Here is a 57,671-nt window from a genome sequence, read left to right as displayed (position 1 = left end):
AAAGAAAGCTTACCAGCATCGACCTCGATGTCAAATTACTGCGTGCCGCTCGGCGTGTTGCGCCTAGAATGGCGCGTATGGCTTTTGGAAATCGACCGTCGGGACGCTTCGTCGCGCGCCGTCGCAATACTGGCACACCGCGCGCCGTCGTTTCACGCGAAACGCTCGACGTCGACGGGCGCCAGGTTACGCTCGTGCGCAAGAACAACCGCAACATGTACCTGCGGGTCAAGCCGCCGTACGGCGTCGTCGAGGTGACGGCGCCGGTGAGGACGGCACGGGTGGAGATTGAACGATTCGTCCGCGAGCGCGCCGACTGGATCGACGGCGCACAGCGCAAGATGCTCGAGGCGCGAGCAAAGGCGTCACGTGAAACAGAAGGTGTGACAGATAGTTTCACGTGGAATTCAGAGCTCAAGGAGAAGGCGACGACCGCACTGGACACCAGGCTCCCGGCGCTGCTCGAGCGGTATCGCCCCGTCGTCGGCCGGTCGCCGTCGGCCGTCAGCTATCGCGTCATGAGTTCGAGGTGGGGATCGTGCACGCCGAAGACCGGCAGGATCCGGCTGAATCTCCAGCTGGGACTGATGGACGACGAATTCCTCGAGTACGTCCTCGTCCACGAACTGACGCATCTGTGGGAAAGCGGACACGGCACCGGCTTCCAGCGTCGCATGGACGGCTACCTGCCCGACTGGCGCGCCCGCCGGCGCAGGCTCAACCAGCACGCGCTCCTGGAAAAGGAGCGGTGAAAAGAAAAAGAAGCGCCCTGGAAGGGAGCTGCCGAGCGAAGCGAGGCTGAGGGTCGACCGGCCGTCGCGCCGAAGGCGCGCGGACGCGCTGGAACGCGAGTGTCCCGTAGAAAATCGCTTTTACGGGACACTTCCACTTCCAGCGCGCTCTCGTCGCCTTCGGCGACGTCGGCGGTCGACCCTCAGGCCGCTACGCGGCCAGCTCCCTTCCAGGGCGCTCTTGCCGGACTCAGTGAATCAGGAACGACCTCATGAACCACTGGAACTTCTCGAGGTTCTGGACGTGGTCCTGGATGATGTTCGAGCTGATGACGTCGAGCTCGTCGAGCTCCTTGATCGCCGTGCGCTCGCCCTTGATGAAGTCGTCGTAGTACTTGTCGAGCGCGCGCAGGTAGTCGAGGGCGTTCTGGCGGCCCTCGAGCTTGAACTCCGGCCACGTGCGGAACCGCACGATGTCCTCCGGGCGTCCGAGCGGCGAGCCGCCGAGCTGCGAGATGCGCTCGGCCGATTCGTCGGCCATGTTGAGCACGTCATCAACCTGCGGGTCGATCATTTCGTGGACACCGATGAAGTTCGGGCCGGCGACGTTCCAGTGGGCATGCTTGAGCACGAGCGCCGCTTCCTGCTCGTGGCTCAGGCATTCCTGCATGATCGGGATGATCTTTTCGTCGGTCGCCGCGTCGAGTCCGGGAATCACAAATTCAAGTGCCATCATCTCCACCTTTCCGTGGGTCGGCTTGTATTCGTAACGATTCAGCCTACCGAGCCTTCCCCGGAATTCAATGACGATTCCCCCGTCCTCAGCTTTCGGCACAACAAGCTCTCGCATCCCGAGATATCAGTCATCCTGCTTGCGAACCTCGATCGTCTCGATGCGGCGGCCGTCGACGTCCGTGACGGTCATCGTCGTGCCGTCTTCGCTGAAGGTGTCGCCAACCTCGGCCATCTTGCCGGTCTTCGCGAGAAAGTAGCCTGCGACCGTCTCGTACGGGCCGTCCTCGAGCTCGATGCCGGTCAGGTCGTCGAAATCCTCGATCGTCATGCCGCCGTCGACCGTCGCGACGCCGTTGACGAACACGCCCTCGGGCGTGGCAGACGAATCGTCCGGCAAATCGTACTCGTCGCGAATGTCGCCGACAAGCTCCTCCGTCAGGTCTTCCAGCGTGACGATGCCGTCGGTGCCGCCGTACTCGTCGATGACGACGGCGAGGTGCACGCCGCGCTTGCGTAGCAGTGACAGGCTCGGCAGCAGCTTCGACGTGCCCGGCAACGAGATGCCCTCGCGGACGACGTCGGCGACGGTCTTCGCGGCCGGGTCGCGCACGTCGAGCAGGTCGCGCACGTGCACGAAGCCGAGCACGTCGTCGAAATCCTTGCCGGTCACCGGATAGCGGGAGTACGGCATGTCACGCACCATCGCGGCGGCTTCGTCGAGAGGCAACGATCCTTCCAGGAAAACGACGTCCGCGCGCGGACGCATGACTTCCGCCACGATCGTCTCCGAGGCATCGAACACGTCGTCGAGAATCGTCCTCTCGTCCTTCGTCAGGTTGGAATTCGAGTTGACGAGCACGCGCAGCTCCTCGTCGGACACCTCGCTCTCCGTCTCGTTCGGATCGAAGCCGAGCAGGCGGACCAAGCCGTTCGTGTTCTTGCCGATGAGCCAGATGATCGGCTTGCAGATCGTCGCGAACACCGAGATCGCCGGCACGACGGCGCGCGCGATCTGCTCGTTGCGCTGCATCGCGATGCGCTTCGGGACCATCTCCGAAATGACGATCGAGCAGTACGAAATGACGAGCGTCAGCACGATCGTCGTCAGCGGCGCCGCGACCGAGCTGGCCACGCCCCAGCCCTCGACGATCGGCACGATGTACGGCGAGATCGCCGATTCGCCGAACGACGCCGACAGGAAGCCGGACAATGTCACGCCGATCTGCACCGTCGACAGGAACGTGTTCGGGTCGCGGGCGATCTGCGCCACGCGGGCGCCGCGGGCATCCTCCTGTTCCATCTGGTCGAGCTGCGAGCCGCGCAGGCTGACGAGCGCGAGCTCGGTGCCCGAGAACACCGACCCCAGCAGCAGGAAGACGAGAATCAGCAGTATGTTCAATCCAAGCGACATGGCTCCAGCCTAGAACATTCCAACAGCGTTCTTTTCGCCTACGTCACAAAAAGAAAAGCTCCCTGGAAGGGAGCTGCCGAGCGTAGCGAGGCTGAGGGTCGACCGCCGACGTCGCCGAAGGCGACGAGAGCGCGCTGGAACGTAACTTCGCCTTCCAGCGCGCTCTCGTCGCTACGCGACGTCGTGCGGTCGACCCTCAGGCCGCTTCGCGGCCAGCTCCCTGGAAAGGAGCTTCTTCTCAGAAGCTCAGCGTCTCGACGAGACCGGTGTCGAGGCGGTAGCGGGCGCCGACGATCATCATGCGCTCGCGCGCGAGGGCGTCGCGGATGATTTCCGAGTGGGTGACGAGGTATTCGATCGTGTGGGCGACGGCGACCTGCTCGCAGTCGTCGGCCGAGTCGAGGTCGGCGATCTTCGCCTGCCAGACGGCCGTGCCGACGAACCGCAGCATCGGGTCCTTCGAGCCGTCGAGAATCTCGTCGAGGTCGTCGATGACATCGGCCGGATCCTTGCCGGTTTCCTTCGCCGTCTTCGCGAGCAGCTCGTCGACGTCGTGGCGGCATGCCTCGATCGCCGCGCAGTGCTGGTGGGCGAGCACGACGAGCAGCTTCGGATGGAGGCCGTCGATCGCGAACTCGATCGTCCTGAGCACGGCGTCGTCGACCATCTCGCCGGCCGTGCGCACGGTGAACAGGTCGCCGAGCGGCGAATCGAACAGCAGCTCCGGCACGACGCGGCTGTCCGAGCAGCTCAGCACGATCGCGGTCGGTTGCTGGCCGTCGACGAGCGCCTTGCGCGCCGCGGCGTCGCGGCCGGCGTTCGTCGCCTTGTCCCCGGCGAAACGGCGGTTGCCGCTCAACAGCCGGCTCCAGACACCGCTGGCCGTGGTGTCGTCGAGTTCGTCGGCGGCGCAGGCCGGATCGGCGGCCGCTGTCGTGTCGTCGGCGACGGCTCCCGGCTCCGGCTCCCAGAAGTCCTGCGGCGCTTCGTTGACGGACGGAATTGCTGCGTGCTCGGGATGTTCGGCCATGAATCGTTCCTTCCAGAAAAAGAAATGCTGCCCTCAGCATAGGCACTTGTCACGATTCACCGCGCCTCGATGCGCTGACGAAAGAACTCCTTTTTCGTGTCACGACGAGGAAGAGAAGGAGCTTCTCCTCACTTCTTCCGCACGCGCTTGAGCGGGGAAGCTTCCTCGGCGGGGCGAAGTTCCGGAAAGTGGGCGAGCAGCAAGCGGTGGACCGGCGGAATGTTGGCGACGAGGCCGCCGACGAGCAGCGCGGCGATGATCGCCCAGCCGGCGACCTGGAAGTCGAGCATGATCAGCACGACGACGACGCCGACGGCAGCGATGCCGGCGAGCTGCTGGAACTTGTTCTGCTGCTCGGTCATCTTGTGCGAGCGCAGCGGCAGCGCGCCCATCGCGAGCCCGGCGACGAGCCCTGCGAGGACGACGATGACGGTGACGGTCCATTCGGTGGCGGACATGGGACACTCCTTCGTGAAGCATGGCGTTGGTTGCGTTGGCGGCCGGCGAACGGCATCGTCTTCGATGTCGTGAACGTGAACGATTCATCCGGCGATTGCTATCCACGATAACGCACCCGGCCCGTGACGGGGAACCCCGGCGCCGTCATTTTCCCCAACACGCCACAACAGGAAGAAGCTCTCTGGAAGGGAGCTGCCAAGCAAACCGATTCCCTTCCAGGGGATTTATTCTTGTCACGCCGGCTGGCCGTCCTCGCTTTCGACGGGCCTTACGTGGCGGCTGATCTTGCGGATGTTGCGGTTGACTTCGTTGGGGTCGCGCACGCCGGAGATCTCGGCAATGACCTGCTCGTAAGTGACGTCGCGGGTGTTGTGGATGGCGAGGATGCGGCCGCGGCGCATGACGGCTATGCGGTCGGAGATCGCGAAGACGTCGGGCAGCGTGTGGCAAATCATGACGATCGAACAGCCGCGCGAGCGCAACCGCTTGATGTATTCGAGCACCTCGGCTGTCTGGATGACCGACAGCGACGCGGTCGGCTCGTCGAGCAGGATGAGGTCGGGATCGTGCAGCAAGGTTCGCGCGATCGTGACGGTCTGCCGCTGGCCGCCGGACAGCGACGCGACGGCCTGGGTGGGCCGGATGGCGGCGCTCAGCGTCGCGAGCGCCTCGCGTGCGCGCCGACGCATCGCCTCGTCGTCGCGCACGGTGTTCAGGGCCCCGCGGCGCGCCTCGTGGCCGAGGAACAGGTTCGACGCGACGTCGAGGTTCTCGCACAGTTCCTGTCCCTGGAAGACAGTGGCGATGCCGAGGTCGGCGGCGGCACGCACGCTCGGGATCGTAATCGGCTCCCCGTTGCGGCGGATCGTGCCGGAGGTCGGCTGGATCAGGCCGGCCATGACGTGCATCAGCGTCGACTTGCCGGCGCCGTTGTCGCCGACGATGGCGACGATCTCGCCGGGATTGACGGCGAAGTCGACGCGCCTGAGCGCGTCGACGTGTTCGTAGCTCTTCGTGATGTCCTGCAACTCGATGAGCGGTGTGGTCTTCATTGTCCCCTCCCCCGCATGACTAGCCGAGATCGGCCCGCTCCGCGTTTTCGATGGCCATGATGGCCGCGCCGATTGCCGGGTTCTCAACAGGATACTTGGCCGGCAGTACGTCGATCGCCGCGACGACATCGGGAAACAGTTTTCGTTCCAACGATTCGCGGAACGGCTCGAGGAACGTCTCGCCGGCCAGCGACAGCGTGCCGCCGACAACGACCATTTCGGGGTCGAACGCAATGCACGTCGACGCGGCGACGTCGCCGACCCTGACGGCGGCGTCCGAGATGACGCGGCGGCAGCCCGGATCGCCCTCGTTGGCCCTGCGAACCATGTCCTCGAGCGTGAGGTTGCCGTACGTGACCGACAGTAGCGACGTCAGCCGCTCCTCGTTGACAACGGTGTCGAGACATCCGCGGTTGCCGCACAGGCAAATGGCGCCGAGCGGATCGATCTGCACGTGGCCGATCTCGCCGGCCAGGCCGGTCACGCCGTGCCAGACCTCGCCATTGATGACGATGGCGCCGCCGACGCCGTTGCCGGCGCGCACGTACAGGAACGAGCGCACGCCCTGCTCGGCGGCCGCGCCGATGCGCGCCTCGCACAGCGCGCCGGCGTTGGCATCGTTGTCGATGTAGACGGGCATGCGGTAGGCGTCCTCGAGCTGGCCCTTGACGTCGAAGCCGTCCCAGTTCGTCATGATGCCGGGCACGGCGACGGTGAAGTCGCGCCGCTCGATCGGGGCGCCGAGCGCCACGCCGATGCCGACAATTTCGGAGAAGTCGGCGCCGATCGCGTCGATGGCCTCGCTGAGCAGCACCTGCGCGCGGTCGAGCGTCTCGTCGGGCTGATGGCCGTCGGCGAGCGGCAGCTTGTGGTTGGCCAGCGACTGCTTCGAGAAATCGAGGATCTGCAGCTCGAGCTCGCGCCGGTTGATCATGATGCCGACGCCGAGGCCCTGGTTGCGGGCGAGCGTGACGAGCGTGGCCCTGCGGCCGTTGCGGACGGTGTTGCGCGTTTCGATCTTGCCGTCGTCAACGAGTTCGTGCACCAGCGCGGAGACGGTGGCGGTGGACAGCCCGGTCAGTTCCGCCAGTTCGACCTGCGTCATTGCACCGAACTTGTGGACCGTTTCCAGCAGGTTGGCACGGTTCGCTTCCCTGAGCGAACGCTGTGATCCAAAGATTCTTCCTGCCATGGTTTCCATCATAAACATAAGCGGCGTGTCGCGAACGCAGCGTTTTGGATTTACCTAGCAAAATTGGCGGATTTTCACCGGTTTGACCAACATTGAATTCGCAATCTAAACACAATCATCAAAAATTCAAAATATTGAGTTTGACTTTCGAACTCAAAGTGTTATTCTAATCACAAGCCTTTTCCAAGGGCTTTGTCAGACAAAGTAGCCTGACTTTTCAGAGTTCCACAAGCATCTACCCAATATCCAAACAAAACCAACCAACATAACCAATCCTTCAATGAAGATGGAGAAAGTCATGAACATCTCGAAGAAGATCCTGGCGCTGGCCACCGGCATCGCCATGTGCTTCTCGCTCGGAGCCTGCGGCTCCAGCCGTTCGGGCGAATCGGCCTCCGACAGCACCACGCTCGAGGCCGGCGCCACCATCGGCATCTCGATGCCGACGAAGTCCGAGGAACGTTGGAACAAGGACGGCAGCAACCTCAAGGAGAAGCTTGAGAAGGCCGGATACAAGGTCATCCTGAGCTACGCCGATGACAAGCCCGCGCAGCAGAATTCCGACATCGAGAACATGGTCAACAACGACGCGAAGATCATCGTCGTCGCCGCCAAGGACGGTTCCGCCGTCGGGCCGGCCGTCGAGAAGGCCCGCGACGCCGGCGCCACCGTCATTGCCTACGACCGCCTGATCATGAACACCGACGCCGTCGACTACTACGCGACGTTCCAGCTCGAGCAGGTCGGCGTGCTCGAGGCCGAATACATCATCGAGGAGCTCGGCCTCGACAGCGGTGCCGCCGGCCCGTTCAACATCGAGCTGTTCTCCGGTTCCCCGGATGACAACAACGCCAAGTACTTCTTCAAGGGTGCGTGGGAGAAGCTGCAGCCGTACTTCGAGTCCGGCGCCCTCGTCTGCCCGTCCAACCACGGCGGCGGCGTGACGAAGGACTTCTCCGAGGACGACTGGCAGAAGATCGCCGTCCAGTCCTGGAAGACGGAAACCGCCCAGACCTACATGGAATCGATCCTCGACTCCTCCTACTCCCACGGCGAGAAGCTCGACGCCGTCCTGTCCCCGTACGACGGCATCTCGCAGGGCGTCATCAACGCCATCGAGTCCAAGCGTCCGGACATGATCCCGGGCACCGACTCCTGGCCCGTCATCACCGGCCAGGACGCGATGGAAATCGCCATCACGAACATCGCCAACGAGAAGCAGGGCGAGACCGTCTACAAGAACGTCGACGAACTCGGCGACGCCGTCTACAAGATGATCATCGAGATCGCTGAGGGCAAGGACGTCTCCGGCATCAACGGCGAGTTCAACAACGGCAACATCGACGTCCCGTCGCTGCTGCTCGACCCGATGAACATCACGATCGACAACCTCTCGGAGCTCGTCGAGACCGGCTACGTCACGCAGGAGCGCTTCGACACGCTGACTGCGGCCCAGTGACCGTCGTCATCGACGTTCCAGCCAACGAATAATTGAACAGGGAACGATCCACGCGATGGAGCATGAATCGTTCCCGATATCAGGAGCCACTGGCCGGAGCCAACGTCCCCGGCGTCCGGCCAGTCCAATTCTTTTCCTTCCCCTTCTCTCTAACGATGGTTCGCCGGCGAACGGCCGGAGGCCTGGGCCAACGCGTCCCGAAACCGGCGAACCATCCCCACCCCCATACCCATGAATGAGGAGCAACGACATGTCTCAAGAAGACACCGTTCTGCGTATGGACAACATCGTCAAGACTTTCGGACCGGTCAAGGCCCTGTCGGGCGTCAACCTCGACGTCAAGCGCGGCGAGATCCACGCGATCTGCGGCGAGAACGGCGCAGGCAAGTCCACCTTGATGAACGTGCTGTCCGGTGTCTATCCATACGGAACCTACGAAGGCACGATCACCTTCGACGGCAAGGAAGCCAAGTACCACACGATCAACGAATCCGAGGCCGACGGCATCGTCATCATCCACCAGGAGCTCGCGCTGAGCCCGTTCCTGTCGATCGCCGAGAACATCTTCATCGGCAACGAGCAGGGCAAGCACGGCATCGTCGACTGGGACCTGACCCGCGCCAAGGCCATCAAGCTGCTCGAGAGGGTTGGCCTGCCGGAGAATCCGGACACGAAGATCCAGGATCTCGGCGTCGGCAAGCAGCAGCTTGTCGAGATCGCGAAGGCGCTGTCCAAGGACGTCAAGCTGCTCATTCTCGACGAGCCGACCGCCGCCCTGAACGACGAGGATTCCGCCCACCTGCTCGACCTGGTCCGCCAGCTGCGCGACGAGCAGGGCGTGACGAGCATCATCATCACGCACAAGCTCAACGAGGTCGCCGCGGTTGCCGACAACGTCACCGTCATCCGCGACGGCCAGACCGTCGGATACATGGAGGTCACGAAGGACAAGCCGCTCGACCAGGACGAACTCATCCGCCTGATGGTCGGCCGCTCGCTGACGAACCTCTATCCGGACCACGAGTCGAACAAGCCCGGCGAGGAATACCTCAAGATCGAGAACTGGACCGTCCACCACCCGAACGATCCGTCCAGGACGATCGTCGACAACGCGAACATCTCGGTCCGCTCCGGCGAGATCGTCGGCCTGGCCGGCCTGATGGGTGCCGGACGCACCGAAATGATGATGAGCGTCTTCGGCCACTCGTACGGCACCGGCATCAGCGGCGACGTCTACGTCAAGGGCAAGAAGATGGAGCTCAACAACGTGCAGGCGGCGATCGACGCCGGCCTCGGCTACGCCAGCGAGGACCGCAAGGGCAACGGCCTGAACCTGCTGCAGAACATCCGCGAGAACGCCTCGATGGCGGCCCTCACGAAGATGAGCAAGCACGGCATCATGGACGACGATCTCGAGCGCAAGCGCGTCGAGGAATTCCGCAGGGAATTCAACATCAAGTGCAACTCGATCGACGTGCTGATCTCCACGCTCTCGGGCGGCAACCAGCAGAAGGTCGTCCTGTCCAAGTGGGTCATTTCCGACCCGGACATCCTGATCCTCGACGAACCGACGCGAGGCATCGACGTCGGCGCGAAGTACGAGATCTACGAGATCATCGACAAGCTCGCGGACGCCGGCAAGGCCGTCATCGTCATTTCCTCCGAACTTCCCGAACTGATCGGCATTTGCGACCGCATCTACACCGTCAGCCAGGGAGTGGTGACCGACAACGTGGACAAGAGCCAATTCACGCAGGAATACCTGATGAAGGGCATGACCAAAGAAAGGGAGGTGGCTGCACGATGAACGCCCCTGTCGCAGCGCCTGCAAAGAAGATGGATCCGAAGAACGCGAAGGATCCGAAGGATAACAAGAACTTCCTGTCCGGCCTGATGAAGAATTCGGGCGGCGGTTCGATCGGCATCATCGGCGCCCTCGTCGTCATCGTCCTCGTCTTCGAGTTCCTGACCGGCGGCGTGCTGCTCAAGCCGAACAGCTTCGTCTCGCTGATCCAGCAGAACGCCTATGTCATCATCCTGGCGATCGGCATGGTGATGGTCATCATCGCCACCCACATCGACCTTTCGGTCGGCGCCGTCGTCGCCTTCATCGGCGGCGTATGCGCCATCCTGATGGAACGGCAAGGCGTCAACTGGATCCTCGCCATCCTCATCTCCCTCGTCGTCGGCCTGATCATCGGCTGCTGGCAGGGCTTCTGGGTCGCCTACGTCGGCATCCCGGGCTTCATCACCACGCTGGCCGGCATGCTGATCTTCCGTGGCCTCGCCACGATCATCGTCGGCGAATCCGTCCCGATCACGTCCCAGCCGTTCCGCGCCATCGCCCGTGACTACCTGCCAAACATCTTCGGATGGTGGGGCGAGTTCGACGGCCTGACCATCGTCGTCGGCATCATCTGCATCGTCGCCTTCGCCTGGTCCGTGCTGCGCAAGCGCCAGCGCGCCGCCAAGAACGGCCTCGAGGTCGGCCCGATGTCCGGCGCCATCGCCAAGATCGTCATCGCCACGCTGCTCATCGGCTTCGTCACCTACCTGCTCGCCCTCTCCGGCAACTCCACGCAGGGCGGCATCCCGATCATGCTGGTCATCCTCGCGGTGCTCGTCTTCGCCTACAACTTCATCCTGTCGAAGACTGTCTTCGGCCGTCATGTCTACGCCGTCGGCGGCAACCGCAAGGCCGCCGTCCTCTCCGGCATCAACACGAAGCTCGTCGACTTCAAGCTGTTCGTCCACATGGGCTTCCTGTCCGCCATCGCCGCCGTCTGCGTCCTGTCCCGCCTGTCCTCGGCAACCGCCCAGACCGGCATGGAATACGAGATGGACGCCATCGCCTCCTGCTTCATCGGCGGCACGGCCGTCACCGGCGGCATCGGCACCATCCCGGGCGCCGTCATCGGCGCACTGGTCATGGGCGTCATCAACCAGGGCCTGTCGATCATGGGCGTCGACTCCGCGGTCGTCAAGACGATCAAGGGCCTGGTCCTGCTCGCCGCCGTCGCGATCGACATCATGACGAAGCGCAAGAAGGCCTGACCTTCCGGCTTCGCCCCTCCGAAAATTGAATAGCCGAACGATTCTCCCGGCTCCGGTCGCCATCCTTCCGGCGGCCGGAGCCGGGGGAACGATTCCTCCGACAGTACTTCACCCGACAACCGGACGAAAGGAGGAGCCCGCCACAGGACACCGAACTCAGCGATGTGGATGAATCGTTCATCCTCTTGAACCAAACCACTGCTTTCCTCTATTCTTTTCTTAATTTCTCTTTCCTTTTCCTGAGTCAGCGAGGACATCATGAAACTCACCACTTCCAGCCGGGCCCGCCTCTACGCCCTGACTTGCCTGGCCACCGTCATCTGGTTCGTGCAGAGCATCACGCAGGCGGAAGCGGACGGCACGCTGTTTTCCTGGTCGTCCATCATCTTCCTGCTGTGCCTGACGGTCGTCATCGGCTACACCGGCTACAGCGCCGTCAAAGACTGGAATGTTCCGGATCCGGCGTCCACGCAACAGGACGACGGCTCGAAGGACACCGACCGCTAGCGACTTCTCCCGCCGGCACAGTTCCTCCGCCGTTTTCCGAATCCGGTGAGTATTTTCACGATTCTCGCCAACTCCGGCGCCGCTCCCTCCACACCGCTGCGGAAGGCGCGGCGCCTTCCATGTCGACTGGCATGGCTTACGGTCGTTCCCGCGCGTTTCATGGATGAAACCACCTGTTTTACGACCTCTTGTATCCGTTTCACAGCTCGCCGCTGGAATCGCGATTGCTTCCGGAACCGGACCATGGTACGCTGGTTTCCAACGCGGTGTGAGCGTTAACAAACTTCAAAAAACACCATTAATCCCCGTCACCGACGACGGCCCCGCACCCAAAGGAGGGTGACATGACCACGAACGAACTGGCAGCCGAGGCAATCCGCACCGGCGCGACGGCGCTCGGCATTGAGTTCGGTTCCACGAGAATCAAGGCGGTCCTGATCGACGGCGAGCGGCACACGCTCGCTGCCGGCGAGCACGAATGGGCCAGCCATCTCGAGAACGGCCTGTGGAGCTACTCGCTCGACGAGATCTGGCGGGGCCTGCAAGACGCGTACGCCCGTCTGGCCAACGACGTCCGGACGACGTACGCCCTCGACCTGACCACGGTCGGGGCCATCGGCTTCTCGGCGATGATGCACGGCTATCTCGCCTTCGACAAGGCCGGCGAGCTGCTCGTGCCGTTCCGCACCTGGCAGAACACGAACACGTCGGTCGCCCACGAAAAGCTCTCCGAACTGTTCCAGTACAACATTCCCGAACGCTGGTCGGTCGCCCACCTCGAGCAGGCCGTGCTTGACGGCGAGCCGCATGTCGGCTCGATCGACTACGTCACCACGCTCGCCGGCTACGTCCACTGGAAGCTGACCGGCCGCCGCGTGCTCGGCATCGGCGACGCCTCCGGCATGTTCCCGATCGACCCGACGACGCACGCCTACGAAGACGGATTCGTCCGCCAGTTCGACGCGCTGCCCGAGATCGAGGCCCAGCCGTGGACCATCGAGCAGCTGCTGCCGACGCCGCTCGTCGCCGGCACCGACGCGGGCTCCTTGACCGCCGACGGCGCACTGCTGCTCGACCCGACCGGCACGCTGCGGCCGGGCATCCCGATGGCACCGCCGGAAGGCGACGCCGGTACCGGCATGGTCGCGACGAACTCGGTGCGCGTGCGCACCGGCAACGTCTCGGCCGGCACGTCGATCTTCGCGACCGTCGTCCTCGAGCACAAGCTCGCCAGGCTCCATCCGGAAGTCGATCTCGTCACGACGCCGTGCGGCGACCTTGCCGGCATGAGCCACGCCAACAACTTCTCGTCCGATCTCAACGCGTGGGTCGGCCTGTTCCGCCAGTTCGCCGAGGCGCTCGGCATGCCGCTGCCGACGAACGAGCTGTTCGCCACGCTGTTCAACCTCGCGATCACCGACTCGGCCGACGCCGACTGCGGCGGCCTGATCTGCTATCCGTTCCGCTCGGGCGAGTTCCTCGCCGGCCTCGAGCAGGGCCGTCCGATGGTCGTGCGCTCCCCCGAGGCACACATGAACCTCGCGAACTTCATGCGCGCCCAGCTGTTCGGCGCGTTCAGCCCGGTCAAGATCGGCATGGACGTCATGACGAAGGACGAGGGCGTCCAGATCGACTCGCTTGTCGGCCACGGCGGCATCTTCGCCACGCCGGTCGTCGCGCAGAAGATCCTCGCCGCCGCGTTCGACACCCCGATCAAGGTGATGTCGACGGCCGCCGAGGGCGGCGCCTGGGGCATGGCCGTCCTCGCGCAGTATCTCCACCACGCCGACAAGCCACTCGCCGACTTCCTCGACGACGACGTCTTCGCCGGCGTGACCGGCACCGTCGAGGAGCCGGATCCGGCCGATGTCGCCGGCTTCGAACGATTCTTTGGCCGCTTCGTCCAGGCTCTCCCGACCGAGCACGCGGCGATCGAGACGATCCCGCTGACCGACTGAATCGGCCACCACAACCGAAATCCACCACCACATCCAATACGAATCCAATACGAAGGGACATCATCATGACCACATTGAAGGATTATGGTCCGGAAGTCGTCGCCGAAGTCAAGCAGGTACGCGAAGTCGTCGCCAGGCTGCACGACCAGCTCGTCAAGTGGAACCTCGTCGTGTGGACCGCCGGCAACGTCTCCCAGCGCCTGCACACCGCCGACCTCATGGTCATCAAGCCCTCCGGCCTGCGCTACGAATACCTCACCCCCTCCAGCATGGTCGTGTGCGACCTCGACGGCAACGTCGTCGACGGCGCCGAGGAGCCCAGCTCCGACACCCTCTCCCACGCCTACATCTACCGGCACATGCCCGACGTGTACGGCGTCGTGCACACCCACTCCACCTACGCGACCGCCTGGGCCGCCACCGGCCAGGACATCCCGTGCGGCCTGACGATGATGGGCGACGAGTTCGGCGGCCCCGTCCCGGTCGGCCCGTTCCGCCTCATCGGCTCGGACGCGATCGGCGAGGGCGTCGTCGAGACCCTGAAGAAGTATCCGTCCTCCCCGGCCGTGCTCATGCAGAACCACGGGCCGTTCACGATCGGCAGGGACGCGGAGGCCGCCGTCAAGGCCGCCGCGATGACCGAGGAAGTCGCCCGCACGATGTGGGCCGCCAGGCAGCTCGGCGAGATCATCGAGATCCCGCAGGAAGACATCGCCAAGTTGAACTACCGCTACCAGAACGTCTACGGACAACACTGACACGGACGAATCGTTCCAATTTTTCCAACCAACCAACCCAAGCACAATCACCCGTTCACGGAGAGTAAAGGAGCTCACGATGACGATGGCCAACCCGTTCGAAGGCAAGGAAATCTGGTTCGGCGTAGGGTCGCAGGACCTGTACGGCGACGAGGCGCTGCGGCAGGTCGCCGAGCAGTCCGCCGAGATTGTCGACGCGCTCAACGCGACCGGCAAGATTCCGGTCAAGCTCGTCCTCAAGCCGACGCTGAAGTCTTCCGACGGCGTCAAGCAGTTCATGACCGAGGCGTCCGCCAACCCGGCCGTCATCGGCATCATCGCCTGGTGCCACACGTTCTCGCCGGCGAAGATGTGGATCCGCGGCCTCGAAGTCCTCACGAAGCCGCTGCTGCAGCTCAACACGCAGCACCACTTCGAGATCCCGTGGGAAACCATCGACATGGACTTCATGAACCTGAACCAGGCCGCCCACGGCGACCGCGAGTTCGGCTACATCCTGACCCGTCTCGGCATCCCGCGCAAGATCGTCGTCGGCCACTACACCGATCCGGAAGTCGCCGAGAAGATCGGCACGTGGGCCCGCGCCTGCGCCGGCTGGGACGCCTCCAACAACATGAAGGTGATGCGCTGGGGCGACAACATGCGCAACGTCGCCGTCACCGAGGGCGACAAGACCGAGGCCGAGCGCGTGTTCGGCGCGTCGATCAACACCTGGTCCGTCAACGAGCTGTGCGACGCGTACGAGCAGGTGAAGGACGACCAGGTCAAGGACATCATCGAGGACTACAAGGCCAAGTACGACGTCGAGGCGTCGCTGCTCGACCCGGCGAAGGACTACGATTCGCTGTACATCGCCGCCAAGGAAGAGGCCGCGATGATCAACATGATGCAGGCCAACGACTGCACGGCCGCCGTCGACAACTTCGAGGATCTCGGCACGCTGCCGCAGCTGCCGGGCGTCGGCGCCCAGCGCCTGCCGTCGGAGTACGGCTACGGCTTCTCGGCCGAAGGCGACTGGAAGACGTCGGTGCTCGTGCGCATCGGCGCCGTCATGGGCTACGGCCTGCCGGGCGGCGCGTCGCTGATGGAGGACTACTCGTACAACTTCGTCGAGGGCCACGAGAAGATCATGGGCTCGCACATGCTGGAAGTCTCCCCGTCGGTCGGCACGATCGCCAAGCCGAAGCTGGAGATCCACCCGCTCGGCATCGGCGGCAAGGCCGATCCGGTCCGCCTCGTCTTCACCGTCGCGCCGCACAAGGACGCCGTCGTCGTCTCGATGGCCGACGTCCGCGAGCGCTTCCGCCTGACGATGAACGTCGTCAACGTCGTCGAGCCCGACGGCTCGCTGAAGAACCTGCCGTGCGCCCGTGCGCTGTGGGCTCCGGAACCGAACCTCAAGGTCTCGGCCGAGTGCTGGCTGATGAGCGGCGCCTCGCACCACACCTGCATGACGACGTCCGTCGGCCGCGAAGCCTGGGAAGACTTCGCCCGCATCGCCGGCGTGGAACTGGCCACCATCGACGCCAACACCACCCCGCAGTCCTTCGAGCGCGACCTGAAGATCGAGGAGATCTACCACCGCCTAGATAACCGCCACTGATCCCACCACGGAGGAGCACCACCTCCTAACTCCCTCTTCAGAGGGAGTCGAAAACGCGAAGCGTTTTCGGTGGGAGTCCGCGGAGCGACGAAGTCGCGGAGCGGTACGGAACGCAAGTGGTCCCGTAGAACTCAAGTTCTACGGGACCACTTGCGTTCCAGCGCGTCCGCGTCGGCCATGCCGACGACGGCCGGTCGACCCCTCGCTTCGCGCTCACGCGCTCAGCGGTCCCCTTCCAGGGGACTTCCTTCCAGGGGACTTTGGCCGAATCAGATGATGCCTTCGGCGACCATCGCGTTGGCGACCTTGAGGAAGCCGGCGATGTTGGCGCCTTCCATCAGGTTGCCTTCGTCGCCGTACTGCTTGGCGGCGGCGAGCGACTCGGCGACGATGTTGTCCATGATGCCCTTGAGCCGTTCGTCGGTCTCCTCGAACGACCAGGACAGGCGGTACGAGTTCTGGCTCATCTCGAGGCCGGAAACGGCCACGCCGCCGGCGTTCGCGGCCTTCGCCGGGCCGTACAGCACGCCGTTCTTCTGGTAGACCTCGATCGCTTCCGGCGTCGACGGCATGTTCGCGCCTTCGCAGACGACGGTGCAGCCGTTCTTGACGAGCGCCCGGGCACCCTCGACGTCGATCTCGTTCTGCGTGGCGCACGGCAGCGCGATGTCGCACGGCACCGTCCACACGCCGCGGCAACCCTCGTGGTATTCGGCGCCGTCGACGCGCTCGGCGTATTCGGCGATGCGGCCGCGGTGGCCGAGCTTGATGTCCTTGACGACGTCCAGGTCAATGCCGGACGGATCGTAGACATAGCCGTTCGAATCCGAGCAGGTGACGACCTTGGCGCCGAGCTGCTGGGCCTTCTCGATCGCGAAGATCGCGACGTTGCCGGAGCCGGAGACGACGACGGTCTTGCCGGCGAACGAATCATTGCGGAGAACCCGCAGCGCTTCCTGCGTGTAGTAGCACAGGCCGTAGCCGGTCGCCTCGGTGCGGGCGAGCGAGCCGCCGAACTCGAGTCCCTTGCCGGTCAGCACGCCGGTGAACTGGTTGGCGAGCCGCTTGTACTGGCCGAACAGGTAGCCGACCTCGCGGGCGCCGACGTTGATGTCGCCGGCCGGAACGTCGGTGAACTGGCCGATGTGGCGGTACAGTTCCGTCATGAACGACTGGCAGAAGCGCATGACTTCGGCGTCTGACTTGCCCTTCGGGTCGAAGTCGGAGCCGCCCTTGCCGCCGCCCATCGGCAGGCCGGTCAGCGAGTTCTTGAAGATCTGCTCGAAGCCGAGGAACTTGATGACGCCTTCGTTGACGGTGGGATGGAAGCGCAGGCCGCCCTTGTACGGGCCGATTGCCGAGTTGAACTGCACGCGGTAGCCGCGGTTGACCTGTACCTTGCCGGCGTCGTCGACCCACGCCACGCGGAACTTCACGAGCCGCTCGGGCTCGACGAGCCGTTCGAGCACGCCCGACGCCTCGTATTCCGGATGGTCCTTGAACACGGGCTGAATCGTCTCGAATACTTCCCGCACGGCCTGCAGGAACTCCGGCTGGTCGCCGTCGCGTTCCTCGACCTTCGCGTACACGCGCTTCACATACTCGTCAGTGAGCATTGTCTCCCCTTTCGGGTGGATGGATAAGTTCAGTCGTCATTGTAGGAAGACTGTCTTCCATTTACACGATTCTTCCGAAAAGCGGCGGCGCGACCATCAAACTGGAGCATACTGGCCTCGTTGCGTTCCGGTGACATGATCTCTCGCGTTCCAGCGCGCTCTTGTCGCCTTCGGCGACATCGGCGGTCGACCCTCAGTCTCGCTACGCTCGACAGCTCCCTTCCAGGGAGCTTTGTTGGTGCCATCCAGAAACAACAGGAATAACTAGCAGTGATGCACCTCGACGGACTTGATCGGACCGGGGTGCTTCGGGACGTTGATCGTGCGGTGGAAGACGGCGTAGACGATCCAGGCGATCGGCATCGTGGCCATCAGGATGACGTAGAACCACTGGATCGGGACGCCGGCGTAGAGGACGCCACCGAGCAGCGGTCCGATCGACATGCCCAGGTCGATGCCGGCATAGTACGTCGTGTTCGCCATGCCGCTGCGTTCCTTGCCGGCGATCAGCACGGCCTGCGCCTGCGTGACCGAGCTCATCAGGCCGTAGCCGAACGCCGTGAAGATGCCGGCGGCCAGCATGACGAGGTTGTTCGTCATGACGGTCAGGCACAGCAGCATCAGCAGGTTGCCGAACGTGCAGATGACCAGGAAGAAGAGGAACGACTTCGTGTCGAACCAGTCCTTCATGAAGATGCGCAGCAGCAGGATCGCGATCGCGTAGAACGGGAAGAACATGCTGACGGCGATCGCCAGGTGGCGGTCGGACGCGTAGTCGACGAGGAACGACTGGTTCGCGAAGTACGGCACGGCGAACATCATGAAGATCAGCGCGATCGGGATGACCTTGACCTCGAACAGCCGGTTGAAGTCGAACTTCGGCGCCTTGACTGGCTTGCCATGGTCGGCCAGCGACCGGTTCTCGACGACTTCCTCGGTCGCCGTCGCGACGGCCTCCGGCAGCGGCTCGCCGGGCCTCTCCCCCGCCTCGACCTGGCGGACGAATCGTTCCTTCTTCCTCGACAGCGGCAGCCCCGGATCCCTGACGAGCACGACGCACAGCACCATCAGCACGGCGAGCGCCGCGCCGACGAGGAACGTCGGCCGGTAGCCGACCATTTTCGACAGCTTGATGCCGAGCGCCGGGCCGATCGCCTGCGCGAGCGCGTTCATCGTGCCGTACAGGCCCATGCCGGCGCCCATGCGGCTGATCGGCAGCAGCATGGCCATCCACGTCGACAGGCATACCGAGCAGCACGCGAAACCGACGCCGTTGACAATGCGCGCGAGCAGCAGCGAGAGCTCGTTGCCGGCGCAGGCGTACCAGACATCGGCCACGACGTAGATCGCGGCGCCGGCGAACGCGAGCACGCGCTTGCTCGTCTTGTCGGCGAGGTTGCCGGCGACCGGCCGGCAGAACAGCGACGTCAGCGTCAGCGCCGCCGCGACGACGCCCATCATCACGCCGTTCGCGCCGAGCGAGCCGGAGTAGCCGGCGATGATCGGGTTGCCGAGCATGTTCGCGGCCATGAAGAAGAACGTCGCGCCCATGATCAGCGCCACGTCGCGCGTGATGAGTTTCTCCTTGTGGTTCGTCGCGTCTGCCATGGCATCCTCTTTGTTTCGGGAACGATTCGCGCGGACGGATCGTTCCCGCCCGGCAATGTCGCTACCAAGCTACGCTGACCAGTCCCCTTGACGCCGCGAATCCCGACGCCGGGCCCGGGTTTGTGACACCAGGGAAGCAGCTAGACAAATGTTTTCAGCTTGACGAAAACACGGCACCGCCATGCGGAACGGTGACAGGATCGCCGGCTTACTGTAGTTAGACTGAGCTGCACGACGGGGGATGTTTTCGGGAAAACCAAGCCGATGCGGCGGGTGATCGGCCTACGGATGACCGGCCCGCGACTTTCCATACCCAGCCCCCGGCGAGGCGAACCAGTCCCAACCAAAGGAGGCGTCATGCTGGACGGATTCAAGAAATTCATTGCGCGCGGAAACATGGTCGACATGGCAGTCGGCGTCATCATGGGCGCCGCGGTCACGACCGTCGTCAACTCGATCGTCGACGACGTCATCAATCCGCTGATTGCCATGATCTTCGGCAAGCCGGATCTGAGCAACACGTGGACGATCACGTACAACGGGGCGACGGTTTCGTTCGGCGCCGTGCTCAATGCCGTCATCAACTTCCTGCTCATCGCGATCGCCGTGTACTTCTGCATCGTGCTGCCGATCAACAAGTTCCGCGACTTCACGCAGGCCCAGATGGCCAAGCACCGCGGCAAGGACACCGCCGATGTCGCGAAGGAAGACGCCGACCTGTCGCCGGACGAGCAGACCGTCATCCTGCTGCAGGAGATTCGCGATTCGCTGAAGAAGCAGAATGAGGCCGCCGAGGCCGAGGCCCGCGAGGCGAAGCACGCCACGAAGTAAGGCCGTGTCACGAGCTCCCTGGAAGGGAGCTGGCCGCGAAGCGGCCTGAGGGTCGACCGCACGATGCCGCCGAAGGCGGCGAGTGCGCGCTGGAAGTCGAGAAGTCCCGTACGACTGAGGTTTTACGGGACTTCTTGCGTTCCAGCGCGTCCGCGCGCCTTCGGCGCGACGGCCGGTCGACCCTCAGCCTGGCCCCGCTCGGCAGCTCCCTTCCAGGGCGCTATTTTTCCGGTATTTTCCGCCGACAGCGACGGCGGATGACGGCGGTCCCGTAGGCTGGAGGGGTGATTGCCTACGTCAGCCTGTTCAGTTCATCGTTCACGCTCGCCCTGATGCTGTGGCCGGTCGTGTCCGCCGTGCTCACGCTGCCGATCCTCGCGTTCATCTATCACCGCAACCACTTGCTGACGTGGGGATCGGCGATCACGTCCTACGTTGCCGTGCTGTACGCGCTCGGCCTGCTGACATTCACGCAGTTTCCGGCACCGAGCGACCCGACGAAATTCTGCGCGACGCACCATTACGGCCCGCAGCTCGACCTGTTCGCGTTCGTGCCGCAGCTGTTGCACGGCGGCCTGACCGACCAGCTGCAGCTGCTGATGAACGTCGTCTTCTTCCTGCCGATGGGCTTCATGCTGTGCCGGTGGGCGAAGTGGAAATGGTATGTCGCCATCCCGTTCGCGTTCTGCTGCTCGGCGTTCATCGAGACGACGCAGCTGACCGGCGTCTGGGGGCTCTATCCGTGCGCGTTCCGGCATTTCGACGTCGACGACATGCTGACGAACACGACCGGCGCGATTCTCGGCTACATCGTCGGCGCCATCTACACGCATTTCGTGCCGCAGAAGGTCGACGTGACGCCCGGACTCGTCACGAAGCCCGGTTTCGTGCACCGCATGGTCTCGATGGCGATCGACTTCCTGTGCGCGTTCCTCGTCTACTTCGTCGTGTCACTCGCGTTCATCCACCTGTTCTACAAGGTCGCCACGCCGCTGGCCGACGGCACGTTCTACCTGGTCCAGTGGACCGTCGACACGAACCTGCTCCAGCTCGGCGTCTGGGCCATTGCGCTCGTCTCGTTCCTGATCTTCGAGCTGTGGATTCCGGCCACGCACGACGGCCGCACGCTCGGCGCGATGTACACGCACATGACCGTCGAGACGAAGGTGCGTCGCGGCTGGGCGCGCGTCGGCTTCTACTTCCTGCGCACCGTCGTCCTCGGCGCGCTGTTCCTGCTGATGGTCACGTGGGACGCCCGCTTCTGGATCGTCCTCGGCGCGCTGCTCGTCCTGTGGATCTTCACCCGCCGCATGCCCTGGGACTTCATCCCCGGCCAGCGACGCAACGCCTGATAATTCGCGATATCAACAAGAAAGGTTTCTTCGCCTTCTCACGTCCCAGCGCGCGGCTACGCCGCAGCGACCCCCAGTCGCCTTCGGCGACAGCTCCCTTCCAGGGAGCCTTGTCCCGGACGGACTGCGCTGGTGGAAGGAATGACAGCGAAACGGAAGAATCGTTCCCTAATCTGGACGGTATGACAGCGAAGCAGAACAGCAGCAGGAAGACGGCGCCCGTGGAGCCGAAACGCAAGCAGAAGGCGAGCGCCAACCGGGCGCTGATGGCGCAGTCGGCGCGGCGGCAGACGACGCTGACGGCGCGGCAGCTGCACGAGCACCGGCAGGAAATCGCCGACGCCGGCGAGTACCGCGAGCGCCGCAAGCAGCTGATGGAGAAGCCGCTGATGCGCGGCTGGATCCACCTCGTGACGTTCCCGCTGTGCGTCGCCGCGTCGATTGTCCTGATCTGCCTGGCGCCGGCGGGCGCGATGAAGGCGGCCGTCAGCATCTACTCGGCGACGGCGATGCTGCTGTTCGGCGTCTCGGCCGCGCTGCACATCGGCCACGGCCACGTGTACACGCGCATCGACAGCATCCTCGTCCGCATCGACTACTCGAATATCTTCCTCGTCATCGCCGGCACGAATACGCCATTCCTGTTCGCGATCACGAACACGACGGTCCGGTGGGTCTACCTCGTCGTGATCTGGGCCGTCGCGCTGATCGGCACGGCCGTCCACCTCGTCTTTCCCGACGGCCTCGACTGGCTGTTCACGATTGTCTACTGCGTGCTGGGCCTGGCGCCGTTCACGATCATCCACCTGTTCTGGACGTCGCCGTACATCGGCCCGGTGCCGACCATCCTGCTGATCTGCGGCGGCGCGGCCTACATTCTCGGCGCCGTCTGCTTCGCGCTGCGCAAGCCCAACCCCTGGCCGCGCGTCTTCGGCTACCACGAGCTGTTCCATTTGGGCACCGTGATCGGATATGCCTGTCATTTGGTGGCCATTTTCATGACGGTGTGTGCCATGCGCTGAGGACACTTCGCACTTTCCAAGAGGTCATTTGGAAAGTGCGAAGTTTGACACGCTTTTTCAGATCAAAAAATGGCGACATTTGGCCATTTTCTGGCCATGATTACGTTTGCCGCCTACCAAAAACTTCGCACTTTCCAAATGCCCCGCCGGAAAGTGCGAAGTCGGTCGGATATGAAAACACCACCCATCCTTCAAAACCAGACAGGTGGTGCTTAAGTATGTAATTTTCAGGCCCATTCGTTGCCGGACAGGGGCCCGATCATCGCGACAGGTGACTCAGTCGTCGCCGAGGGTGACGTGGACGCCGCCGACGAGCAGGCCGATGACGTTGTAGAGCAGCGCGAAGATCGTCGCAAGCAGCGTCAGCAGGATGATCTCGACGATCGAGAAGATCGAGACGGCCGACAGGATGGTCGGCAGCGACAGGATATTGGTCAGGTCGATGCCGCTCGAGTCGAGGCCGGCCGACGAGAAGATCTGGTTGACCTGGTCGAAGACGCCGACGACCTTGAGCAGCGACCACAGCAGCGTGACGGCGACGATCTGGATGATGGCGCCGGCGAGCGAAAGCATGAAGGCGACCTTGGCGACCGACCAGGCGTCGACGCGGGTCAGCGACAGGTTCATGCGGCGGGCGCGCGGCTTCTTGTCCTTCTTGCGGCGCACCGGGCGGACCGGACGGTTCTCGTCGGGGCGGTCCTTGTCGGCGATCAGCGGCTGGTTCGACGCGGAACGGGCGACGCGCGGCGAGGCGCCGGCGTTCTTGCCGTGGCCGCGGGCCTGGCGACCGGCGGCCTGGCCGCTCTCCTGGTCCGCGCCGTCGCCGGCGCCCCCGAAGACCTGCGTGGCGGACGGATCGGCATCCTGCGGAGTGCTGCTGCCGAGCGTATTGCCCTGGGAATTGTCGCTCATCCAAACTCCTTCAATGAATCTCTGTGACTCTCAACGAATCGAAATGAATCGATGCCATCGTCCGACGCGCCGGGACGGCTTACTCACAAGACTAACTGCCGAGCCTACCAGCGCAAGCCGACGATCGAAAGGTTTTTGGACACCGGCTTTCAGCAACATTTCAGGTACGATTCTTCCGCCCTGTCATCTCCTCCCCCGATGTCACAAACCCGGGCTGCGGGGCTCGGGTTTGTGACATCGGGAAAACAAATCCCCGAAGAGGGATTGCCGGGCAACGCAGCCGCGAAGCGAGGCGATCTCTTCCGGGGGATTTGCATTGCCGACTTATTCGGCCTGTTCGGGGACTTCCTCGGTGGTGGCGCCGGAGCCGTTGTCGACGGTCACGGTCGGGATGCCTTCGGCGGCGACTTCGGTGGCCTTGTCGGAAGCGCCGGTGCCTTCGGCCTCGGCGGCTTCCTCGGAGGCGGCTTCCTCCTCGTCCTTCTCGGCGTTGCGGGCGATCGAGATGATCTCGTCGTTCTTGTCCGGCTTGGCGAGCGTGACGCCCTGGGTGTTGCGGCCGGTGCGGTTGACCTCGTTGACGTCGGAGCGGATGACCTTGCCGGACTTCATGATCGCGAGGATCTGGTCGTCCTCCTCCACGACGACGGCGCCGACCAGGTGGCCGCGGCCCTCGGCGAGCTGGACGGCCTTGACGCCGTAGCCGTTGCGGCCCTGCAGGCGGTACTCGGAGATCGCGGTGCGCTTGGCGAAGCCCTCGTTCGTGACGACGAGGAGGTCCTTGTCGGCGTCGCCCCAGACGACGTCCATCGACAGCAGTTCGTCGCCCTCGCGGAACTTCATGCCCTGGACGCCGGCGGTCTGGCGGCCCATCGGGCGCAGCTGCTCGTCGTCGGCCTTGAACTTGAGGCTCATGCCGAGCTTGGAGACGAGGATGATGTCGTCGTCGGCGTTGCACAGGCCGGCGCCGATCAGCTCGTCGGCGTTCGAGCCGTCCTCGTCCGCGTTGAGGCGGACGGCGATGAGGCCGCCCTGGCGCGGGGAATCGTACTCGGACAGGCGCGTCTTCTTGACGCGGCCGGAACGCGTGGCCAGCACCAGGTAGTCGGCGACCTCGTAGTTCGGGATCGCGAGGACGGCCTGGATCTGCTCGTCGGGCGCGAACTGCAGCAGGTTGGCGACGTGCTGGCCCTTCGAGTCGCGCGAGCCTTCCGGCAGCTCGTACGCCTTGATGCGGTAGACGCGGCCCTTGTTCGTGAAGAACAGCAGCCAGTTGTGGGTGCTGGTCAGGAAGAAGTGGTCGACGACGTCGTCCTCGCGCAGGCGCGTGCCCTTGATGCCCTTGCCGCCGCGGTGCTGGGCGCGGTATTCGGTGGCCTTCGTGCGCTTGATGAAGCCGGAGTGCGTGACGGTGACGACGACGTTCTCCTCGGCGATCAGGTCCTCGACGTTCATCTCGCCGGAGTACGGCAGGATCTGCGTGCGGCGGTCGTCGCCGTAGCGGGCCACGATCTCGTCGAGCTCGTCGCCGACGATCTGGCGCTGGCGTTCCGGACGGGCGAGGATGTCCTCGTAGTCGGCGATCTTGCGCATGAGTTCCTCGTGCTCGTCGAGGATCTTCTGGCGTTCGAGGGCGGCCAGGCGGCGCAGCTGCATCGCGAGGATGGCGTCGGCCTGGACCTCGTCGACGTCGAGCAGCCCCATCAGGCCGGTGCGCGCCGTCTCGACGGTCGCGGACGAGCGGATGAGCTTGATGACCTCGTCGATCATGTCGAGGGCCTTGAGGTAGCCCTGCAGAATATGGTCGCGCTCCTCGGCTTCCCGCTTCAGGTACGCAGTGCGCCGCGCAATGACGTCCAGCTGGTGCGAGACCCAGTGGCGGATGAACGCGTCCAGAGACAGCGTCCGCGGCACCCCGTCCACCAGCGCCAGCATGTTCGCGCCGAACGTCTGCTGCAGCTGCGAGTGCTTGTAGAGGTTGTTGAGCACCACCTTCGGCACGGCGTCGCGCTTGAGGACCAGCACCAGGCGCTGGCCGGTGCGGCCCGACGTCTCGTCGCGCATGTCGGCGATGCCGGTGATCTTGCCGTCGCGGACGGCCTCGCGGATCGAGACGACCAGGCGGTCCGGGTTGACCTGGTACGGCAGCTCGGTGATGACGAGGCACATGCGGCCGTTGATTTCCTCGGTGTTGACGACGGCGCGCATCGTGATCAGGCCGCGGCCGGTACGGTACGCCTGCTCGATGCCCTTGTGGCCCAGGATCGTCGCGCCGGTCGGGAAGTCCGGTCCCTTGATGCGCTGCATCAGCGCCTCGAGCAGCTCCTCGCGGGACGCTTCCGGATGGTCGAGCGCCCAGTGGACGCCGTCGGCGACCTCGCGCATGTTGTGAGGCGGAATGTTCGTCGCCATGCCGACCGCGATGCCCGAGGAACCGTTGACGAGCAGGTTCGGGAACCTCGCCGGCAGCACGGTCGGTTCCTGCGTCTTGCCGTCGTAGTTCGGCACGAAGTCGACGGTGTCCTTGTCGATGTCGCGCACCATCTCCATTGCGAGCGGCGCCATGCGGCATTCGGTGTAACGCATGGCGGCGGCCGGATCGTCGCCTGGGGAGCCGAAGTTGCCCTGGCCGTCGACGAGCATGTAGCGCATCGACCAGCTCTGTGCCATGCGCACGAGCGTCTCGTAGATCGCCGAGTCGCCGTGCGGATGGTACTTGCCCATGACGTCGCCGACGACGCGGGAGCACTTGTTGTAGCCGCGGTCGGGACGGTAGCCGCCGTCGTACATCGCGTAGATGACGCGGCGGTGCACCGGCTTCATGCCGTCGCGCACGTCCGGCAGCGCGCGCTCGACGATGACGGAGAGGGCGTACGACAGGTACGACTGCCGCATCTCCTCCTGCAGGTCGACCGGCTGGATGCGTTCGCCGGTCATCAGGCCGTAATCGGTCGTGTCGCTTTCCTGAGGGCTCAGCGGCTCCAGCGAGCCGTCGGGCAGCGGCTGCTCGTGTTCGGAGCCAAATTCTGTGGGTTCGTCTGCCACTGTTCTTCCTTACTCACCAAGTTTGTTCGGACGAATCGTTCCAATTTTTTTCCTGAACGATTCGTCCGTTTCATTCGCGACTCTTGCTCGTGCGCAAGAGCGATCAGGCGTCGATCCAGCGGGCGTTGTGGGCGTTGCGCTGGATGAAGAGGCGGCGCGGTTCGACTTCGTCGCCCATCAGCATGCTGAACGTCTCGTCGGCCTGGATGGCGTCCTCGATGTGCACCTGCTTGAGGATACGGTGCTCGGGGTCCATCGTCGTCTCCCAGAGTTCCTGGTAGCTCATCTCGCCGAGGCCCTTGTAGCGCTGGATGCCCTCGCCCTTCGGCAGCTGGCGGCCGTTCGCCTTGCCTTCGGCGAGCACGCGGTCGCGCTCGGCGTCGGTGTACACGAAGTCGTGCGGGCCCTTCGTCCACTTGAGGCGGTAGAGCGGCGGCATGGCGACGTAGACGTAGCCTGCCGTGATCATCGGGCGCATGTAGCGGAAGAACAGAGTCAGGTTCAGCGTGGCGATGTGCGCGCCGTCGACATCGGCGTCGGCCATGATGATGACCTTGTGGTAGCGCACCTTGTTGAGGTCGAACTCCTCGCCGTAGCCGCCGCCGACGGCCGTGATGAGGGACTCGATCGTGTCCGACTTCATCATGCGGTCGAGGCTGGCGCGCTCGGTGTTCAGGATCTTGCCGCGCAGCGGCAGGATGGCCTGCGTGATCGGGTTGCGGCCCTGGATGGCGGAGCCGCCTGCCGAGTCGCCCTCGACGATGAACAGCTCGCACTCGGCCGGATCGTTCGACTGGCAGTCCTTGAGCTTGTCCGGCATGCCGGCCGACTCGAAGATCGACTTGCGGCGCGTGTTCTCGCGGGCCTTCTTCGCGGCGATGCGGGCGCGCGACGCCTCGATGGCCTTCTGGATGACGGCCTTCGCCTCGTTCGGATGCGAGTCGAACCAGTCGCCGAGCTTGTCGTTCATGACGCGCTGGACGAACGTCTTGGCCTCGGAGTTGCCGAGCTTCGTCTTCGTCTGGCCCTCGAACTGCGGGTTCGTCAGCTTGACGGAGACGACGGCGGTCAGGCCCTCGCGCACGTCGTCGCCGGAGAGGTTGTCGTCCTTGTCCTTGAGGATGTTCTTCTCGCGCGCGTAGCGGTTGATCATGCTGGTCAGCGCGGCGCGGAAGCCTTCCTCGTGGGTGCCGCCCTCGGTCGTCGAGATCGTGTTCGCGAACGTGTGGACGGACTCGGAGTACGACGTCGTCCACTGCATCGCGATTTCGGCGGAGACGCCGAGCTTCAGGTCCTCGGACTCGAAGTCGATGACGTCTTCCTCGATCGGCGTGCCCTTGTGGGCCTTGACCATGTAGTCGACATAGTCCTTGATGCCGTTGAGGTACTGGTAGGTGACGGTCTGGTGCAGGTCCCGCTGCTGTTCCTCGGCGTCCTCGCCGGCCACCTCGTCGCCGGCCGCGTCCACCTCGCGCATGTCGGTCAGCGAGATCTTCAGGCCCTTGTTGAGGAACGCCATCTGCTGGAAGCGGGCGCGCAGCGTCTCGAAGTCGTAGACGGTCGTCTCGAAGATCGTCGGGTCGGCCCAGAACGTCACGGAAGTGCCGGTCGATTCGTCCGGACCCATCGGCTGCTGCTTCTTCAGCGGCGCCGTCGGATGCTGGTCGATGTACGTCTGCGTCCAGTGGAAGCCCTGGCGGCGCACCTCGATGTCGACGCGCGTCGACAGCGCGTTGACGACGGAAATGCCGACGCCGTGCAGGCCGCCGGAGACGGCATAGCCGCCGCCGCCGAACTTGCCGCCGGCGTGCAGCTTCGTCATGACGGTCTCGACGCCGGAGACGCCCTCGCCCGGGACCTCGTCGACCGGGATGCCGCGGCCGTCGTCGACGACGCGGATGCCGTTGTCCGGCAGGATCGTCACTTCGATGTGCGACGCGTAGCCGGCGAGCGCCTCGTCGACCGAGTTGTCGACGATCTCGTAGACGAGGTGGTGCAGGCCGCGCGGGCCCGTCGATCCGATGTACATGCCCGGGCGGATGCGGACGGCCTCGAGGCCCTCGAGGACGCGCAGGTCGCTCGCGTCGTAGTGTTCCGGAGCCAGCGTATCGTCGAGCTGGCCATCCTGCGTCTCGCCGTTCATCGCCTCGGCTGCCGCCTGCTCGAGCTGTTCGCCCGCGGTGGGTTCCGAATGCTCCGGTTCAGCCGCCGATTCGGATGCAAAATCTGCCACTGAGAATCCTTCCTTCTTGGTTCGTCACGAAGGGTTGTTTTTGTCTGGACATGCCCCAGAACGAAAATAAACGCCCCTTCACGGCGTTCAAGTACTCTGTCAAAGATTCTACCAACCTAACCCGACTCCCCCGCGCACAGCGCGATCTGGAAAAACCGATTCCTCACTCCCTCCTTGGAGGGAGTCAAAAACGCGGTAGCGTTTTCGGTGGGAGTTCGCGAGGCCGCTAGAACGCAACGTTGGTCGGCGTAGGTGACGTTCCCGGTCGGTCCGGAACTCCCACCGGCTCGGCTCCGCCTCGCCGACTCCCTCCAAGGAGGGAGTCTGGACGCCCCGTTCAGCCGTTTCTCACTGGCCTCAGCCGTCCTCTTCCCTGCCTTTTCGGGGCGCGGATGACTTCGAGGCGCCTGATGCCGAATTCCGGGTGGGTGGCCTGGATCTTCGCGAGCAGGTGGCCGGACAGGCCGCTCATCTGCTGTTCCCAGGCCGGGGTGTTCGCGCGGATCTTCAGGACGCCGTCGACGAGCGAGTCGACCTGCGTGTGGGCGGCGGCGACCGGGCCGGCGATCTCGGGCCACGCCTCCATCAGCCGGGTCATGCCGAGGTAGCGGCCCCAGCCCTTCTGGACGGCGAACGCCTCGAGCACGCCGCCGATGCGGTTCGGGTCGCGCCCGGCCTTGCCGAAGTTCTCGCGGGCCTCCTCGTTGCGGCGCCGCCAGTCCTCGACGAGTCCGGCGCGCTTCGCGAGCCGCTCGAACACCTGCGCCGGCAGCTTGCGTTCGTCGAGTCCCAGCCGCTCGGCAATCGGGGCGCCGTCACTCATTGCCGTCCTTCTTCTTCGCGAGCGCGAGGGCCATCGCGCCGAGTTCGCCCATCGTGGCGAGGTCGTCGAGCGAGCCCGTCATCTGTCCGTGCGAATCGTTTCCATTGCCGGCTTTCAGGGCGGCGACGTCGATGATCGTCGCCGAGCCGAGCGACGCGGCGCCGGGGATGTCGGAGGCGGCGGCGACGGTGATGAGCACCTGGTCCTGCGCGGCCGCGAACGCGAGGATCTGCGCGCGGCGGGTTTCGTCGAGCTGCGCGAAGACGTCGTCGAGGATGACGATCGGCTTGACGCCGTCACGGGCCTCGACGAGCTCGAACAGCGCCATTTTCAGCGCCAGCGCCATCGTCCACATCTCGCCGTTCGACGCGAACTCGCGTGCCGGGACGCCGTCGAGCCGCAGCGCGAAGTCGTCGCGCTGCGGGCCGATCAGGTTGATGCCGCGGGACACCTCCCCCGCGTAGATTCGCTGGAAATGCCGGCTGATGCCGGCCTTCGCGGCGTCCGGGTCGTCGGGGTGCAGCAGCACGTCGTCGAACGACGGTTCGTAGGCCAGCGAGGCGGTGCCGCCGTCCGGCGCCATCATCGCATAGAGTTCGGTGAACGGGCCGGCGAGCTGCGCGAGGACGCGGTCGCGGTCGCGGGTGAGCTCGACGCCGGCCTCGATGAACTGGCCGGTCCAGACTTCGAGGCCGCTCAGCGCGGCGTCGCGGGCCGGATCGAACCGGGAGAAATTGTCGGACGATTCGTCCGGGACACGGCCGCGCGAATCGTCGCCGAAGCCGCCGAACGCATTGCCGCCGCGGCCGAGCTGCTTGAGCAGCGCCGCACGCTGCTTGCCGATCTTCGTGAACTCGGCGAGCCGGGCCTGATAGCCGGGCACGAGCAGCGAGCAGGCCTGGTTGAGGAACGTGCGGCGCGACGACGGGTCGCCGGCGACGAGCCGCTGGTCGTCCGGCGTGAACGCGACGCTCGGAATCTGCCCGACGACGTCCCGCATGTACAGCGACGGGCCGCCGTTGATGCGGGCCCGGTTGGTCCCCTTCGCGCGGATCGTCACCTCGTAGGTCGTTTCGTCGGCGCCGGTGCTGTCGCCGGTATCGTTCCCGGCGCCGGCGCCGTCATCCGTGACGACGTTCGCGCGGATCGTGGCGGCCGGGCAGCCACGGGCGACGAGCGGCAGCGAGCTCGACGTGCGGTGGCTGGCGCCGGTCGACAGCACCTCGATCGCCTCGACGAGGTTCGTCTTGCCGAGGCCGTTCGCGCCCTGGAGAATGGTGACTCCGGGCGCGAAATCGACGACGACGTGCCGCCACGACCTGAAGTCGTCGAGGGCGAGACGGGAAACATGCATGCTGCCAACCTGGATTTCGAGTAGTAATGAATCCCCTGGAAGGGGATCGCTGAGGCGAAGCCGAAGCGAGGGGTCGACTTACGGATTACGGAACGTGATTGGTTGCGCTCCGTAAGTCGACCCTCAGTCGGCTGCGCCGACAGCCCCCTTCCAGGGGGCTAATAAGAGGAATCACGCGTTGATGCGCATCGGGACGAGGAGGTAACGGTAGTCCATCGACTCCTCGCTGTCGGCTTCCTGCTGGCCGTCGAACTCGACGGGCTTGACGGCGGTGGTCAGCTTCATGCGGACGAACGGCTCGGTGATCGCGGCGATGCCGGACTGCAGGTAGTTCGGGTTGAACGCGACGGTGATGTCCTCGCCGTCGAGGTCGACGTCGAGGATCTCGTTGGCCTGCGCCTCGTCGTCCATGCCGCCGGCGGTCAGCTGGACCTCGTCGCCGGTGAACGTCATGCGGATCGGCTGGTTCTGGCCGGCGACAAGGGCGACGCGCTTGATCGCGTCGAGCAGGTCCTGGCGGCCGAGGACGGCGTGGATCGGGTATTCGTCGGCGTAGAGGCGGTCGACGGCCGGGAACTCGCCATCGGTGAGCTGGATCGTCGAGACGCGGCCGGCGTTCTCGATGCCGATCAGCGTCGGCTTGGCCGGGTCGAAGTCGATCGTGACGTTCTGGTGCATGTCCATCGAGTGGGCGATGTCGCGCAGGATGGAACCCTTGACGAGGACCGTCATCGCGGCGTCCTCGACGGCTGGCGTCCAGTTGAACATGGCGCGCGACAGGCGGAAGCGGTCGGTGCTCGACAGCGTGACCTGGCCGCCGTCGACCTGCATGCGGATGGCGGCGAGGACCTGGCGGATGTCGTCGTTGGCAACGGAGACGGCGGCCTGGTTGACGGCCTGCGCGAACGTCTCGGCATCGACCTGGCCGAGCGCGGCCGGCAGTTCCGGCATGTCCGGGAACTCCGATTCGGCCATCAGCTGCAGCGTGAACGACGCCTTGCCGGACGTGATCTTGAGCTTCGAGCCCTCGGTGGCCAGGTAGGCCTTCTCCCCCGGCAGGCTGCGGGAAATGTCGGCGAGCATCTTGCCGAGCACGACGACGCTGCCGGTCTCGTCCACGCCCGCCTCGATGCGGTCGCGGGCCGTCACGTCGTAGCTGAACGCCGACAGCTGCAGCGACCCGTCGATGGCCTCGAGCTTGATGCCGGCGAGGATCGGGTTCGACTGGCGGGTGTTCAGCGCCCGCGAAGCCCAGGCGACGGCGTCGGCGAGGGAGGTGGAATTGACTTCGACTTTCATGCGTGGCTCCTCAATGCGTGCGGGTTGCGGTGCGGCGTGCGGATCGTTCCCACGAAGGGAACTCCTGACGGCGAAACCGTGCCGGACTGTGCAAATTCCGCGTCGCCGGTTACTCACCGTCGGTGGACAGGCGAGCGGCCGGGTTCTCCACCGGACAAGGCGAGAGAACGGCGGGAACGATTCTTCCCGTTGCTCATTGCCTGTCGGATGGCGAGGACGCTGGAACGCAACGAAATCGCTGGTCTTGACGACGTTTCGTTTGGTGTTCGGCTTGCTTCATTCTATCCGGACCACAGGCGGTACGAAAGCGGCTGCTGGGAGGTTCGCGATGATCGTGACGATGATGATACGCAAGAGAAGGAATCATAGTAATAATAGGGGCGGTGGAAAAGTGGAAAACTCGTGGGAAGCGGTTGCGCCGCGCCGTTTTCGACGATCCACGCGCTGTGGAAACCGTGGGTGCGGAATGTGGAAAACATGGTGAGTTATCCACAGCGTGAACAGGCCATCGAAGTTATCCACAAAAATTGTGGAGTTATCAACGGCTTATCCTCGCCGTTTTGACGCTTATCCACGAGTTATCACCCAGACTTCCCCACATTTGGGGAAAACCATGTGGAAAACTTTTTTCTGTTTTCATCCCCCGCTCCGCGTGTCGCGTGGAAAATTCCCGCTCATTCTTATCCCCACCGTGGACGTCCGTTCATTCAAAATGGAAGAAGCTCCCCGGAAGGGAGCTTCTTCTCTTGATGTCACGAGTGCTTGAGACGGACCGTCAGTTCCATGACGTAGTTGTAGATTTCCTTCTTCTCGCTCATCTTGCTCGAGATCTTCTTGCAGCCGTACATGACGGTGGTGTGGTCGAGGCCGCCGAAGACCTGGCCGATGTCGACGAGACTCATTGACGTCATCTCGCGCGTCAGGTACATCGCGACCTGCCTCGCCAGGGCCACGTTCTTCGTGCGGCTGCGGCCGACGAGGTCGTCGAACGACAGGTGGAAGTACTGGGCGACCTGGCCGATGATGTCGGTCGGCTTGAGCTCCACGTCGGCGACGAAGAAGTCGCGCAGCGTCTGCTCGGCCAACGCGTAGGAGACCGGCTGGTTCGTGATCGACGCCATCGCCGTGATGCGCGTCAGCGCGCCCTCGAGCTCGCGGATGTTCTCGGTGAAGCGGCGGGCGATCAGGTCGATGACGTCCTTCGGGATCGAGTAGTGGTTCGTCTGCGCCATCATCTGCAGGATGGCCGTGCGTGTCTCGAGGTCCGGCGGCTGCACGTCGACGGTCAGGCCCGACTCGAAGCGCGAGATCAGGCGCGCCTCGAAGCCCTTGAGGTTCTTCGGCGGCACGTCGCTCGACAGCACGATGCGCTTGTCGGATTCCTTCAGCGCGTTGAACGTGTGGAAGAACTGCTCGAGCGTCGAGTCCTTGCCGGACAGGAACTGGATGTCGTCGATGAGCAGCATGTCGACTTCGTCGCGGTAGCGCTTGTTGAAGTCGGAAATCGTGCGGCTGTTCTCGGTTTCGGAACGGATCGCGTCGATGTACTCGTTCGTGAACTCCTCGCTCGTCACGTAGCGCACGCGCAGCGACGGGTCCTTGACGAGCGCGTAGTTGCCGATCGCGTTGAGCAGGTGCGTCTTGCCCAGGCCGGAACCGCCGTAGATGCACAGCGGGTTGTAGTCGCGGCCGCTGCCCTCGGCGACGGCCAGCGCGACGGTGCGCGCGAACCGGTTCGACGAGCCGGGCACGAACGTGTCGAACGTGGCGGCCTTGTTGAGGTGGGAGATCGGATCGCGCATCGGCGTCGACGATTCGGCCGCGACGACGTGGCGCTCGGGGATCGTCGACGGAATCGGCAGCTCGCCCTGCGACGCCGTGACGGCATGCTGGCCGTCCTCGTGCACCTGCGCGGTGGCCTGCGTGGCCTGGCGGCCGGTGGCCTGCTGCGACGCGGCGGTGGGCTGCGAGACGCCCGGCGTTCCCGTCATCGACTGGCCGGCATGCGTCGTCTGCGGTCGGCGGACGGTCTGCGGCGTGACGGCCGGCGCGAACGACGGTGCCGTCGCGGCAGCGGCCGCCTGCGCGGCCTGCACGATCGGCATCGACTGCGTAATCGGACGGATGCCCTGCTGTTCGGCCTGCTGGAGCAGCTGCTGGGCCGCCTCGATCGCCTCCTCGGTGATCGCCGGCGCCGGGGAAGTCGTCGCATTCACGGCGGGAATCGTGCCGGTGGACGGCGACGCCTGCTCGGTGGCCGCCGGATAGGCGTCGGTCGGCAGCGGCACGAAGCCGTTGGACGATCCGGCCGCCGGAGTCTGTGTCGATGTCGAGGCGGGAGCCGCGGCGGCGTCGTTGCCGTTCGGCTCCTCGACGGCCGGGGCCGACGGGTCGATCTTGAAGGACGGATAGAGCGGCTGCCCGGCGTTCGCGATCTGCAACGCCTGCAGCATGACCATGTACAGCTGGCCGACAAGCGTCTGCAACGTCTCGTTGTCACGGACGCACAGCATGATCGACGGGCCGTTCACCGACTCGGGGACGACGCCCATCAGCCACGCCTTCTGGCGATCGGTGACACGGCCGCCCAGAATGGCGAGGGTGTCGGACCAGATCGACTGTGCGCGGGCGACGGGGTCGAGGGTTTCTCCACCCATCTTCAGCCTTCCAGTTATGGTAGTTCACGGAAAAAGAATCAACATAACATATTTACTCCAAACCGGAGAAGTTATCCACATCGTTGCGTGTTGAAACGGCTGGGTTTGTGAATAACATCGGTGTAATTTGTGGATAAGTCGCGCCGGGATTTTCCCACCGTTCCAACGATTTTGTGGAAAAATACGCCGCCGGTTTTTCCACATTGCATGATTCTTGCGACGGTGGAAACGGCGTGCGGCTTGCCTCTGGGGTAGGGGTGAGAGTACTTTGGTAGAGCTTGACTCATGAGGAGCCGTGCATTCGCATGGCCAAAATTCACCAGGAGCGTTGATATGAAGAGGACCTTCCAGCCGAATAACCGTCGCCGTCACATGAAGCACGGCTTCCGTGCCCGCATGCGCACCCGCAGCGGCCGTGCCCTGATCAACCGTCGCCGCGCCAAGGGCCGCAAGTCCCTGTCCGCCTGAGTTCTTTCCTCCGGACTGTAACCAACAGGGGAACACAAGGGAAAGAGAGCCGGACGCAGTGGAACGGCTGAAGAGCCATCGCGAATTCGTCGCGGTCCTGAAGCGCCGTCGCCGCGTAAGCGGCCACGACATCGTCGTGCACTATCTCGACAGGTCGCTGCCCGAGCGGCAGGCTGCCGGGAGTGAACAGCACGGCGCTTCGAGGACGCCTGTAGCCCATCCGGGGCGCAGGATGGGGCTTGCCGTATCCAAGTCCGTTGGAAACGCCGTCACGCGAAACACCGTGAAACGGCGATTTCGTGTTATTGCCCGCAATTACCAGGAGCTGCTGCCGCCCGACATCGACATCGTCATGCGGGCGAAGCCGTCCGCGGCGCATGCATCGTTCCAGTCGCTCGACGACCAGGCCCGCGAGCTGTTCGCGGCCGTGACCCGCAAGGTCGCGCGCGAAGCCGAACGGGACGCCGCCGGCGACGCCGGCCGGAACTAGGCCGCGATGGGGCAGCGGACGGACGAATCGTCGCCGGCGACGACGGCCGGCCGTCCCGCCAGCGCGACGGCGAACGCAAGCCGGCGCCGGAGCATGGCGAGCCGGACGATGATCCGGGCCATTCGCTGGTATCAGCGGCGGGTGTCCGCCGGGCGCCCGGCCTGCTGCAAGTACTATCCGAGCTGTTCCAACTACGCGCTGACGGCGATCCGCCGGTTCGGCGCCGTGCGGGGCGGCACGCTCGCGGCCCTGCGGCTGCTGCGCTGCCGGCCGTGGAGCGACGGCGGCATCGACGACGTGCCGCGACGGTTCTCGGTGTTCTACCGCTTTTCCTGGTCGCGGGCCCACGAGGCGCCCCGACTGACCCCATTGCCGAAGGACGAAGAAGGAGAGGACGTCCCCAATGAGTGAGAACTTCATGCTTGACAGCGGCTTCTTTGGCTGGCTGTACAAGATCCTGACCCCGGTCGAATGGCTGATGACCTGGATCATGACCATCTTCCACAAGTTCCTGACGCTGATCGGCATGAACCCCGTCGGCCTGTCATGGGTGTTCTCGATCATCTTCCTGGTCATCGTCGTGCAGGCGTGCATCTTCCCGCTGTTCTACAAGCAGATGAAGTCGATGCGGCGCATGCAGGCCATCCAGCCGCAGATGATGAAGATCCAGAACAAGTACAAGGGCAAGAACGACCCCGCCAGCAAGGAAGCGATGCAGCGCGAGGTCATGAAGCTCTACCAGGACAACAAGGCCAACCCGGCCGGCTCGTGCCTGCCGATGGTCATCCAGGGCCCGGTCTTCATGTGCATGTTCTACGTGCTGTCCGCGATTCCGTACATCGCCCGCGGCAAGCGCGATCCGCTTGGCGCCTTCACCGTCGAGCGCGCCGAACAGTTCTCGCAGACGTCGTTCTTCGGCACCAAGGTGACCGACACGTTCACGACGGCGACCGGCGGCAGCAAGGCGATCATCGCGATCTTCGTCGCGCTGATGTGCGTGTGCCTGTGGTACATGCAGTACAACACGATGAAGCGCAACACGAACCCGGCGGCCGCGAACCCGCAGACCGACAAGATGCAGAAGATCATGCTGTGGGTCTTCCCGCTCATGTACATCTTCTCGGGCGTCGCGATGCCGTTCGCCGTGCTCGTCTACTGGCTCGCCAACAACATCTGCAACCTCGTCCGCTCGTTCTGGCAGATCCACGAGTTCCCGACGCCCGGCTCGCCGGCCGCCGACGACAAGGAGAAGCGCGACCACGAGAAGGAGAACGCCCGCCGCGCCAAGGCCGGCCAGCCCTCGCTCGAGGAAGAGGCGCTGATCAAGGCGCGCGAGGAGAACGAACGCAAGGAAAAGCAGGGCTATCAGCGCCAGCAGCCCAAGCGGAAGAATCGTTCCGGCAACAAGAAGAAATGACGCATGCGTCCCATGTCCACGAAACCGGACAATCCGGTGATGGATGTGGGACGTTGCCTTCCGGCCGGGCGGCCGGCGGCATAGACTGGTAGACAGTCTTTGACCGACCCGACAACCAACGCGAGCACGGCGCGGGCGCCGCAACGACCGCCACCCCGCCGGACAGCGAGATTTTCCACGAAGGAGCCAACCGCATGGTACAAATGGACGACAAGACGATCGACCAGCTCAACGACGAAGCCGACATCGCGGCCGACTACCTCGAGGGGCTGCTCGACATCGCCGACTACGAAGGCGACATCGAGCTCGGCATCCGCAACGGCCGACCGATGATCCAGATCGTCGCCGACGACGACACCGACATCAAGCACCTGATCGGCCGCAACGGCGAGGTCGTCGACGCGCTGCAGCAGCTGACCCGACTGGCCGTGCAGCAGCGCACCGGCGAGCGTTCGCACCTCATCGTCGACGTCGACGGATTCCTCAAGCGCAAGCGCCAGATCCTGCGCGACATGGCGCTCGACGCCGTCGACGAGGCCCGCGAGACCGGAGAGCCGGTCAGCCTCAAGCCGATGAACTCGTTCGAGCGCAAGGTGGTCCACGACGTCGTGCGCGACGAGGGCCTGCGCTCCCGCTCCCACGGCGAGGAACCGCACCGCTATGTCACCGTCTACCTCAAGAAGTCGGAAACCGAGGGCGAAGACTTCGACGACGAGTACGATGACTGAGGCGGAAACGCGCCTCGAAGGCGAGCTGCGGGACGAGCTCGAGGGGGCGCCGGTGCTCGAGGAGGTGCTCGGGGCGGCGATGCCGCAGCTCGAGGTGTTCCATGCGAAACTTCTCGAGGAGGGCGAGCCGCGCGGACTGATCGGGCCGCGCGATGTCTCGATCCTGTGGGAGCGTCACATCCTCAATTCGGCGGCCGTCGTGCCGTTCATCCGCAAGGCCGTCGCGAAGAAGCAGTTCAAGACCGTCGCCGACCTCGGTTCCGGCGGCGGATTCCCGGGCCTCGTCGCCGCGGCGATGCTGCCGGAAGTCAGTTTCACGCTGATCGAGCCGATGGAACGACGTTGCGAGTGGCTTGACGAATGCATCGAGGAGATGAATCTCAACAACGCCGTCGTCGTCCGCGCGCGCTCGGAAGAGGCGATCGAGGCGCTCAAGCGCAACGGCCGGCTCGTCGGCAAGGCGCCGAAGACCGGCGGCGCCGTCGCCGTGTCCGCCGAGACGGCCGCCGCGATCCACCATCCGTTCGCCGTCGTCACGTGCCGCGCCGTCGCGCCGATGACGAAGCTTGCCGGCTGGACGCTACCGCTGCTCGCGTCGAAGGGCGAGCTGATCGCGCTCAAGGGCCGCTCCGCCCAGGCCGAGCTCGACAAGGCGCGCAAGCAGATCGCCGCGATGGGCGGCGGTCACGCCCGCGTCGTCGAGGCGCCGGTCGCTCCCGGTCTCGAGCCCACCCACGTCGTCATCCTGCAGAAGAAGTAGGACGATTCATCCGTCGGTTGGTCGTCGCCGACCCCGATCCTGTCGATGGAAGCCAGACTGGCCGTCAAGCTGGCCACCACATGATGTAGTACACCCGAGCCGCCGGTTCGGGTGCATTACATCGAGAAGGGCGGGAAGCGGTGGATAGAGTTTTCCACATTTTCACGTGGGTGTGGAAAGTTTCCACAGGCGCGGTACCGATGATCGGGGGAATCCCGAAAAGGGTTGAAAACAGCGCGGTTTTCGGGCCGGGAACAGATGTTCGACGAGGCGATTCTCCACATCGGTTTTCCACAGTTTTCCACATTTCCTCACATCGGGGGTGGGGACGTGGTATCTCCCGATGTGCGGTGTAGCGTGGGGAATCCTTCGGCGATGGGCTGCTTCCGGATGCCACACAGGCAGAGGTTACGAGATCCGGCATGACCGTATCGCTGCCATGCTGTTGCCACGCCACTGCCATGCCGTCCACGTTGTGACATGCTTGGCATGCGGGAGCAGGCGAAACGGACTAGTGTGGAGCCGAAACCACGTGAAACTTTTGGGTACTCACGTGAAACAACGTAGTGGACGATCAACGCCGGACCGTGTCCATACGGCTGAAGAAACTGTTAGATATTGTGAATCGTGAGGAGGGCCTCTTCGTGGCTGTACAAGGGAATGACAACGTCCCCGGCATTGACAATGGTGTCGACAACGGCATCGACAACATGGAAAGCGCGCAGGAGACGATCAGCAGGATCTTCGGCGGCGACGACACGACGCTCGGCGCGGAGATCGCCGACGAATCGACGCGCTACGAGCGCATCCACAATGCCAAGTTCAACCCGCCGGCCGAGACCCGCCGGCTCGCCGTCGCGAACCAGAAGGGCGGCGTCGGCAAGACGACGACGGCCGTGAACGTCGCCGCGGCGATGGCCGAGGGCGGCCTCAACGTCCTCGTCATCGACATGGACCCGCAGGGCAACGCGTCGACGGCGCTCGGCATCGAGCACACCTCCGGCACCCCGTCCGTCTACGACGTCATCGAGGGCCGCTCGTCGATCGCCGAGGTCATGCAGCCATGCCCCGACTTCGACAACCTCGACGTCGTGCCGGCGTCGATCGACCTGTCCGGCGCCGAGCTCGAGCTCGCCGACATGCCGAACCGCAACAACCTGATGCGCGAGAAGCTCGACGAGTTCCTCGAGTCGAGCGAGAAGCACTACGACTACGTCTTCATCGACTGCCCGCCATCGCTCGGCCTGCTCGTCATCAACGCGATGTGCGCCGTCAACGAGATGCTCATCCCGATCCAGGCCGAATACTACGCGCTCGAGGGCCTCGGCCAGCTCATCAACACGATCGGCCTCGTCCAGCGCAACTTCAACCCGGCGCTGCTCGTCTCCACGATGCTCGTCACGATGTTCGACCGCCGCACGCTGCTCAGCCAGCAGGTCTACGCCGAAGTCAAGAACCACTATCCGTCCATCGTGCTGGACACGACGATTCCCCGCACCGTCAAGGTCTCGGAAGCGCCGAGCTTCTTCCAGTCGGTCATCAAGTACGATCCGCGCGGCAAGGGAGCCATTTCGTACTGCGAAGCCGCGCTCGAGATCGACAACCGGTCCGACGTCGTCCTGCAAACCATCGACATGAGAAGGAACGAGAACTGACATGGCAGCGAAATCACGGTTGGGCAGGGGCCTCGGCGCGTTGTTCCCGGCGCTCCCCGACGAACAGGACCTCGTCGCGCCGAAGAAGTCGCCGGTAGCGGAGGAAGAATCGTCGGACAAGAAGAACGATTCGTCCGCCAGGCCGAAGACGGCCGCCAAGCCGACCGTGAAGAAGGCCACGGCTCCCGCGAAGAAGCAGCCCGCGGCGAAGAAGGCCGCCAGGAAGACCGGGACCAAGGCCGACTCGTTGACGGCCGGCTCCGCCGGTCGTGTCGACTCTCGGCCGGCTTCGCCGACAGCCTCCGCCGAGGGAGCTCCCGCAACGGAGAGCAAGCGCGAGAGGCAGGGCGAGGTCGGCGTTGCCACGGACGCCCAGCAGGAAGGGCCCGTGTCGCCGCTGGAGTCGACGATTCCGTCGATGGGGACGATGACGCGCAACGCGAGCACCGTGTCGATGCTGTCGAGGCCGATGACGCTGCAGCCGGAAGCCGCCGTGCACAAGCTCGACGTCGCCGCCGACGAGACGGCGACGACCGAGATCGAGGCGGTGAAGAAGGCGGACGAATCGTCCAGTACCGGCCGCAAGGGACGCAAGCGCATGTCGATGCCGGCGATCGGCGACATGGCGCATCCGAGCGACATGTTCTTCGACGGCACGCCGGTCGTCGATCCCGAGAAGTTCAAGGCGGCCGCTGCCGGCTACAACGTCGACGTGACGGCGTCGCAGGCGCCGGCCGCGACGGATGCCGAAGGCCAGCCGGCCGAACTCAAGCCGGTCGCCGGCGGCTACCTGATGGAGCTCAGGCTCGACGAGATCGGGCCGAACCTGCACCAGCCGCGCATGGTCTTCAACGAGAACGAGCTGCGCGAGCTCGCCGAGTCGATCGCCGAAGTCGGCGTGCTGCAGCCGATCGTCGTGCGCCACCGCCCGGCCGAGCAGATCGAGGCCGCGAAGGCCTCGAAGGCCGCCAGGGCGGGACAGTCCGCGGACGGCGCCGCGGCGGACGAATCGTTCGGCAATATCGACGGCTCCGCGACGATCGACGAACTCAACGCGCTGTTCGAGGGGCAGATGGACAGCGAATACGAGCTGATCATGGGCGAGCGGCGGTGGCGCGCGAGCAAGCTCGCCGGCTTCGAGACGATCCCGGCGATCGTCAAGACGACCGCCGACGACTCGATGCTGCGCGACGCGCTGCTCGAGAACCTGCACCGCGTGGCGCTCAATCCGCTCGAGGAGGCCGCCGCCTACCAGCAGATGATCGACGAGTTCGGCATGACGCAGCTGCAGCTGTCGAAGTCCGTCTCGAAGTCGCGGCCGCAGATCGCGAACACGCTGCGACTGATGAACCTGCCGGCGTCCGTGCAGAAGCGTGTCGTCTCCGGCCAGCTGACGGCCGGTCACGCCCGCGCGCTGCTCGGCCTGCCGAACGAGGAGATGATGGAGCAGGTCGCGCAGCGGATCGTCGACGAGGGGCTGTCGGTGCGCTCCGTCGAGGAGATCGTCGCGATGTCGGCGTCCGAGGAAGACCAGGCTCGGCACAAGCCGCGCCAGCGTAACAACCCGTGGTCCGGCTCGCCGATCCCCGAGCGGCTCGGCGAACGCTTCGGCACGAAGGTCTCGATCAAGGGTTCCGAGAAGCACGGCCGCATCGAGATCGTCTTCTCGAGTCCCGAGGAACTCGACCGCATCAGCGCGCTGCTGATGACGGAGGAGTAGGGCCTTCTTATATAAGCTCCCTGGCGCCCGCCGCTGAAATATGCAAATGCGAGCGAGCGAGCATTTGCGGCCTTTCCGGGAGCTGTCGACGAAGCCGACTGAGGGTCGACTTACGGATCGTAACCAATTGCGCTCCGTAAGTCGACCCTCAGCCTCGCTGCGCTCGGCAGCTCCCTTTCAGGGAGCCTTTGCCATGTCCAGTTTTCCGGAAAGCTCTCAGCCTACGGGACTGTTGCGCCCCCGTCGGGCGGAGTAGTCTGGCTGGCATGAGCGAAACGAACATCTTCGGCATCGCCGCGCCGGGCGATGCCACGCAGGCTTCTCCTGCCTCTTCTCCCGCCTCTTCTTCCGACGCCACCGACGTCACGGCGCAGGTGGCCGTCAGGCCGGCCGAGCACGGCGCCGCGGCCGTCGAGAACGTCGTCGTCATCGGCTCCGGCCCCGCCGGCTACACGGCGACCATCTACCTCGCCAGGGCCGGCCTCAAGCCGGTCGTCGTCGCCGGCGCGCTGACGCCGGGCGGCCAGCTGGTCAACACGACCGAAGTCGAGAACTTCCCCGGCTTCCCGGACGGCATCATGGGCCCCGACCTGATGGAGCAGATGCAGCGCCAGGCCGAGCGATTCGGCGCACGAATCGTCTTCGACGACGTCGAGGCTGTCGACCTCAACGGCGACGTCAAGACCGTCTATTGCTCCGGCAAGCAGGAGTTCCGCGCGCGGGCCGTCGTCGTAACGACCGGCTCGAGCTACCGGCACCTCGACGTCCCCGGAGAGATCGACTACGGCGGCCGCGGCGTCTCGTTCTGCGCGACCTGCGACGGCTTCTTCTTCCGCGGCAAGCCGATCGTTGTCGTCGGCGGCGGCGACAGCGCGCTCGAGGAGGCGCTGTTCCTCGCCCGCTTCGGCTCGTCGGTCGCCGTCGTCCATCGCCGCGACGAATTCCGCGCGTCGAAGATCATGGTCGAGCGGGCCGTCGCCGACGACAAGATCGACTTCGTCATGGATTCGGTCGTCGAGAGCATCAACGGCAACGATTCGTCCGTCGAATCGGTGACGCTGCGCAACGTGAAGACCGGCGAGGAGACCGTCCTGCCGGCCAACGGCGTCTTCATCGCGATCGGCCACGAGCCGTGCACGGCGTTCCTTGACGGCCAGCTGCCCCTTAACGAGCGCGGCTACATCCTCGTCGACGGCGCGTCCACGCGAACGTCTGTTCCCGGCGTCTTCGCCGCCGGCGACTGCGTCGACGACACCTACATGCAGGCCATCAGCGCCGCCGGCATGGGCTGCCGCGCCGCGCTGGACGCCCAGCGGTATCTGGACGAGGCGTGAGGGGAGTGGCTCCCCGACCTGTTGCATGACTCGGATGCCAGAATCGTGCCAAATTAGCCAGCAACCTCACGCTGCCAACGCGAGTGCGTGAGTTTGTCGCCACAATACCGGCCAACATGGCGGTTGCCTCACGCTAGATGCCCATCAGCGTGAGGCAACCGCCATCGGCAGCTTCTTTTTGTCAGCAGCCCCACGCTAATTGGATTCAAGCGTGGGGCTGCCGACAAAAACAGGGTCAATGTGGCGGTTGCCTCACGCTGTAACGCGACTCCGTCTCCACATTGACCCTCCGGACGGGATAGGACGGCCCGGGATGGGACGGCCCGGGATGGGACGGCCTCAGTACGCCTTCATCGACAGGATGTAGAGCTGGTTGCCGGGCAGGCTGTCCAGCGGCACCCACAGGACGATGTTCTGGGTGTTGACGGTCTTGTCGAGCTGGATGTCGGTGGTGCCGCTCTCGTCGAACGTGAACTGGGCGACCTTCTCGCCCTGCGTCGGGTCGCCGGTCGTGTTGACGTAGATGTAGCCGGTACCGCCGGACGAGCGGATCTGCACGACCACCCTCGAGACGTCCTCGGGCTGGGACAGCTGGATGTAGTAGCCGTAGCCCTGCTGGCCGTTCGGCTCGTTGAGGAAGCGCTGCGACGTGATCGTGTAGGCCGTCGTGTTCGTCGTCGAGGCCGTCGACGACGGCGAGGTCGTCGTCGGGGTGGCGGTCGGCGACGTCGTCGACGGGCTCGACGTGACGTCCTCGCCAAGGCGGCTGCCGAACGGCACGTCGTTGAGGTTCATCGACGGCCAGTAGGACGTGTCGTCCTCCTCGAGGAAGCCGAAGATCGAGCCCTTCGTGATCAGCGAGTGGACGCAGACGCTAAGCGCCGCGACAAGCGCGACGATGACGATGACGGTGGCGATGACACGGCCCTTGCGGCTTTTCTTCTTCTTGCCGTCGTCGAACTTCGCGCTGAGGGCATGCCGCGCCGGGTTCTCCTTCGGCGCGTAGCTCGGCGGCAGCGCCGGCGGCAGGCCCTCGTCGTACGCGGCGTTCTTCTCGGCCTGCTCGGCTTCCAGCGCGCGCTGCGACTCGGCACCCGGCAGGATCGGGTTGCCTTCGGCGTCGACGATCGGGATGCGGCCGGTCGAGTTCGTGCCGTCGATCGCGTCCTGCGTGCCGTCGCGGTGGCCGTTGCGCACGAGCGAGACGTCCATCGCCATCGTCAGCCGGTTCGGCTGCAGCGGCGGCTCCGGCTCGTCGCCGGTGAACGCCGTGAACATCTCGGTCTTGTCGGCCGGATCGACCTCCGGCGCCGCCTTGTCGCTCTGGCCGTTCATGTAGCGCTTCGACGTGTTCCAGAGCGCCTTGAACGATCCTTCCGCCGCGGCGCCTTCCCCGGCCTTGTCGCCGTGCTCGCCGTTCTTGCTGGTGTCGGACGATTCGTCCTGCGAATCGTCGTCCTCGTCCTCGTCGTCGGACACGTCGGTGCCCTTGAGCGGCAGCGGGTTGAACATGAGGTCCGGCAGGACGTCGGAGGACGCGAGCGTGTCCGGAATCGGGATCAGGTCGGCCGGATTCACCGGCTTGACGGCGGCCGTCACGATCGAGCAGTTGCCGTCGACGCCGGTCAGGCGCAGGTCGTGACGCGACAGCGCGTGCAGCGGCTTGGCGGCGCCGAGCAGCATCTCGAGCTCGTTGATTGTCAGCAGCGGGATCGTCGGCGAGCCCGGCTCGGACAGGTTGAGGCCGCGCTTGCAGATCGCGCGGAATTCCATCGGGATGTCGGAGGGCAGCTCGGCCAGCGAGTACTGCATCTGGCGGTGACTCGCCTTGCCGGTCAGCATGCAGTAGAGCACGCCGGCGAGCTGGCAGACGGCCAGGCGCTCGTCGTTCGCGGTGGGCTCGGCGCCCGAGGTGTCGGCCAGGGCCGCGGAGACCGGGGTATCGGCGAGCTGGATGCCGCTCTTCGTCAGGCGGATCGTGTCCGTCGAGACGGCGCGGTTCGTGATGTGGTCGCGGTGCAGCTTGGCGAGGGCGTGGCCGGTCTCGGCGATGATCGAGCGCATCGCCTCGTGGCTCAGAGGAGCGCCGGACGGGCCCTGCAGGTACTGCGTGACCGAGACGCCCGGATCGAGCTGCGTGACGACGATGGCGACCTCGCCGTCGTGCTGCAGGCGCAACACCGGCGTGAAGCGGGAATCGTGGCTCATGGCCAGCGAGCCGGCCGTCGCGTTGACCGAGACGAGGACCGAGCGGTTGTTGACGATGAACAGCTGGCAGTCGCGCGAGAGCACGCGATCGTTGGCTTTCCACACCTGCAGTCCCGGCTCCTCGCGGAGCGGCGAGACCAGCGTGTAGCGACCAAGAACGGTGTCTCCCAGATGCGGCTTCATGGTGTCCTCTGCTTGTATGTAACCCGATGATGCGGCGACGGATGCCGGCGGTGCCGAATGACGTCCAACCCCAGCCATATTACCGTTGGCCATGGTCGTTGTCGCGCCCGCGGCCACCGCCGCCTCGACGGCGCGACCGACGGCGTGCTCGGGGGCGAACGACGGGGGAATCTTGGAACGATCCTCCGGTGCGAACGACGGCGGCATCGGCTCTTCTTCCAGCTCGGCGGGAACGGCCGGGACAAGCTCCTCCACTTCGTTGAGCGGCTCGTCGAGCGTTACAATGACAGGCCTGGCAGGTTCCAGCGCGGGCTCGGCGGATACTGTCGCGGGCTCGGCTGCCTCGGACGCGGCTTCTGGCGCGGGCACCGGGACGCCGCCGCGGCCGAGCTTGGCCTTGACCATCGCGATGATCTGCATCAGCTCCTCGGACTTCATGACGACGAGCGAGCCGAAGTAGACGGCGGCCAGCACGACCGCGAAGACGATGCACGCGAGGATGGACTGTCCCCAGCCCATCGTGCCGCCCTTCGACGTCACGTGGATGCCGCACAGCGCGTAGATCGGCTTCTGGAGCAGCAATCCGACGAGGACGGCGAGAATCGTCGCAATGATCGCCTTGCCGTACGTGAACGCGATCCTCTTGCCGTCGAGGCGGTTGTTGAAGCGCTTGCGCAGCATGACGACGAGCGGGACGAACGAGATGATGTAGCCGAGCGAGACCGACAGCGCGAGCACCATCGCCCAGTACGTCGGCGGCAGCAGCGCCGTGCCGGCGTACATGATCGCGAGCTGGATGACGTTCTCGATCAGGATGAACACGAACGGCGAGCGGCCGTCCTCGAACGCGTAGAACGTGCGCTGGATGATCAGGTAGGCCGACGAGAACGGCAGTCCTATCGACAGCATGATCAGCACGCCGGCGATGAGCTGCGCCTGCGGGACGGCGACCGACGGCAGCAGCGCGCGCGTGACGGCGAGCGGCATGACGATCAGCGCGGCCGTGAAGAAGCACATGATGATGCCGACGATGCGCAACGCCTGCGACAGGTCGGCGCGCGCGTTGTCGATGCGGCGCTCGGCGATCGACGCCGAGATCTGCGGGAAGATCGCCGTGGCGACCGATACGGCGATCAGCGAGTACGGCAGCACGTAGATCGTGTTGGCGTTCTGGTACGTCGCGTTGCCGGCGACGTCGAACTCGCTGAGGCCATACAGCGCATTCGCGACGCCCGGCGCGGCCGTCGTCACGCGCGTGCACAGCACGTTGGCGACCTGGTCGACGCCGACGATGCCGACGCTCCACGCGGCGACCGGGCCCATCGAGCGCAGGCCGATGCCGTGCACGCCGAACTTCGGCCGGTAGTGGATGCCGCAGCGCATCAGCGGCAGGAACAGCACGAGCGCCTGGAACGCGACGCCGAGCGTCCAGAAGCCGGCCGTCAACAGGATCTTGTCCTGCGTCCAGAAGCCGATGCCCTGCGCCGTCGCGTCGCCGAACATCCAGATGAAGACGCCGAAGCCGGCACAGCTAATGACGTTGGCGCCAACCGACGACCACGCGTAGGTCGCGAAGTGGTTCTTCGCCGCGAGCACCTGCCCGACGACGGTATACAGGCCATAGAAGAAGATCTGCGGCATGCACCACAGCGTGAACGAGCTCGTCAGCGCAATCAAGTCATCGGAACCGTTGACGTAGAGCCGCGCAAGCACCGGCGTCAGCGCGGCCATCAGCAGCGTGACGACGAGCAGCAGGCCGATCGCGAACGTGATGAGCTTGTTGAGCCGCTCCTCGGCGTCCCTGGCCTTCAATGTGCGGACGATCTGCGGAACGAGGACGGCGTTGAAGACGCCGCCGGAGACAAGCGTGTAGATGACCTGCGGGATCATCGCGCCGGCCTGGTACGCGTTGGCCGCGAGGCCGGTCGTGCCGATGGCCGCCGCGAGCAGGATCGTGCGGATCTGGCCGGTGATGCGCGAGGCGGCCGTGCCCGATGCCATGATCAGGGAATTGCGGCCTACGGAGGAACTCATTCGTCGGGATCTTTCTTGCGATGGAACTGCCGCCAGAGTCCCAGAATGCCGAGGACGACGGCGAGGACGATGAACGCCACGCCGCTCTTGTCGCTGATCTGGAGCGCGCTGGTGATGGTGGTGGTCTTGGACTTGCCGAACGCCTGGTCCTGCCGGTCCAATAATTGTTCGGTGGCAATCGTAGTGCCTGAGGTGGAGACACGGATCGTGAACGTCACCTGCGCCTCGCCGGCCGCCGGCACCGTCGTCTCGGCGAAGCGGGACGTGACGATCTCCATCGAGTCGGTGATCGACGAGACCTTGACGTTGACGGGGTAGGGCAGCGAATTGCTGACCGTCACCGGCAGCGACGCCGTCTCGGAGACGACGTTGACGTCGTTCGACGACGTGATCGAGACGGCATCCATCAGCTCGTCGGCGAACTGCCTGGCAGCCTGGACCATCGTCTCCATCCGCTTCGCCGAGCCGCCCATCGCCAGCAGCGCCGTCGCCGACTCGGCCTGCAGCAGGTACTGTCCCCAGCTCGCCGCGGAGACTCGCGCCTGCGAGTCGGAGGAAGCATCGTCCGAACTGGACGATCCGTCCGCCGAGGCGCCATCCGAACCGTTGCCGGCACCGTTACCGTCGCCGGCGCCATTGCCCGTGCCGCCGGCCGCCGCGGTCGCCGAGTCGCCGTCGCCGGTCACGAGCACCGAGTCGACGAAGCGCGAGATGTCGGTGCGGCTCGACTTGAGCGACTCGAGCGCCGCCTTGATCGCGGATGTCCTGACCGACGAGTCCCCGGTCGTCGACGGGACGAGCGCGGACGCGTCATCGCCGGACGCGTACGGATCGGCGTCGGCGAGCGCGGCGAGGTCGGTCAGGTCGAGCCAGTCGGCGTCGCGCAGCGCGGCCATCAGCTCGCCGGCCTCGGACGCCGTCGTGCTGTCCGACATCGTGACGAGCAGGTGGCGGTCGGTGTACGGCTGCTCCATCTGGTAGAACGCGCTCTGCGCCATGAAGCGGGCCACGCGGCCGGCGCTCGTCGTCTCGGCGTCGGCGTCGGCGCTCGTCGCCTCGCCGCCGGCGAGCGTGGAGAGGACCGACTGGGCGACGAGGACCGTCACGTTGCCGGCCGACGTCGGCACGACCATCGTCGACGTGTGCACCGTCGAGTCGTCGGACTGGTCGAAGTCGTGCGTCGCGATGACGGTCGTGTAGCCCTGCTCGCGGGCCTGCGCGAGTGCGTCGAGCGTCCAGATGCCGTCGCCCTGCCATGCGTATGCCGTCGACGTGGCCGAATCGTCGCCGATCGCGGCGCGGTACGTGTTGAGGCCGGTCTCGGCGGCCCAGCTCTGCAGGGTCACGCCGGCCGACTCGTAGAGCCGCGCGTCGTCGATCTCGGCGTAGGCGGTGATGTCGAAGTCGCCGGGCTGCATGACGCCCCTGATGTGCGGCGTGCCGATGTCGGCGAGGACGCGCGGGTCGGCGACGATGTTGAGCGACGAGTACTGGTCGGCGAGCTTGTCCTTCGCCTTGAGCTCGTTGTCGGCGTCGTCGGTCAGCGCGACGACGCCCGACGGGTCGGTCGCGCTCGTCGACTTGCCGGTGAGCAGCTTGTCCATCGCCGTCTCGTTGGCGGCCCAGCCGTCGCTCGTCAGCGGCATCGCGACGGCGACGTTGAGTTCCGGCGTCTTCGTGCCGGACAGGCCGTCCCACGAGCGCGTCAGGAACGTGTAGTCGACGGTCGTCGTGCCGTCGTCGGCGACGTACTCGAGCGCGAGCGGCCGCGGCCCCCAGCTCGCGAGCGACTTGAGGACGTCGTTGTCGGCCGGCACCGTCAGCGTGACGGTCGCCGAGTCGCCGTCGGCGATCGGGGAGACCTCGACGCTGCCGAGGCTGTCGGGCACCGGAATGTTGGATGATCCTTCCGCCCATTGCTGGATGTCGGTCCTGGACACGAACGTGTGGCTCAGGTTGGCGAATGCCGCGAACGTGCCGGACCCGAGCGCCGAGCCGGTGCCGTTCTTGATCGTCGCCGTCACGGTCAGCCCGCTCGTCGACGTGACGACCGGCGTGATCGCCTCGATCGAGACGGTGACGCCCGTCGACGACGTCGTGTCGTCGGCCTGCGTGACGGCGGTCCGGTTGCCGTCGGGGTCCAGGATGGCCTTCGAGACGGAAGAATCGTTCGAAGTGACCGCCGGTTCGTTCGCCGACGCGGCCGGAGCGATGCCGGCGACGGTGGCGACCACGATGGCGAGCGTCATCGCGACGGCAACCAGCATGGCGCCGGCGCGGGCAAGCCGCCGGGCGCGGAGTGAGGGTCGATCCACGATGCACTATGCCTGTCTGTTGAGTTTCCTTGCGTACAGCCAGGCGATCTTGCGTTCGTTCGGGTAGCTCAGGACGCTGTCGAGATCCCCGAAGTCAACCCAGATCGCGTCCTCGGCCTCGTGGTCGGGGTCGCCTTCCACGGTCAGGTCGCCTCCGACCTGGCGCAGGGCGAAGTGATGGACGAGCTTGTGGACACGCTGGCTGGTTCCTGTAAACCAATAGTCTATCGTGGCGATCGAATCTACGACCTCGCCGAGGATGCCAGTCTCCTCGTGAACCTCGCGGACGGCCGTCTGCTGCGGCGTCTCGCCCTTCTCGATGTGGCCCTTCGGCAGGCACCACTCGAGGTGGCCGCTGCGCGAGTGGCGCGCGATGATCGCGACGCGCCCGTGGTCGTCGAACACCAGTCCGCCCGCCGAATACTCGCGCACGACGGGCAGGTCCTGCGCATCCAGCGACGCGAACGTCGCCGGCCGGTCGCTCGTGCGCTTCCTCGGCATCATCGCCGGCGTCGGCGCCTTCGCCGTCTTCGGCGTCTGGACCGACCCCCGCCGGGAAACGCCGGCATGCGCGCCCCGCCGCACGAACACGTCCGAGGGGGTGGGAGACGAGCCGCCACGTGATCCGTTGGCGACCGCTGGCGCGGTCGCGTCGACCCTCAGGCTCGCTTCGCTCGCCAGCTCCCTTCCAGGGAGCTTGTGGCTGGTCGCGTTCTCGTGCTTGCCCGCGCGTGCGGAGCTTCCCGGAAGGGAGCTGGCGGCCGCCGCCAGCGGACCGGCTTCGGCCCGGAACTCGGTCGCCTTGTGCTGGGGCTTGCGGCGGACGCGGCGGCGGACCGGACCGTCGAACTCGTCGCTCATCGCCGTGTGGATGTCCTCGCGGGTGTGGTCGGCCGGGGCCGGCTGCGTGACCGGCGTGGCCGGCGTGGACTGTGCGGTTGCCTGGCTGGCCGGCTGCGTGGCTGCCTTTGTGGCTGCCCGCGTGGCCTGTTCGGTTTCCCCGGCCTGACGGGCCGCCTCGGCCAGCTTGGCCAGTTCCGCCTGCCGCACGCGCTCGGCGGCGCGGCGGACACGCTCGGCGATCTCGGCCTGGCGCTGCTGCTCGCGCTTCGCGGCGGCGTCGGCCGCGGCGGCGACGCGCGCGATGGCGTTCAGCGTGGCCGCGCGGGTGTCGGCGGCCTTGCGCTTGGCGATCTTCTTGCGGTCGAGCATCGCCGGCGACGGCAGCGTCGCGGAAGAATCGTGGCCCCGTGCGCTCGCGGACGACCTAGCGGAAGCATCGTGCACGATGGCGGACGGCAGCGGCGCGGCGCTCGCGGACGGTGCGACGGGGGAATCGTCCGGCGTCTCGATTCCCACCGAATTCTCAGGAAAAACAGGACCGTTCGGAGTGTCGTCCGACTCCTCGAACTCCTCCTCGCCCTCGATGACGACCGACGGCACCTCGTCGACCGGCAGCCCCGCCGACGCCGACGTATACAGCAGTTTGTCCGGCACGAGTGGGTTTTGGGCATGGTTGGCCGCGGAGCTGGCATGCATTTTCGCAAAGTCCGCGGGCGTGATCATGCTATCCACATTACTCAACCCGGCGCGCAGGCAAAATGACGGTATGCTGGTAGGGCAGAATCATCGCGCGGATTGGCGGCGACGACGCGGCGCCGCGGTGCCGCCGGCGGCCGCGCGCAGTCAGCCGACGGAACGACAGAGACAAACAGAGTGGGAAAGGTTCTCCATTGAACTTCGAAGTGTGGCCGGAAGCCATTGAATTGGGTGAGATGTTCGCTGCCGAGGGGTACGAACTCGCGCTGGTCGGCGGTCCGGTCCGCGACCTGCTGCTGGGACGCAAGTCCCACGACCTCGACTTCACGACGTCGGCGCGGCCGGAGGAATTCGAGCCGATCCTGCGGCGCTTCGGCCACGACGGCTTCTGGGACATGGGTCGCAAGTTCGGGACACTGGGCGCGATGAGGCGCCGTCCCGACGGCACCGAAGTCAAGGTGGAAGTGACGACCTATCGTTCCGACCGCTACGATCCCAACTCCCGCAAGCCGGAAGTCGACTACGGCGATTCGCTGGAAGGCGACCTGTCCCGGCGCGACTTCACCGTCAACGCGATGGCGCTGCGGGTGCCGGACCTCGAGTTCGTGGATCCGTACGGCGGCGCGAACGACCTCAACAGGAAGGTGCTCAGGACGCCGGTCGATCCGCGCCAGTCATTCGCCGACGACCCGCTGAGGATGATGCGCGCCGTGCGCTTCGTCTCGCAGCTCGGGTTCTCGATCGAGCCGGAGACGGCGTCGGCGATCTGCGAGATGGTCGACCGCATCGACATCGTGTCCGCCGAGCGCGTGCGCGACGAGCTGACGAAGCTGCTGCTGACCGACGCGCCACGGCCGGGACTGGAAGCGCTGGTGGAATCCGGCCTGGCCGACCGCGTGCTGCCGGAACTGCCGGCCCTGCAGCTCGAGATCGACGAGAAGCACCGCCACAAGGACGTCTTCGAGCACACGCTGACCGTGCTCGACCGCGCGATGGCGCTGGAAACCGGTCCCGACGGCCCGGTGCCGGCACCGGACCTGACGCTGCGGCTGGCGGCGATCATGCACGACATCGGCAAGCCGGCCACGCGGCGCTTCGAGCCCGGCGGCAAGGTGAGCTTCCACCATCACGACGCCGTCGGCGCGAAGATGACGCGCAAGCGGCTCAAGGCGCTGCGCTTCGACCACCATGTCGTCGACGACGTCAGCGAGCTCGTCAACCTGCACCTGCGCTTCCACGGCTACCTCGACGAGCCGTGGACCGACGCGGCCGTGCGCCGCTACGTCAAGGACGCCGGTCACCTGTACCACAGGCTCAACCGCCTGACGCGGGCCGACGCGACGACGCAGAACAAGCGCAAGGCGAAGATGTTCGAGCAGGCGATGGACGACATGGAAGCCCGCGTCATCGAGCTCAAGAAGCAGGAAGACATCGACGCGATCCGCCCCGACCTCAACGGCGACGAGATCATGGCCGAACTTGGCCTCGAGCCGGGCCCGATCGTCGGCCAGGCCTACCGCCACATGCTCGACTACCGCCTCGATCACGGCCCGAGCCCCCGCGACGAAGCCGTCGCCGAGCTGCACAGGTGGTACGACGAGACGCATGCGGACGCGGAATAAGGAAAGAGCTCCCTGGCGTACACCGCAGGAATATGCAAACGCGGGCGAGCGTTTGCGGCTTCTCCGGGAGCTGTCGAGCGTAGCGAGACTGAGGGTCGACCGCCGATGCCGCCGAAGGCGGCGAGAGCGCGCTGGAACGCGAGCTTGCGTCCGTAACCGCATGCGCTCCGAAAGTCGACCCCTCGATTCGCGGCTATCGCCGCTCATCGATCCCCTTCCAGGGGATTTAACGCACGTCAGACGGCCGTGTGTTCGTCGGCCTTCGGGACGTCGGTGAGCTGGTCGGCGGCGACGCAGCCCTCGATGTTCGGGATGACGGAACCGGTCTTCGGCACGTCGTCGGTGTCGACGAGGTTGTTGAACGAGGCGCCGAGGATGACGTCGACGAGCTTGTCGGTGCGGTCGTCCATCTGCAGGTACGCGTCGGAGAAGTTGGAGACGAGCGTGTACGCCTCCGGAATCGCGTTCTTGCCGAAGCGGATGATCGTGCGCTCGACGTCGGACGACGAATAGTTGTCGACGCCCTGCAGCACGAACTCGCGGTTCTCGAGCGCCGAGCCGACCGCCTGCGCGAAGCCGGTCGACGACGTGCCGTTGAGGACGCGGACGGTGACGGCGTTGTTCGCGAGGTAGGTGACCTGCGAGTCGCTGCCCTCGGTCTGCACGCACGGCGCCGGATAGCCGAAGTTCGGCTCGTCGGCGGCCGTCTCGACCTTGCCGAGGCCGCCGACATGGAAGAAGAACAGCAGCGAGACGATCATCGCGACGACCAGCACGGCGCCGATCGTCGTGAAGACCATGGTCTGGCGGTGGCGCATGTACTGCTTGCGCGCTTCGCGCCCGTCGGTGCTTTCGGACATGTCACTCCTCGTCTCGTGGTTCAGCTGAAGAATGGTGAACGATTCTCTCGACCGTCCAGTGTGCGCCGGATGCCTTGGAGCTTCCTGCGAGGATTCCCCGCTCCGGCGACTCGACGTGCTGAACAGCCAAGCTTAGTCGCAAGAGCTGACGCGTGGAACCCGGTGCCTGAATTTTCCCTCAACATGTCACAAACCCGGACTGCCCACAAACCCGGGCTCCCCGGAAGGGAGCTGTCGGGCGACGCGGGACCGGGGACCGGCATGCGGAGCGTAACCGCCTGCGTTCCGCAAGTCGGCCCATCGCTCCGGTCACGCCTCAGCGATCCCCTTCCGGGGAATCAAGATGACGCACGATCGGGACGGCGGGGGCGGTGGCGGTGATCAGGCGGTCGACGGCGTTCCATTCGCGCCACGAGCGGTCGACGGCCTCCATCGCGGCGCCGTCCGGCACGAACGCGACGACCGACGGGCCGGAGCCGGAGACGAACGCCTGCGTGGCGCCGGCTTCCAGCGCGAGCTCGATGGCGCGGCCGGAGCGCGGATGCAGCTCGATGGCCGCCTTCTGCAGCGAGTTGAGGTCGCCATCGCCGTCGCCGAGCTCGTCGAACAGGCCGTAGACTTCCGGCGTGCCGAGTTCGGCCCGGTAGGCGCCGACGATGACGTCGCCGTCGAAGCCGTCGGCCCTGAGCGCCGCGACGGTCGGCGACGTCGCGTCGAGCAGCTCGATCCGCTCGCCGAAGCCGGTGCCGCGCGCATAGCCGCCGCTCAGGCAGAACGGCATGTCGGCGCCGAGACCGGCGGCGATGGCCTGGAGCTTTTCGAGTGGCCAGTCGAGCTCCCACAGCGCGTTCAGGCCGAGGATGACGGCGGCCGCGTCGGCCGAGCCGCCGCCGAGGCCGGCGCCGACCGGGATTTCCTTCTCGATCGAGATGCTGATGTCGGCTTCGCGGCCGGCCGCGTGCGCCATCGTGAACAGCGCGCGGACGGCATGGTTGCGGCGCAGGTCGGTCGACGACGACGCGAGGTCGCCGAGGAAGCGGCCGGAAATGTCGAGGGAGAAGCCGGTGCTCGGCCGCTTCTGCTCGACCGTCACCGTGTCGTAGATGCCGAGGCCGCAGTAGACGGTGTCGAGCGCGTGCCGGCCGCCCCACTCGTCATGTCGCTCGCCGACATGCAGCGTGAGGTTCGTCTTCGCCGGACAGTCGACGCTGACCGCGCCGAGGGTGCCGGGAGTGTTGTCGTCGGTCATGACCGCCGCTCGCTTTCGGTTGGTAGGGAATGGATGGTTGGACGATTCCGGGGGTATTGGCGATATCCGAACCCGAGGCGCCTAGTCGCGGGCGCGCCGGACGGCGGCGGCGAGGCGGACGAATTCGTCGATCGTCAGCGTTTCGCCGCGGCGGGTCGGGTCGATGCCGGAGAGGTCGTAGGCCTCGGCCGGCACGATTTTCTTCAGCGCCGCGTGCAGCGTCTTGCGACGCTGCATGAACGCGGCGTCGATCAGCTCGAAGACGAGCTCGCGCCCGACGCCGAGTTCGTCGGCGAGCGGCAGGTGGCCGTCCGGATAGCGCGTGAACGAGACGAGGGCCGAGTCGACGTTCGGGGCGGGCCAGAACACGTTGCGGCCGACAAGGCCGGCGCGTTCGGCGTGGCCGTACCAGGCCAGCTTGACGCTCGGCGTGCCGTAGATCTTCGATCCCGGGGTCGCGGCCAGCCGGTCGGCGACTTCCTTCTGTACCATGACGAGGAACGATTCGAGCCCCGCGAATCGTTCCAGAAGAGTCAGGATGATCGGCGTCGCGACGTTGTACGGCAAGTTGGCGACGAGGACGAATCGTTCGCCGTCGCCGAGCTGCGGCAGGTTCGCCGGCGTGAGGGTCAGCGCGTCGCGGTTGACGACGGCGAGGCGGCCGGCGGCGTCCGGCATGAACTCGGCGACGGTCTTCGGCAGCCGCACGGCGACCGGCGGGTCGATCTCGACGGCGACGACGCTCGCGCCGGTCTCGAGGATCGCCAGCGTCAGCGACCCGAGCCCCGGCCCGACTTCCAGCACATGGTCGCCGGCCGTCACGCCGGCCTCGCGGACAATTCTCCGCACGGTGCCCGGATCGATGACGAAATTCTGGCCGAACTTCTTCGTCGGCGTCACGCCGGCCTCGGCGGCGATCCTGCGGATGTCGGCGGCTCCGAGCAGCCGGCCGGAGTTCTCACCCATGTGACCTCACAGATTTCGAAAAAATTGAACGATGCTTCCTCCCAAGCCTACCCGCTGTCGTAACCGGCGCCACTAGAGCCCCCTGGAGGGGGTACCTCAGTACCAGCCCTTGGTCTGCCAGAACTTCCAGGCGGCGGTGGGGGAGCCGTAGCGGCTGGAGATGTAGTTGAGGCCCCAGTCGATCTGGACGGCGGCGTCGTCGCGGTAGTTCGCGCCGTAGTCGGCCATCTTCGACGCCGGCAGCGCCTGCGGAATGCCGTACGCGCCCGACGTCGGGTTCTCGGCGTTCCAGCGCCAGCTCGACTCCTTGTTCCACAGGGTGACGAGCGTTGTCCACTCGTCGCCGGTCCAGCCGTATTGCGCCGCCGCGCCGGCGGCGTACGTCTGCGCGGCCGAGACGGACGGCCGGTACAGCCGGCAGTTCGCCGCGGACGCCGTCGAGCTGCTCGAGGACGACGAGGACGACGAGGACGATCCGCCCGTCGACGTGCTGCCCGAGCTGCCACCCGACGAACCTGTCGAGCCGGCATTGCCGGACGAGGAATTGCCCGACGACGAGCCGGACGAGTTCGACGAGCCGGACGAATTGGTCGTCGCGCTCGACGATGGTGCCGACGTCGCGCTCGCGGACGGGCTGGCCGTGGCGGAGGCGCTTGCGTCGTCCTTGGCCGCCGAGTCGTCGGACGTCGACGGGCTCGCGCTCGCGGACGCGTCGGCCGACGCGTCGTCGGAGGAGGACGAGGACTCGTCGGACGACGCCGAGTCGTCGCTCTTCGCGGAGTCGTCATCGGACGACGAATTGTCCTTGGCGGAATCGTCGGAGGAACCGGAAGAATCGTTCGAACCGGAAGAATCGTTCGAGGAATCCGACGAGGCGGAAGAATCGTTCGACGAATTGTCTTCCGTCGCGGCCGGGCCGACGCCGATGACTTCGTCGAGCGCCTGCTTCGTCACGGTTGAGTCGGTGAGCGTACGGCTTTCCTCGACGCCGTCGACATACGTCACCGAATACGTGTTCGTCTTCTCGCCGGTGACGCCTTCCTGCTCGACGACGGTCTGGCCCGGCTCGAGCGAGTAGTCGACGACCGTCTGCGTGCCGTACGGGATGGCTTCCGTCTCCGTGACGGTGCCGTGCGTGACGCGCTGCACCTGCAGCACCGTCGTGCCGTCCTGCTCGTAGACGCTGACGCGATCCTCCTTGCCGAGCACGATGCCCTTCGAGTCGAGGATGCTCGCCGCCGGCAGGTTGCCGTCCGGCGCGACCGACGTCTTGCCGTCGGCGATGACGGTGACCGGGCCGTCGGCGTTCAGCACGATGCCGCCGGTCAGCTGGTTGTAAATGTTCGTGATGTTGACGGTGATGGCGCTCGCGGCGACCTCGTTCGCCTCGAAGAAGCCGATGAGCTGGGCGTACGAGCTGGC

Annotated in this window: 42 protein-coding genes and 1 pseudogene (1 of these 43 running past the window's edge); 21 read left to right on the top strand and 22 right to left on the bottom strand. The window is 65.4% G+C overall.

The features are described 5' to 3' along the window. Nucleotides 1–77: 77 nt before the first annotated feature. Nucleotides 78–752, top strand: coding sequence for a M48 family metallopeptidase (locus F6S87_RS05230; protein ID WP_163227499.1), 675 nt, complete (start codon nucleotides 78–80; stop codon nucleotides 750–752). Between the two features lie 229 nt (nucleotides 753–981). Here the strand turns inward: F6S87_RS05230 and F6S87_RS05225 are convergent, their stop codons facing one another. The 6 genes from F6S87_RS05225 to F6S87_RS05200 all read right to left on the bottom strand — a co-directional run bounded on the left by F6S87_RS05225 (nucleotide 982) and on the right by F6S87_RS05200 (nucleotide 6,610). Next, nucleotides 982–1,464 (bottom strand): Dps family protein, encoded by a 483-nt coding sequence (locus F6S87_RS05225; protein ID WP_163227498.1) that lies wholly within the window; start codon nucleotides 1,462–1,464, stop codon nucleotides 982–984. 126 nt (nucleotides 1,465–1,590) lie between these two features. Continuing rightward, a complete protein-coding gene (locus F6S87_RS05220; RefSeq protein WP_163227497.1) occupies nucleotides 1,591–2,877 on the bottom strand; it encodes a hemolysin family protein in 1,287 nt (428 codons plus the stop codon). Nucleotides 2,878–3,115: 238 nt separating this feature from the next. Beyond that, nucleotides 3,116–3,739 (bottom strand): carbonic anhydrase, encoded by a 624-nt coding sequence (locus tag F6S87_RS05215; RefSeq protein WP_231129395.1) that lies wholly within the window; start codon nucleotides 3,737–3,739, stop codon nucleotides 3,116–3,118. 296 nt (nucleotides 3,740–4,035) lie between these two features. Beyond that, a complete protein-coding gene (locus F6S87_RS05210; RefSeq protein WP_163227495.1) occupies nucleotides 4,036–4,365 on the bottom strand; it encodes a hypothetical protein in 330 nt (109 codons plus the stop codon). A gap of 234 nt (nucleotides 4,366–4,599) precedes the next feature. Further along, nucleotides 4,600–5,418 carry an ATP-binding cassette domain-containing protein gene (locus tag F6S87_RS05205; RefSeq protein WP_163227494.1) on the bottom strand — a complete coding sequence of 273 codons (819 nt, stop codon included), beginning with the start codon at nucleotides 5,416–5,418 and terminating at the stop codon, nucleotides 4,600–4,602. A 19-nt stretch (nucleotides 5,419–5,437) separates the two neighbouring features. Then, nucleotides 5,438–6,610 carry an ROK family transcriptional regulator gene (locus tag F6S87_RS05200; RefSeq protein WP_163227493.1) on the bottom strand — a complete coding sequence of 391 codons (1,173 nt, stop codon included), beginning with the start codon at nucleotides 6,608–6,610 and terminating at the stop codon, nucleotides 5,438–5,440. A 298-nt stretch (nucleotides 6,611–6,908) separates the two neighbouring features. Here F6S87_RS05200 and F6S87_RS05195 point away from each other — a divergent pair, with 298 nt between their 5' ends. The 7 genes from F6S87_RS05195 to araA all read left to right on the top strand — a co-directional run bounded on the left by F6S87_RS05195 (nucleotide 6,909) and on the right by araA (nucleotide 15,949). After that, nucleotides 6,909–8,069: a substrate-binding domain-containing protein gene (locus F6S87_RS05195; RefSeq protein ID WP_163227492.1), complete on the top strand. Its 1,161-nt coding sequence runs from the start codon at nucleotides 6,909–6,911 to the stop codon at nucleotides 8,067–8,069. A 250-nt stretch (nucleotides 8,070–8,319) separates the two neighbouring features. Next, nucleotides 8,320–9,876: a sugar ABC transporter ATP-binding protein gene (locus tag F6S87_RS05190; RefSeq protein WP_163227491.1), complete on the top strand. Its 1,557-nt coding sequence runs from the start codon at nucleotides 8,320–8,322 to the stop codon at nucleotides 9,874–9,876. An 86-nt stretch (nucleotides 9,877–9,962) separates the two neighbouring features. Next, entirely contained in the window at nucleotides 9,963–11,123 is a 1,161-nt protein-coding gene (gene mmsB, locus F6S87_RS05185; protein WP_231129394.1) for a multiple monosaccharide ABC transporter permease, read from the top strand. A gap of 258 nt (nucleotides 11,124–11,381) precedes the next feature. Further along, a complete protein-coding gene (locus F6S87_RS05180; protein WP_196779085.1) occupies nucleotides 11,382–11,630 on the top strand; it encodes a carbon starvation protein in 249 nt (82 codons plus the stop codon). A 344-nt stretch (nucleotides 11,631–11,974) separates the two neighbouring features. Beyond that, nucleotides 11,975–13,588 (top strand): xylulokinase, encoded by a 1,614-nt coding sequence (locus tag F6S87_RS05175; protein ID WP_163227489.1) that lies wholly within the window; start codon nucleotides 11,975–11,977, stop codon nucleotides 13,586–13,588. Between the two features lie 65 nt (nucleotides 13,589–13,653). Continuing rightward, on the top strand, nucleotides 13,654–14,346 hold the full coding sequence (locus F6S87_RS05170; protein ID WP_163227488.1) for an L-ribulose-5-phosphate 4-epimerase: 693 nt from the start codon (nucleotides 13,654–13,656) through the stop codon (nucleotides 14,344–14,346). Nucleotides 14,347–14,425: 79 nt separating this feature from the next. Continuing rightward, entirely contained in the window at nucleotides 14,426–15,949 is a 1,524-nt protein-coding gene (gene araA / locus F6S87_RS05165) for an L-arabinose isomerase (protein WP_163227487.1), read from the top strand. Between the two features lie 269 nt (nucleotides 15,950–16,218). Here the strand turns inward: araA and gdhA are convergent, their stop codons facing one another. Beyond that, a complete protein-coding gene (gene gdhA / locus F6S87_RS05160) occupies nucleotides 16,219–17,565 on the bottom strand; it encodes an NADP-specific glutamate dehydrogenase (RefSeq protein WP_163227486.1) in 1,347 nt (448 codons plus the stop codon). A gap of 264 nt (nucleotides 17,566–17,829) precedes the next feature. Further along, nucleotides 17,830–19,173, bottom strand: coding sequence for an MFS transporter (locus tag F6S87_RS05155; protein ID WP_163227485.1), 1,344 nt, complete (start codon nucleotides 19,171–19,173; stop codon nucleotides 17,830–17,832). Between the two features lie 357 nt (nucleotides 19,174–19,530). Between F6S87_RS05155 and mscL the strand changes: the two genes are divergently transcribed. From mscL to trhA, 3 genes are all read left to right on the top strand, one after another. Next, complete coding sequence (mscL, locus tag F6S87_RS05150; protein WP_163227484.1) at nucleotides 19,531–20,004, top strand: large conductance mechanosensitive channel protein MscL; 474 nt, start codon at nucleotides 19,531–19,533, stop codon at nucleotides 20,002–20,004. 284 nt (nucleotides 20,005–20,288) lie between these two features. Beyond that, nucleotides 20,289–21,356 carry a VanZ family protein gene (locus F6S87_RS05145; protein ID WP_331270754.1) on the top strand — a complete coding sequence of 356 codons (1,068 nt, stop codon included), beginning with the start codon at nucleotides 20,289–20,291 and terminating at the stop codon, nucleotides 21,354–21,356. Between the two features lie 182 nt (nucleotides 21,357–21,538). Then, entirely contained in the window at nucleotides 21,539–22,378 is an 840-nt protein-coding gene (gene trhA / locus F6S87_RS05140; protein ID WP_231129343.1) for a PAQR family membrane homeostasis protein TrhA, read from the top strand. Nucleotides 22,379–22,654: 276 nt separating this feature from the next. Here the strand turns inward: trhA and F6S87_RS05135 are convergent, their stop codons facing one another. From F6S87_RS05135 to dnaA, 7 genes are all read right to left on the bottom strand, one after another. Continuing rightward, on the bottom strand, nucleotides 22,655–23,290 hold the full coding sequence (locus tag F6S87_RS05135; RefSeq protein WP_163227483.1) for a DUF3566 domain-containing protein: 636 nt from the start codon (nucleotides 23,288–23,290) through the stop codon (nucleotides 22,655–22,657). A gap of 324 nt (nucleotides 23,291–23,614) precedes the next feature. Further along, entirely contained in the window at nucleotides 23,615–26,335 is a 2,721-nt protein-coding gene (gyrA, locus tag F6S87_RS05130; protein WP_163227482.1) for a DNA gyrase subunit A, read from the bottom strand. A 103-nt stretch (nucleotides 26,336–26,438) separates the two neighbouring features. Then, on the bottom strand, nucleotides 26,439–28,478 hold the full coding sequence (gene gyrB / locus F6S87_RS05125; RefSeq protein ID WP_231129392.1) for a DNA topoisomerase (ATP-hydrolyzing) subunit B: 2,040 nt from the start codon (nucleotides 28,476–28,478) through the stop codon (nucleotides 26,439–26,441). Nucleotides 28,479–28,905: 427 nt separating this feature from the next. Further along, entirely contained in the window at nucleotides 28,906–29,391 is a 486-nt protein-coding gene (locus F6S87_RS05120) for a DciA family protein (RefSeq protein WP_163227480.1), read from the bottom strand. Then, the gene (locus F6S87_RS05115; RefSeq protein ID WP_163227479.1) at nucleotides 29,384–30,745 is read right to left on the bottom strand and encodes a DNA replication/repair protein RecF; all 1,362 of its coding nucleotides are present in this window, start codon (nucleotides 30,743–30,745) and stop codon (nucleotides 29,384–29,386) included. The genes F6S87_RS05120 and F6S87_RS05115 overlap by 8 nt, the downstream gene beginning before the upstream one ends. Nucleotides 30,746–30,916: 171 nt before the next feature. Continuing rightward, a complete protein-coding gene (gene dnaN, locus F6S87_RS05110) occupies nucleotides 30,917–32,044 on the bottom strand; it encodes a DNA polymerase III subunit beta (RefSeq protein WP_163227478.1) in 1,128 nt (375 codons plus the stop codon). A gap of 752 nt (nucleotides 32,045–32,796) precedes the next feature. Next, nucleotides 32,797–34,701, bottom strand: coding sequence for a chromosomal replication initiator protein DnaA (dnaA, locus tag F6S87_RS08865; RefSeq protein ID WP_163227477.1), 1,905 nt, complete (start codon nucleotides 34,699–34,701; stop codon nucleotides 32,797–32,799). Between the two features lie 333 nt (nucleotides 34,702–35,034). On the opposite strand from dnaA, the gene rpmH reads away from it, so the two are divergent. The 9 genes from rpmH to trxB all read left to right on the top strand — a co-directional run bounded on the left by rpmH (nucleotide 35,035) and on the right by trxB (nucleotide 43,273). Then, nucleotides 35,035–35,169 (top strand): 50S ribosomal protein L34, encoded by a 135-nt coding sequence (gene rpmH, locus F6S87_RS05100; RefSeq protein ID WP_033491033.1) that lies wholly within the window; start codon nucleotides 35,035–35,037, stop codon nucleotides 35,167–35,169. A 58-nt stretch (nucleotides 35,170–35,227) separates the two neighbouring features. Further along, nucleotides 35,228–35,659 (top strand): ribonuclease P protein component, encoded by a 432-nt coding sequence (gene rnpA, locus F6S87_RS05095; protein ID WP_163227476.1) that lies wholly within the window; start codon nucleotides 35,228–35,230, stop codon nucleotides 35,657–35,659. Nucleotides 35,660–35,767: 108 nt separating this feature from the next. After that, a complete protein-coding gene (gene yidD / locus F6S87_RS05090) occupies nucleotides 35,768–36,070 on the top strand; it encodes a membrane protein insertion efficiency factor YidD (RefSeq protein ID WP_231129391.1) in 303 nt (100 codons plus the stop codon). Further along, nucleotides 36,063–37,076 carry a membrane protein insertase YidC gene (gene yidC, locus F6S87_RS05085; protein ID WP_163227474.1) on the top strand — a complete coding sequence of 338 codons (1,014 nt, stop codon included), beginning with the start codon at nucleotides 36,063–36,065 and terminating at the stop codon, nucleotides 37,074–37,076. Before yidD ends, yidC begins: the two co-directional genes overlap by 8 nt. A 194-nt stretch (nucleotides 37,077–37,270) precedes the next feature. Further along, complete coding sequence (locus F6S87_RS05080) at nucleotides 37,271–37,804, top strand: Jag family protein (RefSeq protein WP_163227473.1); 534 nt, start codon at nucleotides 37,271–37,273, stop codon at nucleotides 37,802–37,804. Next, nucleotides 37,797–38,564: a 16S rRNA (guanine(527)-N(7))-methyltransferase RsmG gene (locus F6S87_RS05075; protein WP_163227472.1), complete on the top strand. Its 768-nt coding sequence runs from the start codon at nucleotides 37,797–37,799 to the stop codon at nucleotides 38,562–38,564. The genes F6S87_RS05080 and F6S87_RS05075 overlap by 8 nt, the downstream gene beginning before the upstream one ends. Nucleotides 38,565–39,274: 710 nt before the next feature. Then, nucleotides 39,275–40,219, top strand: coding sequence for a ParA family protein (locus F6S87_RS05070; RefSeq protein ID WP_163227613.1), 945 nt, complete (start codon nucleotides 39,275–39,277; stop codon nucleotides 40,217–40,219). A gap of 1 nt (nucleotide 40,220) precedes the next feature. Then, nucleotides 40,221–41,939 carry a ParB/RepB/Spo0J family partition protein gene (locus F6S87_RS05065; RefSeq protein WP_163227471.1) on the top strand — a complete coding sequence of 573 codons (1,719 nt, stop codon included), beginning with the start codon at nucleotides 40,221–40,223 and terminating at the stop codon, nucleotides 41,937–41,939. A 266-nt stretch (nucleotides 41,940–42,205) separates the two neighbouring features. Beyond that, the gene (gene trxB, locus F6S87_RS05060; RefSeq protein ID WP_163227470.1) at nucleotides 42,206–43,273 is read left to right on the top strand and encodes a thioredoxin-disulfide reductase; all 1,068 of its coding nucleotides are present in this window, start codon (nucleotides 42,206–42,208) and stop codon (nucleotides 43,271–43,273) included. A 339-nt stretch (nucleotides 43,274–43,612) separates the two neighbouring features. Here trxB and F6S87_RS05055 read toward each other — a convergent pair whose 3' ends face one another. From F6S87_RS05055 to F6S87_RS08955, 3 genes and pseudogenes are all read right to left on the bottom strand, one after another. Continuing rightward, the gene (locus F6S87_RS05055) at nucleotides 43,613–47,698 is read right to left on the bottom strand and encodes a murein biosynthesis integral membrane protein MurJ (RefSeq protein WP_163227469.1); all 4,086 of its coding nucleotides are present in this window, start codon (nucleotides 47,696–47,698) and stop codon (nucleotides 43,613–43,615) included. Then, nucleotides 47,695–50,013 (bottom strand): DUF6049 family protein, encoded by a 2,319-nt coding sequence (locus tag F6S87_RS05050; RefSeq protein ID WP_163227468.1) that lies wholly within the window; start codon nucleotides 50,011–50,013, stop codon nucleotides 47,695–47,697. Before F6S87_RS05050 ends, F6S87_RS05055 begins: the two co-directional genes overlap by 4 nt. A gap of 6 nt (nucleotides 50,014–50,019) precedes the next feature. Next, nucleotides 50,020–50,625 (bottom strand): annotated as a pseudogene (locus F6S87_RS08955) (NUDIX hydrolase); the annotation flags it as partial. A 1,121-nt stretch (nucleotides 50,626–51,746) separates the two neighbouring features. On the opposite strand from F6S87_RS08955, the gene F6S87_RS05035 reads away from it, so the two are divergent. Further along, nucleotides 51,747–53,174, top strand: a complete 1,428-nt coding sequence (locus F6S87_RS05035) for a CCA tRNA nucleotidyltransferase (RefSeq protein WP_163227467.1) — start codon at nucleotides 51,747–51,749, stop codon at nucleotides 53,172–53,174. 236 nt (nucleotides 53,175–53,410) lie between these two features. Here the strand turns inward: F6S87_RS05035 and F6S87_RS05030 are convergent, their stop codons facing one another. The 4 genes from F6S87_RS05030 to F6S87_RS05015 form a co-directional block, all read right to left on the bottom strand. After that, nucleotides 53,411–54,034, bottom strand: coding sequence for a LytR C-terminal domain-containing protein (locus tag F6S87_RS05030; RefSeq protein ID WP_163227466.1), 624 nt, complete (start codon nucleotides 54,032–54,034; stop codon nucleotides 53,411–53,413). A gap of 316 nt (nucleotides 54,035–54,350) precedes the next feature. Beyond that, entirely contained in the window at nucleotides 54,351–55,283 is a 933-nt protein-coding gene (locus F6S87_RS05025; protein ID WP_163227465.1) for a 4-(cytidine 5'-diphospho)-2-C-methyl-D-erythritol kinase, read from the bottom strand. A gap of 81 nt (nucleotides 55,284–55,364) precedes the next feature. Further along, nucleotides 55,365–56,249, bottom strand: coding sequence for a 16S rRNA (adenine(1518)-N(6)/adenine(1519)-N(6))-dimethyltransferase RsmA (rsmA, locus tag F6S87_RS05020; protein ID WP_163227464.1), 885 nt, complete (start codon nucleotides 56,247–56,249; stop codon nucleotides 55,365–55,367). Between the two features lie 96 nt (nucleotides 56,250–56,345). After that, nucleotides 56,346–57,671, bottom strand: partial view of an aggregation-promoting factor C-terminal-like domain-containing protein gene (locus F6S87_RS05015; protein ID WP_163227463.1) — the 3' portion only. It continues 336 nt past the right edge of the window; only the last 1,326 of its 1,662 coding nucleotides appear in the window; its start codon lies beyond the right edge, outside the window; its stop codon occupies nucleotides 56,346–56,348.

Source organism: Bifidobacterium choloepi, from assembly GCF_010667615.1.
GTDB classification, from domain to species: domain Bacteria; phylum Actinomycetota; class Actinomycetes; order Actinomycetales; family Bifidobacteriaceae; genus Bifidobacterium; species Bifidobacterium choloepi.
The sequence above is the reverse complement of the archived record's forward strand: the minus strand, read 5'-3'. Positions and strand labels throughout refer to the sequence as shown.

Bases quoted from the DNA above. Each gene is read 5' to 3' on its own strand.
- F6S87_RS05055 (WP_163227469.1), bottom strand. From the start codon at position 47,698: ATGAGTTCCTCCGTAGGCCGCAATTCCCTGATCATGGCATCGGGCACG.
- F6S87_RS05205 (WP_163227494.1), bottom strand. From the start codon at position 5,418: ATGAAGACCACACCGCTCATCGAGTTGCAGGACATCACGAAGAGCTAC.
- gyrB (WP_231129392.1), bottom strand. From the start codon at position 28,478: ATGAACGGCGAGACGCAGGATGGCCAGCTCGACGATACGCTGGCTCCG.
- F6S87_RS05220 (WP_163227497.1), bottom strand. From the start codon at position 2,877: ATGTCGCTTGGATTGAACATACTGCTGATTCTCGTCTTCCTGCTGCTG.
- rpmH (WP_033491033.1), top strand. From the start codon at position 35,035: ATGAAGAGGACCTTCCAGCCGAATAACCGTCGCCGTCACATGAAGCAC.
- F6S87_RS05175 (WP_163227489.1), top strand. From the start codon at position 11,975: ATGACCACGAACGAACTGGCAGCCGAGGCAATCCGCACCGGCGCGACG.
- F6S87_RS05070 (WP_163227613.1), top strand. From the start codon at position 39,275: ATGGAAAGCGCGCAGGAGACGATCAGCAGGATCTTCGGCGGCGACGAC.
- F6S87_RS05155 (WP_163227485.1), bottom strand. From the start codon at position 19,173: ATGGCAGACGCGACGAACCACAAGGAGAAACTCATCACGCGCGACGTG.
- F6S87_RS05120 (WP_163227480.1), bottom strand. From the start codon at position 29,391: ATGAGTGACGGCGCCCCGATTGCCGAGCGGCTGGGACTCGACGAACGC.
- F6S87_RS05190 (WP_163227491.1), top strand. From the start codon at position 8,320: ATGTCTCAAGAAGACACCGTTCTGCGTATGGACAACATCGTCAAGACT.
- F6S87_RS05170 (WP_163227488.1), top strand. From the start codon at position 13,654: ATGACCACATTGAAGGATTATGGTCCGGAAGTCGTCGCCGAAGTCAAG.
- F6S87_RS05065 (WP_163227471.1), top strand. From the start codon at position 40,221: ATGGCAGCGAAATCACGGTTGGGCAGGGGCCTCGGCGCGTTGTTCCCG.
- F6S87_RS05075 (WP_163227472.1), top strand. From the start codon at position 37,797: ATGACTGAGGCGGAAACGCGCCTCGAAGGCGAGCTGCGGGACGAGCTC.
- mmsB (WP_231129394.1), top strand. From the start codon at position 9,963: ATGAAGAATTCGGGCGGCGGTTCGATCGGCATCATCGGCGCCCTCGTC.
- F6S87_RS05200 (WP_163227493.1), bottom strand. From the start codon at position 6,610: ATGGCAGGAAGAATCTTTGGATCACAGCGTTCGCTCAGGGAAGCGAAC.
- F6S87_RS05210 (WP_163227495.1), bottom strand. From the start codon at position 4,365: ATGTCCGCCACCGAATGGACCGTCACCGTCATCGTCGTCCTCGCAGGG.
- F6S87_RS05115 (WP_163227479.1), bottom strand. From the start codon at position 30,745: ATGCATGTTTCCCGTCTCGCCCTCGACGACTTCAGGTCGTGGCGGCAC.
- dnaA (WP_163227477.1), bottom strand. From the start codon at position 34,701: ATGGGTGGAGAAACCCTCGACCCCGTCGCCCGCGCACAGTCGATCTGG.
- trhA (WP_231129343.1), top strand. From the start codon at position 21,539: ATGACAGCGAAGCAGAACAGCAGCAGGAAGACGGCGCCCGTGGAGCCG.
- F6S87_RS05225 (WP_163227498.1), bottom strand. From the start codon at position 1,464: ATGGCACTTGAATTTGTGATTCCCGGACTCGACGCGGCGACCGACGAA.
- yidD (WP_231129391.1), top strand. From the start codon at position 35,768: ATGATCCGGGCCATTCGCTGGTATCAGCGGCGGGTGTCCGCCGGGCGC.
- dnaN (WP_163227478.1), bottom strand. From the start codon at position 32,044: ATGAAAGTCGAAGTCAATTCCACCTCCCTCGCCGACGCCGTCGCCTGG.
- F6S87_RS05230 (WP_163227499.1), top strand. From the start codon at position 78: ATGGCTTTTGGAAATCGACCGTCGGGACGCTTCGTCGCGCGCCGTCGC.
- mscL (WP_163227484.1), top strand. From the start codon at position 19,531: ATGCTGGACGGATTCAAGAAATTCATTGCGCGCGGAAACATGGTCGAC.
- trxB (WP_163227470.1), top strand. From the start codon at position 42,206: ATGAGCGAAACGAACATCTTCGGCATCGCCGCGCCGGGCGATGCCACG.
- gdhA (WP_163227486.1), bottom strand. From the start codon at position 17,565: ATGCTCACTGACGAGTATGTGAAGCGCGTGTACGCGAAGGTCGAGGAA.
- rsmA (WP_163227464.1), bottom strand. From the start codon at position 56,249: ATGGGTGAGAACTCCGGCCGGCTGCTCGGAGCCGCCGACATCCGCAGG.
- F6S87_RS05030 (WP_163227466.1), bottom strand. From the start codon at position 54,034: ATGTCCGAAAGCACCGACGGGCGCGAAGCGCGCAAGCAGTACATGCGC.
- F6S87_RS05080 (WP_163227473.1), top strand. From the start codon at position 37,271: ATGGTACAAATGGACGACAAGACGATCGACCAGCTCAACGACGAAGCC.
- araA (WP_163227487.1), top strand. From the start codon at position 14,426: ATGACGATGGCCAACCCGTTCGAAGGCAAGGAAATCTGGTTCGGCGTA.
- F6S87_RS05195 (WP_163227492.1), top strand. From the start codon at position 6,909: ATGAACATCTCGAAGAAGATCCTGGCGCTGGCCACCGGCATCGCCATG.
- yidC (WP_163227474.1), top strand. From the start codon at position 36,063: ATGAGTGAGAACTTCATGCTTGACAGCGGCTTCTTTGGCTGGCTGTAC.
- F6S87_RS05025 (WP_163227465.1), bottom strand. From the start codon at position 55,283: ATGACCGACGACAACACTCCCGGCACCCTCGGCGCGGTCAGCGTCGAC.
- F6S87_RS05135 (WP_163227483.1), bottom strand. From the start codon at position 23,290: ATGAGCGACAATTCCCAGGGCAATACGCTCGGCAGCAGCACTCCGCAG.
- F6S87_RS05180 (WP_196779085.1), top strand. From the start codon at position 11,382: ATGAAACTCACCACTTCCAGCCGGGCCCGCCTCTACGCCCTGACTTGC.